This window comes from Leisingera sp. MMG026, from assembly GCF_021654205.1.
Lineage (GTDB): Bacteria > Pseudomonadota > Alphaproteobacteria > Rhodobacterales > Rhodobacteraceae > Leisingera.
On sequence record NZ_JAKFZM010000027.1, the window covers coordinates 1 to 57,671 of the forward strand.

The window sequence follows — 57,671 nt, forward strand, 5'->3', positions numbered from 1 at the left end:
TGGCCTTCCACGTCGGCCTCCATGATCAGCTGTAAAACTGCCTCCGCCACGGCACGCAGAAAGCCGCCGCCATCTTGCTTTGCGAGAAGCTCGGAAAGGCCCATGATGGTCTTGGTCATCGGGGTCTCCGTGCGGGTCGTGGCTGAAGCGTCGAAACTCCACCTCGACCATACACCTTGATGGCCACCCAGGATCACACCGTTGAAGGCGCGGAAATTACACCACGGGCTCGGACACTAACAGAAATCGGGACGAACTCCAGCGGGCTACGGGCGCAATAGGGGGACACCACGACAGGGTTTTGGCCGCTCAGACCGTCTGAACAATACAGTTGCTTGCGCTTCGCCCGATCTATCCCGAGTTTTTCAATTAGCAGCAATATCGAGCTATCACAAAATCCTTCCGTTAAAGTGCTGTTGTCACGGTGCAGCGCGAGAAATTTCTGGCGTTTCGAGGAAGCAGAGCCAGCCCCTACGAACAGACTGACCTGTATGCCGAATTAATCTGGCTGTTTCCTGTGGCAGAACAAATCCAGGACGAATACTGGAGCTTCAAAACACCTGGAATGGCTGTGTGCGCGATTAAATGGTTGTCAGCACTGCTTTATGAGGAAGGTGACAACCCGTTCTTCACATCATGGACGTTGCTGGAAGGAGGGGGCTGCCCTACCTAACCGGAATTGATCACATGTGCATGAAGGCATGCCCTACAAGCCAATACTGAGTTCGTTCGTTCAATCTTGACTCATCAATGGGCCGAAGCTGTTTTGGCTCTTGCGGTCAAAGTGGACCTGTCGCGGTTTGATGCCGCCCCTTTGATAGCCTTTACTGCGCCAAATGAGACGAACTGCGGGAACGAAACGGACGGACGAATTCCGAGCTGATGCGGTGCGCATAGCGCTGACCAGCGGACTTACACGCAAGCAGGTTGCTGATGATCTTGGTGTTGGCCTGTCAACGCTTAACAAATGGATCATGGCACACCGAGACACTGACGTAGTGTCGAACGAGGATTTGAGCCTGGCCCAAGAGAATGAACGGCTTCGACGTGAGAACCGCGTTCTCAAGGAGGAGAGGGAGATCCTAAAAAAGGCAACGCAGTTCTTCGCGGGCCAAAGGCCATGAGGTTCAGGTTCATCGAGGAACACCGCGACAGCTTCCCCACCCACCGGCTGTGTGATGTCATGGATGTTAGTCCGCGCGGTTTGCGGACCTTCCGCAGCCGTCCGGCCAGCTGCAGACAGCGCAGTGATCTGGTGACGCTGGCGCATATCAAGGAACAGTCGCGCCTCAGCTTGGGCAGCTATGGCAGGCCACGGATGACGGAGGAGCTGAAAGAGATCGGTCTGGATATCGGGCACCGTCGTGCGGGCCGCCTAATGCGCCAGACCGGCATATCTGTTGTCAGAACGCGCAAACACAAGGTGACGACCATTGCCCGGCAGGCGATTGCGAAGCAATCAGCCGAGAGGGGGACAGTGACCATAAATTCAATATCGCGCTCAACCTGCTGGATCGGGACTTCACGGCTGATCAGCCGAACCAGAAATGGGCCGGTGACATCAGCTATGTCCGGACCCGTGAAGGCTGGCTGTATCTCGCAGTGATCCTGGACCTGCACTCCGGGCGGGTCATCGGCTAGGCGGTGAGTAATCGAATGAAACGGGATCTGGCGATCCGGGCGCTGACGATGGCCATCGCATTCCGGTCACCGCCGAAAGGCTGCATTCACCACTCGGATCGTGGATCGCAATACTGTTCTCAGGACTATCAGAAGATCCTACGCCAAAACGGGTTCAAGGTATCGATGAGCGGGAAAGGAAACCGCTACGATAATGCGGCCGTCGAGACGTTCTTCAAAACCATCAAGGCAGAATTGATCTGGCGAAGGTCATGGGAAACTCGCAGGCAAGCCGAGATGGCGATCTTTGAATACATCAACGGCTTCTACAATCCGCGACGCCGACACACAGCACTGGGCCGGAAAAGCCCGGTCGCATTCGAACGAAAGGTGGCTTAACCGAGCACCTGGGGCGGCACAAAACCGCGACAGGTCCAGCCGGTCATTGAATCACGCCCATGCCGGCCCCGCTTTCCAGCAGATGGGTGGCAAAGCTATGCCGCAGTGTATGGGGCGAGATCTTTTTGCCGCTCCCGGCAAAATCGTATGCCACCCCAAGAGCCTGGTTGAACTGACGCGTCGAGATCGGAACGATCCGGTTGCGGCCTGGGAACATCCACCCTCTTGGCTGTGCCTCACGGTAGTAGTTGCGGCCTAGGTCGAGCATGCCCGGCGACAGCATCACATGGCGGTCCTTGCGACCCTTCCCTTGCTCGATCCGGATCAGCATGCGGCCGCTGTCAATGTCACCGACCTTCAAATGCGTGACCACGCTGGCGCGCAACCCGCCTCGATAGGCCACGCTGAACGCGGCCCGGTATCTCAGCCCTGGACCAGATGCCGCTTGAAGGATGCGCGTGACTTCTTCGGCGCTCAGCACGACCGGGATCTTCTTCGCCGCCCGCTGATAGCGCATGTGCCGCTTCGTCTCCGGGCGCGGGCAGGCAGTCGCGAAGAAAAAGCTCATAACCGCCAACCGGTTGTTGAAGGTCGGCGCGCCGGCGCCGCGCTCCTTCATATTCAGTTGAATGGCGCGCAATTCAGCTGGCTTTGCGCTATCAGGCGCACCCCGGAAACCGTGTGAAATCACGCATCGCACGCAGATACATCGTCTGTGTTTTGGGCTTAAGCCCCTTGATCTGCATGTCTTCGGCAAACCGCTGGCGTAGTTTGGGAATATATTGGTCTGACAACGAAACCTCCTGTCTGACAATTGAGAAGGTCCCAATCGTCAGACCGGCACGCCTATTCGCCGAATCCACAGTACAAATCAGCGCGATCCAACCGCCACAAGCGCCAATACCGCGTGAACGGTTTCGTCGGTGTCTAAGGTTTGTGGCTGCTGTCAGCGTGAGCGGCAGCGGCGATAAATCTGACAACGAGGAAGGCGCGGGCGGATTCCGGTGCTATGGGGATTGCGGTTCAGGGCTTGGAAAGCCGATGGGCTGGGCTGCGAAGCCTGCGGCGCCGATCAGTGCAGGCAGGCTGGTACTTCCGGTCCGATACCGCCGGTCAGCCCTTTTCTCCGGCGCCTTGGGCCTGTTTCAGCGCGGGATTTGGGCGTTGGGAGATGGCGGCCCGGCGGGTGCAGCGGCTGAGGCAGGCCGGCACGGCTTCGGGGCCGCCGAAGGGTGGTTTGACCGACACGGCCCAGCGGGCTTTGCGCAGTGGCCTGGGATGGCCCCCGAAGGTATCCGGGCCGGCCTGCTCTGACAGATTGCCGAAGAACGTCGATTTCCCCGCCTTGTGCAGCCTGGCCAGCCTTTCGAGGAACAAACGCCGGAACAGACGCGGCAGAACCTTCTCCGGCAGCAAAAAACCGGGGCGAAAAGCGATCCAGCGGGTGCCATCCGCCGGCAAGTCGCAGGCGCGCCTTCGACACGACGTGCGGGGCGAGACCTTTTTCTTGATCCCGGCAAAGTCGCAAGCCGCCCCGAAGGCCCGGTTGAATTTCCGCGTCGGGATCGGATCGACCCGGTCGCGCCCCGGAAGCAACCATCCGGCCGGGCGCGCTTTGCAGTAATAGCCGCGCAGCAGATCCAGCAAGCCCGGCGCCAGCATCACGTGGCTGTCCTTTCGGCCTTTGCCACGGCCCGCCAGGATCAGCATGCGGTCACTGCCGCGCCGGAGGCGAGCCTCCGGCACGATTTCACCGGCTTTCAGATGCGTGAACTCGCTTGCCCTGAGCCCGCCGCCATAGGCCACACTGAACCCCGCCCGGTATCTCAGCCCTGGACCAGATGCCGCTTCGAGAGTGCGCGCGGCCTCCTCAACGCTCAGCACCGCCAAGCGATTATCCAAACAGCATTTCCCAAAAAAAACCGGCCCCCAATAGGAGCCGGTTTCAAAATCGTCCAATCCGCGGGTTGGATCAGAGGGACATATGGGTGCCCAGGGCTTCCATGTCGGCGAGCAGCTTGGCTGCGTCCTCGACCAGCCCGTGCGGCTGGTCTTCCTCTTTTGCGGTCTTGTACATCTCGCGGGCGTCTTCAATCAGCGCGGCCATCTGATCGCGGGTCATTTCCGCCATCGGAATCGCGCGCTCGGCCAGAACCGACAGGCTGTCGCCGCCGATTTCCGCAAAGCCGCCGGTCACCACATACTCCGAATTGCCTTCCGGGCTTTCGACCTTCAGCACGCCGGGGCGCAGGGTGGTGATGGTGGGCGCATGGGCGGGCATTGCCGTCATGTCGCCTTCCGCACCGGGAATCTGGACCGCGCTGGCCTGCAGCGAAGCAAGGCTCCGCTCGGGGCTCACGAGGTCGAATTGCATCGTTTGTGCCATTGGGGCCTCCTTTCAGGGTTCCCCTGCACGGGCTGCGCGCAGGGGAGTTCCAGTCTTAGGCGGCTTCCGCAGCCATCTTCTCGGCTTTGGCGATCACTTCGTCGATGCCGCCAACCATGTAGAAGGCGCCTTCGGGCAGGTGGTCGTATTCGCCGGCCACAACAGCCTTGAACGACGAGATGGTGTCTTCCAGCTGAACCTGAACGCCGTCAGAGCCGGTGAAGACTTTTGCCACGTCGAACGGCTGTGAGAGGAAACGCTGGATCTTACGCGCACGCGCAACGGTCAGCTTGTCCTCTTCCGAGAGTTCGTCCATGCCGAGGATCGCGATGATGTCCTGCAGCGACTTGTAGCGCTGAAGGATCTGCTGAACGTCGGACGCCACTTTGTAGTGCTCTTCGCCAACGATCTGCGGGTCCATCAGGCGCGACGAGGAGTCGAGCGGGTCCACAGCGGGGTAGATGCCGAGTTCCGAGATCGCCCGGTTCAGAACGGTGGTCGCATCCAGGTGGGCAAAGGTGGTTGCCGGTGCCGGGTCGGTAAGGTCGTCCGCGGGAACGTAGACGGCCTGGATCGAGGTGATCGAGCCGTTCTTGGTGGAGGTAATGCGTTCCTGCATGGCACCCATGTCGGTTGCCAGTGTCGGCTGGTAACCCACAGCGGACGGGATACGGCCCAACAGTGCGGACACTTCCGAACCCGCCTGAGTGAAGCGGAAGATGTTGTCCACGAAGAACAGAACGTCGGTGCCGGACTGGTCGCGGAACTGCTCGGCCAGGGTCAGGCCGGTCAGCGCCACACGGGCACGCGCACCCGGAGGCTCGTTCATCTGACCGTAGACCAGAGCAACCTGCGATTCTTCCAGGTTGTCCGGCTTGATCACATTGGATTCGATCATTTCCCAGTACAGGTCGTTGCCTTCACGGGTCCGCTCGCCAACACCGGCGAACACGGAATAGCCCGAGTGCACTTTGGCGATGTTGTTGATCAGTTCCATGATCAGAACGGTCTTGCCCACGCCGGCGCCGCCGAACAGGCCGATCTTGCCGCCCTTGGAGTAAGGCGCCAGCAGGTCGATGACCTTGATGCCGGTTACCAGAACTTCCGACTCGGTCGACTGTTCGTTGAACTCGGGTGCGGGCTGGTGGATCGCGCGGGTCTCGGTTGCGTTCACCGGGCCCTTTTCGTCCACGGGCTCGCCCACAACGTTCAGGATGCGGCCCAGTGTGGCGTTGCCGACCGGAATCGAGATCGGTGCGCCGGTGTCGGTTACTTCGCGGCCGCGGACCAGACCTTCGGTCGCGTCCATTGCGATGCAGCGGACGGTGTTTTCGCCGAGGTGCTGGGATACTTCCAGAACCAGGGTCTTACCGTCGTTTTCAGTGTTCAGGGCGTTCAGAATTGCGGGCAGGTGGTCGTCAAACTGGACGTCCACAACGGCGCCGATGATCTGGGTCACCTTACCTTTTGCTTGTGCCATTTGTTGGTCTCCGGTTGTCTCTTAGAGCGCCTCAGCGCCCGAAATGATTTCAATCAGCTCGTTGGTGATCACGGCCTGGCGCGAGCGGTTGTACTGGATCGTCAGCTTGTCGATCATGTCGCCCGCGTTGCGGGTGGCGTTGTCCATCGCGCTCATCCGGGCACCCTGTTCGGATGCACCGTTTTCCAGCAGTGCCGAGAAGATCTGCGTAGCCACGCCGCGCGGCAGCAGGTCCGCAAGGATCTGCTCTTCGCCGGGCTCGTAGTCATAAACCGCAGATGCGCCATCGGCGTCGCCTTCGCCGCCCTCGTAAGAGGCCGGGATGATCTGCTGGGCGGTCGGGATCTGGGTCACAACGTTGACGAACTCCGCAAAGTAGATCGTGGCAACGTCGAATTCGCCAGCATCGAACCGGGTCAGGATGTCCTTGGCGACGCCCTGCGCATTGGCATAGCCGATGCGTTTGACTTCGCTGAGGTCCACATGGCCGACGAAGTCACCGCCCAGGTCGCGTTTCAGGGCGTCACGGCCCTTTTTGCCGACGGTCAGTACTTTGACCGTCTTGCCCGCAGCCTTCAGCTCGGCCGCTTTTTGGCGGGCAAGCTTGGCGATGTTCGAGTTGAAGCCGCCGCACAGGCCGCGCTCGGCGGTCATGACGACCAGCAGATGGGTCTGGTCGCTGCCGGTGCCGCGAAGCAGCTTGGGAGCTGACTCGCTGCCGCCGACCGAGGCCGCCAGCCCTGCCATCACGGCATTGAACCGCTTGGTATAGGGACGGGAGTCCTCGGCAGCTTCCTGGGCGCGGCGAAGTTTCGCCGCGGCCACCATCTGCATGGCTTTTGTGATCTTGCGGGTCGATTTGACCGACGCGATCCTGGTTTTAAGGTCCTTAAGGTTCGGCATAGCCTTATCCTCCCCTTAAGCGAAGCTAGCGGCGAACTCGTCCAGCGCAGCCTTTACCTTGTCCGCCAGCTCGTCCTTCACCTTACGATCGTTGTTGGTGATGTCCGCCAGCAGGTCGGCATGTTTGCCGCGCAGGTGGCTGAGCAGGCCTTCCTCGTAGCGGCCAACGTCCTTGACGTCGACTTTGTCGAGGTAGCCGTTGGTGCCGGCAAAGATCACGCAGACGATTTCGGCGTTGGTCAGCGGCGAATACTGGGCCTGCTTCATCAGCTCGGTCAAACGGGCACCACGGGCCAGCAGCTGCTGGGTGGCGGCGTCCAGGTCGGAGCCGAACTGCGCGAACGCAGCCATTTCGCGGTACTGGGCCAGCGACAGTTTCACCGGGCCGGCAACCGAGGACATCGCCTTGGTCTGGGCCGAGGAACCCACACGCGAAACCGACAGACCGGTGTTCACGGCAGGGCGGATGCCCTGGTAGAACAGTTCGGTTTCCAGGAAGATCTGGCCGTCGGTGATCGAGATCACGTTGGTCGGAATAAACGCCGACACGTCGCCGCCCTGGGTTTCAATGATCGGCAGCGCGGTCAGCGAGCCGGCACCGAAGTCTTCGTTCAGCTTGGCCGAACGCTCCAGCAGGCGGGAGTGCAGATAGAAAACGTCGCCCGGATAGGCTTCACGGCCCGGCGGACGGCGCAGCAGCAGCGACATCTGGCGGTAAGCAACAGCCTGTTTGGACAGGTCATCATAGATGATCAGCGCGTGGCGGCCGTTGTCGCGGAAGAATTCCGCCATTGCGGTTGCGGCATAGGGTGCCAGGAACTGCAGCGGCGCCGGGTCGGATGCGGTTGCAGCCACAACGATGGAGTATTCCATCGCGCCGGTTTCTTCCAGCTTCTTCACCAGCTGGGCCACGGTGGAGCGCTTCTGGCCAACCGCGACGTAAACGCAGTACAGCTTCTTGCTCTCATCGTCGCCGGCGGCGTCGTTGTAGGATTTCTGGTTCAGGATCGCATCCAGAGCCACGGCGGTTTTACCGGTCTGACGGTCGCCGATGATCAGCTCACGCTGGCCGCGGCCGATCGGGATCATCGCGTCAACGGATTTGAGGCCGGTCGCCATCGGCTCATGCACCGACTTACGCGGGATAATGCCCGGCGCCTTCACATCCGCAACACCGCGTGTCACGTCTTCGATCGGGCCCTTGCCGTCCAGCGGGTTGCCAAGGCCGTCCACAACGCGGCCCAGCAGGCCGTTGCCGATCGGCACGTCCACGATGGAGTTGGTGCGCTTGACGGTGTCGCCTTCTTTAATGTCGCGGTCGGAGCCGAAAATCACGATACCGACGTTGTCGCTTTCCAGGTTCAGCGCCATGCCCATGATGCCGCCGGGGAATTCGACCATTTCACCGGCCTGAACATTGTCGAGGCCGTAAACGCGGGCAATACCGTCACCGACGGACAGCACGCGGCCGATTTCAGCCACTTCTGCTTCTTGACCAAAATTCTTGATCTGGTCTTTCAGGATCGCAGAAATCTCTGCTGCTTGGATACCCATTTATCCGACCTCTTTCATTGCATTCTGTAGGGAGTTGAGCTTGGAGCGGATCGAGCTGTCGATCATCTTCGAGCCCACTTTAACGACAAGTCCGCCGATGATGGAGGCATCGACGGAAGCATTGATGGTAACTTTCTTGCCCACGCGCTCGGCCAGGGTCTTGGCCAGCTTTTCGCTTTGGGTCTTGGTCAGCGCCTTGGCAGACACCACCTCGGCGGTGATTTCGCCGCGGGCTTCAGCCAGGCGGGCGCGCAGCGCGTCAATCAGCGCGGGCACCACAAACAGACGGCGCTTGTCGGCCATCAGAGCCAGGGTATTGCGCAGGACGGGATCCAGGCCCATCTTGTCAGCCACCGCAGTGATTGCGGCGCCCTGCTCGTCGCGCGACACCAGCGGCGACTGGATCAGGCTGTTGAGGTCGTCGCTGTCAGCCAGCGCGGCTGCCAGGTCATTGATGCTGGTTTCAAGGCTGTCGAGCGCCTTGTTTTCTTGCGCGATGTCGAACACCGCCGTGGCATAGCGCGCGGCAATGCCTGCAGAAATCGAAGCTGGTTCGGACACGTCCACCCTTCCGATATGTTATTGGCCCCGGTTGGCGTACCCGGCCACAGGCGGCGTCCGGGGGCGTGAGTCATCCCCCATTGGCAGCGGGGCGTTGAAATCAGCGTGGGTCTAGCAGAGCGGATGCGACCTATCAACTGCCTAAACGGCAACTCGAAGAAGCATGTTTACAGCGTTTTCAACGACTTAAGGCAAGTGCGGCCCTTTGACCACAGTCGAGAAATAAAAAAGTGCGGCTGAACTGCAGGATTTGGCGATTCCGGAAAGCGGCATTTGCGGCCGATTTCGTCACATATCGGACCAGAACCCGTCTTTTCAGCGCCTCTTGGCGCCGAACCCGCAGTTTCAGGGAATCGAAATCAGCCATAGACGGGCCGGATCAGCCCCGGACGCGTCAGGCCGGTTCCGGCATCGGGTTGGACAGACCTTCGAGCACCCGGATCCGGCTGCGGACCTTGGTGCCGACCATGTGGCCGCGCTGTGTGTGGGTCTGCTTGCTGACCTCGACCATGAACACGCCGCCGGCCAGCATCGCCGGCAGTTTGCGGCCCATTTTTTCCAGCATCGCGCCGGATTTCAGCCAGAACCGTTTGTGGCTAGGCAGCCGGTACAGCGCCGCGGTGTGCTGTTCGATGGCGAACTGGTGCTCGCGCAGCTGACCTTCGAGCTGGCGCAGAGTGTAGGGGCGGCCAAAGCCGAACGGGGTCAGATCCGACCGCGCCCAAAGCCCGGCCCGGTTTGGCACGACGAAAATGGCCCGCCCGCCGGGACCCAGCACCCGCCAGCATTCTTCCAGCAGCTTTGTTGGCCGCTCCGAGGTCTCCAGACCATGCATCACTACCAGCCGGTCGATCCTGCCAGTGTCGACGGGCCAGCTGGTCTCCTCGCACAGGACCGAGACATTGGGCAGCCCCGCGGGCCATTGCATCACCCCCTGCGGCCCCGGCATCAGCGCCATCACCCGGCGCGCCTCGGGCAGGTAGGGACGCAGCAGCGGCGCGGCAAAACCGAAGCCCGCCACCGTCAGCCCTTCGGTGCCTGGCCAGATATCCAGCAGACGGCCGCGGATCGACGCCTGCGCCGCACGCCCCAGGGTGCTGCGGTAATAGAAGTTCCTGAGATCCTGAACATCAAGATGCATTGCGGGTGCCTGCTGCTTCGGCCAATCTGGGCGCAGTTTAGCAATGTAAAGGCGAATGACCATGCCTCTTGAGATCATCACCCTGCCGTGCCTGTCGGACAACTATGCCTTTTTGATCCGCAATCCTGCATCAGGCGAGACCGCGCTGGTGGATGCGCCCGAAGCAGGCGCCATCAAGGCGGCGCTATCGGCGCGCGGCTGGGGGCTGGACTGGATCCTGCTGACCCATCACCACTGGGACCATATCGACGGTGTAGCCGACCTGCAGGAGTCCTATGGCGCCAAGGTGATCGGCGCTGCAGCCGACGCCCACCGGCTGCCGGATCTGGATATGGCCGTTAAGGACGGCGGCAGCTTCACGCTGCTGGGCGAAGAGGTGCAGGTGATGGATGTCTCGGGTCACACCGTTGGCCATATTGCCTTTTATCTGCCCGGTTCAAATGCCGTGTTCACCGCTGACAGCCTGATGGCGCTGGGGTGCGGGCGGCTGTTCGAGGGCAGCCCGCAGCAGATGTGGGCCAGCCTGTCGCGGCTTGCCGCGCTGCCGCCGCACACTATCGTTTATTCAGGACATGAATACACCCAGTCCAACGGTGCCTTTGCAGTCACCGCCGACCCCGGCAACCCGGCGTTGCAGGCGCGTATACGTGATATCGCAAAGGCCCGGAACGACGGCATGCCTACGGTTCCGTCATCCTTGCAGCTGGAACTTGACACCAATCCGTTCCTGCGCGCCGGTGACAGTGCCGTGAGAGCGCACCTTCGCATGGAAGATGCTGAAGACGCTGAGGTTTTTGCCGAAATCCGCCGGCGCAAAGACAATTTTTGACCAAATCAAGGGTATCGGGGCGCAACAGGGAGAAAATAATTGTGACCCCAAAATGAAGAAAAGCCCTTGAAGCTGGCGCGCTATCAACCAAACTCTAACCTTATAAGCACATGGTTGAACTGCGGGGTTGGTTAATACCGCCCCATCCGGCCAACCCAAGATCAGAGGAGCACGCCCGTGCCTTCATTCTCGAGCACCCTGGAACAGGCCATTCACGCAGCGCTGGCGCTGGCGAATGAACGCCGTCATGAATTCGCAACCCTGGAACATCTGCTTCTGGCCCTGATCGACGAGCCCGACGCGGCCCGTGTGATGCGCGCCTGCAGTGTCGATCTGACCGAATTGCGATCCTCGCTGGTGGAATTCGTGGATGAGGATCTTGCCAATCTGGTCACCGACATCGACGGATCCGAAGCGGTGCCGACCGCCGCCTTCCAGCGGGTCATTCAGCGGGCCGCAATCCATGTGCAAAGCTCAGGCCGCACCGAAGTGACAGGCGCCAATGTGCTGGTGGCGATCTTTGCTGAACGCGAAAGCGATGCGGCATACTTCCTGCAGGACCAGGAAATGACCCGCTATGACGCGGTGAACTTTATCGCCCATGGCGTGGCAAAGGACCCGGCCTTTGGGGAACCCCGCCCGGTCACCGGCGCAACCGAGCAGGAAGAAGACAGCATCACGGCCGCGCCTGAGGGCGAAAAGAAGGAAAGCGCGCTGGCGAAATACTGCGTCGACCTGAATGCGAAATCCCGCGACGGCGACATCGACCCGCTGATCGGCCGCGACCACGAGGTGGAGCGCTGCATCCAGGTGCTGTGCCGCCGCCGCAAGAACAACCCGCTGCTCGTGGGCGACCCCGGCGTTGGCAAAACGGCAATTGCCGAGGGGCTTGCGCGCAGGATCGTGTCCGGTGAAACCCCGGAAATTCTGGCGCAGACCACCATTTATTCGCTCGACATGGGCGCGCTGCTGGCCGGGACCCGCTACCGCGGTGATTTTGAGGAACGCCTGAAAGCCGTGGTCACCGAGCTGGAAGACCACCCGGACGCGGTGCTGTTCATCGACGAAATCCACACCGTGATCGGGGCCGGCGCGACCTCTGGCGGCGCCATGGATGCCTCCAACCTGCTGAAACCGGCGCTGCAAGGCGGCAAGCTGCGCACCATGGGCTCCACGACGTACAAGGAGTTCCGCCAGCATTTCGAGAAGGACCGCGCGCTGGCCCGCCGGTTCCAGAAAATCGACGTGAACGAGCCGACGGTGGAAGATTCCATTGAGATCCTGAAGGGGCTGAAGCCTTATTTCGAGGAGCATCACGGCATCAAGTTCACCGGCGATGCAATCAAGACCGCGGTGGAACTGTCGGCCCGTTACATCAACGACCGCAAGCTGCCGGACAAGGCCATCGACGTCATTGACGAGGCCGGCGCCGCGCAGCATCTGATCATCGAGAGCAAGCGCCGCAAGACCATCGGCGTCAAAGAGATCGAGGCCGTGGTTGCCAAGATCGCCCGCATCCCGCCGAAAAGCGTGTCGAAAGACGATGCCGAAGTGCTGAAAGACCTGGAGAAATCGCTGAAACGCGTGGTCTTTGGCCAGGACGATGCCATTACTGCCCTGTCCAGTGCGATCAAACTGGCCCGTGCAGGCCTGCGGGAGCCGGAAAAACCCATTGGCAACTACCTGTTTGCAGGCCCCACCGGCGTCGGCAAGACCGAGGTGGCCAAACAGCTGGCGGATACGCTTGGGGTGGAACTGCTGCGGTTTGACATGTCCGAATACATGGAGAAACACGCGGTCTCCCGCCTGATCGGCGCGCCTCCGGGCTACGTCGGTTTTGACCAGGGCGGCCTGTTGACCGATGGCGTCGACCAGCACCCGCACTGCGTGCTGCTGCTTGACGAGATGGAAAAGGCGCATCCGGATGTCTATAACATCCTGCTGCAGGTGATGGACAACGGTCAGCTGACCGACCACAACGGCCGCACGGTGAATTTCCGCAACGTGGTGCTGATCATGACCTCCAACGCCGGCGCGTCGGAACAGGCAAAGGCCGCTATCGGCTTTGGCCGCGACCGCCGCGAGGGTGAAGACACCGCCGCAATCGAGCGCACCTTCACACCGGAATTCCGCAACCGCCTGGATGCGGTGATTTCCTTCGCACCGCTCGGCAAAGAAGTGATCCTGCAGGTGGTCGAGAAATTCGTGCTGCAGCTGGAAGCCCAGCTGATGGACCGCAATGTTTCGATTGAGCTGACCCGCAAGGCGGCGGAATGGCTGGCCGACAAGGGCTATGACGACCGGATGGGCGCACGTCCTCTGGGCCGGGTGATCCAGGAGCACATCAAAAAACCGCTGGCCGAGGAGCTGTTGTTCGGCAAGCTGACCAAAGGCGGTATCGTCAAGGTCGGCATCAAGGACGGCAAACTGGAACTGCGCCTGGAAGGGCCAAGCAAGCCGCGGATATCCGGTGACAAGCCGCCGCTGCTGACAGCAGATTGATGCGCCTTGCCGCGCTGATAACCGCAATATCGCTCGCCGCGCCCGCCGCGGCGGGCGATTTTCTTTTGCAATTCCCGCTGGACTGCACCCTGGGCGGCACCTGCCACATTCAGCAGTTCGTCGACCACGATCCCGGCCCCGGTGCCACGGATTTCACCTGCGGCACGCTGAGTTATGATGGCCACAAGGGAACGGATATCGCCCTGCCCTACTTGTCGGACATGCAGGCCGGCGTCGCGGTGCGTGCCGCGGCAGGCGGTGTTGTCCTTGGAACCCGCAACGGCATGGCGGACCAATATGCCACCGATGACAATGCGGCAGAGATTGACGGTAAGGAATGCGGCAACGGGGTGGTCCTGCGCCACGGCAACGGATGGGAAACCCAGTACTGCCACATGAAGCGCGGCTCGCTCCGGGTGGAAAGCGGCATGAAAGTCAAGCCTGGCGATATCCTGGGCGAGGCCGGGCTTTCCGGCAAGACCCAGTTCCCGCATCTGCATTTGTCTGTGCGCAAGGATGGCGCGGTGGTGGATCCTTTTGCACCGGAAAGCCTTGAAAGCTGCGGCACCCCCGCCGGTAAGACACTCTGGGCGGATCCGCCGGCCTATCAGGCGGGCGGTGTGCTGGGGGCCGGTTTCAGCGCGGCGATCCCTGAATACAGTGCGATCAAGGCGGGCACCGCGGACGCCGCACCGCTGGCTGCAGATGCACCTGCGTTTGTTTTTTGGGCCTACGCGTTTGGCGGTCTGGCAGGCGACCAGCTTGAGCTGACGGTGACAGGCCCCGGCGGCGAACTTATCTCCCACAGCGAAGGGCTGAACAAAAATCAGGCCCAGTTTTTCCGCGCTGCCGGCCGCCGCCTGCGCGGCGGGCAATGGCCGGAAGGCACCTATACCGGCACGGCCCGTCTATTGCGGGAAGGCCGGCAGGTTGACAGTTTTACCCGCAGCATGGTGATCGCACCGCCGGAAGACCCCGCCTCCCAGTAGCCGGCCCCACAGTTTTCCGGTTCAAAGTGACCGGGTTCAAAGTATCAGGCCTTACCAGATACGCGGCGGCAGCGGCCGGGGCGCAAGCCCTGGCCGCTGCCGGGCCCAACGGGCACGGTTGCCCTTGGGCGGCCAGTGCCGGGCGGGAGGCCTCGCCTGCGGATCCTGCGACTGCATCTGTTCTGCATTTTCCGGTGCCAGGATTTGATAACTCCCGAATTTGCAATAGATTTAAGGAGGCCCTGCTGCCCGGCGGGGCCGCAACCCGTGCGTAACTAGTAGCTTGTCTCCATTAGTGAAGCGGGTTGCACCCTGCAGGCCACCGAAGGGCTGGCAAAACGCGCAGCTTACCGGTTGCACACAGCGCAGCACATACTCCTCCTCCTCAACTGCGTTTTCGCCTATTTTTCAGTGAACTTCAGCTCAATCCGCCGGTTCTGGGCACGCGCTTCGGCTGTGCCCGCCGGATTCACCGGCTGATATTCGCCAAACCCATTGGCCGCCAGCCGCGACGGCGGCACCCCAAGCGCCTCTACCATATAACGCACCACCGAAAGCGCCCGGCCCTGGCTAAGCTCCCAATTGTCAGTAAATTTCGGATGTCCCAGCAACGGCGAAGTGTCGGTATGGCCATCCACCCGGATGATCCAGTTAATCTCCTGCGGGATCGCTGCCACGACGCTTTGCAGAATTGAAACCACCTTGGCAATTTCGACCCGCCCCGCAGGTGAAAGAGTGGCGCTGCCCGGTGCAAACAGCACTTCGGAGGCAAAGACGAAGCGGTCGCCCTGGATGCGCACACCCTCTTGGGTGCCCAGCAAATCCCGCAACCGGCCAAAGAATTCCGAACGGTAACGTTCCAGATCCTGCGCCTTGCTGGCGAGGGCCGCGGCTTCGGCTTCCAGCCGCTTGCGCTCCTGCTCTTCCAGCAGCCGCCGCTTGCGCTCTTCCGAAGCGGCACGGGCCAGTGCTGCGTTCAGATCCTGGCCCAGGTTCTGCAACTGCACCTGCTGGGCAGCATCCCGGCCCTGGTAGTCGTCCAGAATGGCCTGCAGGCCGCCCAGCTGTTCACGCAGGGCCGCCACCTGCTGGTTCAGCAGCGCGGTTTCACGGCGGGCCTCTTCGGAAATGGCCTGTTCCTCAGACAAGGCCGAACGCGCCTGCGCCAATAGGGCTGCGCGTTCTTCGGCCAGGCTCAATTGCTCCGTGGCGCTGCCCTCTGCGCTCTGCTGTGCGGTGACAGCCGCAAGCAGCCGCTGACGCAGAACGTCCAGCTCCCCGGCTTGGATCTCTGCAGCAGCCAAAGCGGCCTTGGCTTCGGCCAGTTCTGCCGCCAGCTTCCCGGCCTCTGCATCAGATCCGGCGCGGGCGGCCTCCAGTTCAGACAGTTGCGCGTCCAGCTGTGTCCTGGCAGTTTCAGCGGCGGCCAGCAGTGTCAGCGTATCCTCCGCCTCCTGGCGTTGCGCCTCCAAGGCCAATGTCATTGCTGTGAGTTCGGCGTCGGCATTCTGCAGCCTGTCCCGCAAGGCTTCGGCGGCGGCGGCCTCAACCAGACGGGCGGCTTCTTCATCGCCCAGCTGATCCTGCAATTCGGAAATCCGGGTTGTTTGCTCGCTGCCCTCGGCCTCAAGGCTGGCGATCAGTGCTTCCATCGCCTCGCGCTGTGCCGCCGCCAGCCGGGCGGCCTCCGCCTGCAGATCAATCTCGCCGCGGGCTTGCGACAGGGCCAGGTTCAGGGCCTCTTGTTCGCTCAACAATTCCGCGCGCGCGGCCTCCAGGTCTGCGCGTTCGGCGCTCAGATCCGCGACCCGCGTCCGGGCGGCATCGCGGCTGGCGATCAGGGCCGCCACCTGCGCCTCAAAACTGGTGATCCGGCTGGCGGCCGCGGCCAGTTCACCTGCCTGCCGGTCACGGTCCGCAGTCAGGGAGGTGATCAGGCTGCGCGCCTGATCCAGATCCTGTTCAGCAGTATTGAGGGTTGACGTCAGCGCCCCAAGCCGGGCGTTCAACTGGCTGTTCTCACGCTCCTCCAGACCCAGGGCCGAGGCCAGCGCGCTCACCTCCGCAGACAGCTCATCCAGCTGGCTTTCCTGGCCGGTAATCGTCTCGCGCAGGACAAATTGCACCACCATAAAGATGGTCAGAACAAACATCAGCACCAAGAGAAGCCCGGTCATCGCATCGACAAACCCCGGCCAGATCGAGGCTTGGAATCGCTGCCCTGTGCGCCGGGAAAGGGCCATCGGTTAATCCCCCGCGTCCCGGCCTGCACCACCGCCTCGGGACAAGCCGCGCGGGCGGGCGAAGGCCCTGACCAACAGGTCGATATCCTTGCGCAGCTCGCTCAGGCTTTCCTGGCGGCCGGCCGAGATTTCCTCGAGGATACGCAGCATCTGCACGTCGATCGAGCGCAGCCGCATCCGGCTTTCGGCGTCGATACCGCCCTGTTCGCTATGGGCGCGCAGGATCTCGGTCAGGGCTTCCTGCCCGACGGCCACCCGGTCCAATGCTGCGGTGACTGTGCCGGTCTGCTCCTGGCGGCGGTTCATCTCCTGAATGGTTTCCACCAGATCGCCCAGCTTTTGATCCACCGCTGCGCGGCCTTCGGAGGTTTCGGCAAACATCGCCTGCAGCGCGTCCATCTGCTCGGCCATGTTGTCGAGCACTTGGGAGACCACGCTGCTATCGCCGGCGCCGTCCTCGCCCGAGGAGAAGCTGACCCGGGTGATCGAAGACAGCCATTCCTCCAGCTCGCGGTAGAACCGGTTCTGGCCGTGGCCCGCGAACAGTTCCAGCAGGCCGACGATCAGCGAGCCAGCCAGTCCCAGGAGCGAGGAGGCAAAGGCGACCCCCATGCCCCCCAGCTGCGCCTCCAGTCCGGTCATCAGGCGATTGAAGACAGACAGCCCCTCTTCGCCTTCCTGCGGTGCCAGGCTGCGGATGGTATCGACCACGGCAGGAACCGTAGTAGCGAGACCATAGAAGGTTCCCAAAAGGCCAAGGAAAATCAGAAGGTTGACGATATACCGGGTAATTTCCCGGTCTTCATCGATGCGGTTGGCGACAGAGTCCAGAATGGACTGTGTCGAGGCCGATCCCAGCTGCATCCGCGCCCCGCGCGAGCGCAGCAGCGAGGCCAAGGGCGCCAGCATTGACGGCGTCCGGCGCTCATCCGAAGTATCGCCGAATGCAAAACGTTCAATCCAGCGCACCGAGCCGATAAGCTGCACCACCTGCCAGAAACAGGCCAGCACCCCGATCACAAAGACAAAGACGATAAAGCCGTTCAGCCAAGGGTTGGCCTCGAACACCGGCAGCACCCGCGGCAAGGCGACAAAGGCGCCAAAACCGGACAACCCCAGTGCGATCAGCATCATGATGATCTGCCGCACCGGCTGGGAAAACTGCGGCCGGGTTTTGCGGTCTGGCTGCGCCATATTGGTTGGCTCCTGACACGTTGACTGCTCTTATTTGGTTCGCAGCCTATAAGCAAAGTGTCAAAAGCGCCAAGGCTTTATGCGGTGATGTCCCGCACCCGGCCTGCCAGCCAGTCCAAGTCGCTGTCATGCAGGCCGATCTCCGCCAGATGCTCAGCAGTGTTATAGAGGTATTCGGTGTTGGGACCGCGCCCGCCCACCGCATGGGCAATCATCTGCGCCTGTTTTTCGAGGCTCAGACCGCCGCAATACTGCACATGGTGCGGGTCGATCACATAGGTGACGGCGGTGACAAGGCTGCCGTCCGCCAGTTCCACTTCCAGATCACGCTCCAAGTAGGCCGAAGAGATCAGCTCGCGCTCGCGCAGCTCTGCCAGGGTCTGCTCCTCGTGACCGGCTTCGACCGACAGCGCCAGCCCTTTGCAGTTGGCCCCTTCGGTTTCGTCCAGCGCCAGCACCAGACCCGGATGATCCTCGGTGCCGCGGTGGTGGATCGAGGTCATGCAGAATGACCGCGCATAGCCATGCAGCACCGCCACCTCGCGGCGGGCCACCGGGAAGCCGGGGTTCCAAAGAAGCGATCCGTATCCGAAAACCCACATAGTCATGTTGTCTGGCCCTTTCTGCTCCCCCTCTATAAACAGCAATCCTGATCCGGACAAAAGAGGCTAACCGATGCGCCTGGCAAAACTGCTGATTGCCGCCCTGATGGTGTGGAGCCTGTATTGGGCGGCGGCGGCCTGGGGGCTGCGCAGCGGCATCGCGGCCTGGTTTGCCGAGCAAGAGCGGCGGGGCTGGCAGGCTGAGTTTTCTGCACTTGAAACCAGCGGCTACCCTATCCGCCATTTAACCAGGATCAGCCGCCCGGCGCTGGCTGATCCTGGCACCGGCACCGCCTGGCGGGCTGACTGGCTGGACCTGGCAAGCCTTGCTGTCTGGCCGGGCAAGCTGGACCTGCACTTCCCGGCCTCGGCCCAGCGGCTGTCCTATTTCGACCGGACCGCGGTAATCACGGCCCAGGGCCTGCAAGCCAGCCTGCATCTGGCGCCGGGTGCGGCGCTGGAAATGGAGGAACTAGCGCTGATCTCGGCCCCGTGGCAGATCGCCCGAAGCGGCGAGACGGTGCTGAGCGGCGCGTCACTGGACCTGCGCATGGTGCAGTCGGACAGGCCTGCGATCTACCGGATTACGGCAGAAGCCGCTGAGTTCGCCCCCCGCGCCGCCTGGCGGCGTTTGCTGGCGGCCAGCTCGGCGCTGCCGGAACGGTTTGACACGCTGGCATTGGACCTGACGGTTGAGTTTGACGCGCCCTGGGACAGGGCCGCACTGGAACAGCAGCGGCCGCAGCCGCGCCGGATCGATCTGAAACTGGCCGAGGCCCGCTGGGGCGATCTGCGGCTGAAGGCCGCCGGGACGCTGGCAGTGGACGCGCAGGGTCTGCCGGAGGGCGGGATTGCGCTGCAGGCGGAAAACTGGCGCGGGCTGGTGCTGATGGCGGAACGCAGCGGCGCGCTGCCTCCCAGCCTGCGCAGCTCTGTCGAGCGCGTGCTGAGCCTCCTGGCAGAAACAAGCGGCAACCCGCGGAACCTGGACATCACGCTGGGGTTTTCCGGCGGATATGTGACACTTGGCCCCCTGCCCCTGGGCCGCGCCCCGCGGCTGATCATCCGCTGACCGCGGATCCGCCTATCCAGCCCCTGAGGCGTTTCTCAGCATGACTTTTTTGCGCGCGCAGCGCGCCCGGCCCAAGGCTGTAATGTGCCCCTGGGCACTTTCAGGCGCGGGAGCACACCGCTAGCGGCAATACGACCCGCCGCGGTGGCGCGCTACATCCAGGTGGAAATGGTCGCGGTGATAGCGGTCGGCCTCTGGCCCCAGAACGGTGCCGAAGGGTCCGCAGGCTGCGCGCCAGATTTTTTTCAGCGCCTTGCGGGTCTTGCGGTTCTGCCAGCCTTTCAGCACCGTCACCGTCTCGCCGCTGGCCAGGGTGAAACCGGAGATATCGATGGCCCGTCCTTTGCCATGTTCCGATATCTTTGCACCGGGACGGTTGTTGCGGGTGCGGCACGCATAATGCGCGGCAACGCGCAGGGAGACCACCTTGTTTCGGCGGCCGAAGGCGGTTTCTACCTCGCGGTTGATCCATGTCTTCAGCGCGCGGGCGGTGTTGCAGGTCATCAGCGAGGCCTGGCTGAGGCGCACCCCGGCAATTTCGCGCACCCGCACCGCATCCTTGGCGCCGCAGCCGGGCAGCGTGCCCGAGACGTGGCCGACACTATCGCCCTGGATATCAATATCGCCGCAGACCGACCCCTTGCGCCGCTTGCGGCGCTTGAACAGCACCTGCTCTGCCAGGCTGTCCGGCCGTGCAAAGGGCAGCAGCGATGATGCCGGCCCCAGCAGCGGCAGATCTGCGGGGCGGGCTGCTGCCGCCAGGATCTGTTCCGATTGCGGGCGCGAAACCGGGCGTAATTCCGGCGAATTGACTATGCCAGCCGCCTCTAAGCCCGCATCAGCCTGCGGGCGCGCAGGCGGCGCAAGCGAGGTATCCGGAGCAGCGGCCAGCGCGGCACCGCCAAGCATCGTTGCCAGCAGCAAGGCGCCCGCGCGGATCACTTCTTTTGCCCCCGGCCAAAGTCCGGCGCATCGGTGTCCTGGCCGGCCTCGATGATGCCGCGGCGGATCGCGCGGGTGCGGGTGAAGTAATCGTGCAGATGGTCGCCGTCGCCGGTGCGGATGGCGCGCTGCAGGGCAAACAGCTCCTCGGTGAAGCGGCCCAGGATTTCCAGCGTGGCGTCCTTGTTGGTCAGGAACACATCGCGCCACATGGTCGGATCCGAGGCGGCAATCCGTGTGAAGTCGCGAAAACCAGCGGCGGAATACTTGATCACCTCGCTGTCGGTCACCCGGCGCAGGTCGTCGGCGACGCCCACCATCGTATAGGCAATCAGATGCGGTGTGTGCGAGGTGACGGCCAGCACCAGGTCGTGGTGGTCGGCGTCCATCTCATCAACATTGGCGCCCATGCCCTCCCACAGGGCCCGCAGGCGGGCGGTGGCTGCGGGATCGGTGCCCTCAACCGGGACCAGCAGCGACCAGCGGTTGTCGAACAGCTCAGCAAAACCGGATTCCGGGCCGGAATGTTCAGTCCCGGCCAGCGGGTGGGCGGGCACGAAATGCACGCCTTGGGGGATATGGGGCAGCACGGCGTCGATCACATGGCGTTTGACCGAGCCCACGTCCGACACCGTGGCGCCGGGTTTCAGCAGCGGGGCGATGTCTTCCATCACCGGACCCATGGCGCCAACCGGCACGCAGAGCACCACCAGGTCAGCTTCTTTCACGGCCTCCTGCGCGCTGTCGCAAACCCGGTCGCACAGGCCGATCCTGCGAGCGGTTGCGCGGGTTTCCGCGCTGCGGGCATAGCCGGTGACCTCGCCCGCCAGCCCTGCGCGTTTCATCGCCCAGAACATTGAAGACGCAATCAGGCCCAGCCCGATCAGCGCGACGCGGCCATAGACCTGCCCGTTATTCCGGCTGCTCATGCCTGCGCCTCTTTGAATGCTTTCACCCCTTGCGCCACCCGGCGGCAGGCGTCTTCGTCGCCGATGGTGATGCGCAATGCGTTCGGCAGGTTGTATCCCGCCACCCGGCGCACGATCAGCCCCTGCGACTGCAGATAACTGTCACAGGCCTCGGCTTCGGCCTGGCTGGCAAAGCGGGCCAGGATGAAATTGGTGCTGGAGACGTCCGAGGGCACGCCGAGTTCAGCGAGGGCATTTGCCAGCCAAGAGCGCCATTTGGCGTTCGTGGTCCGGCAGTTGTTCACGTAGTCCGCATCCCGCACCGAGGCCTCGGCCCCGGCCAGCGCTGTACTGGAGACGTTGAACGGGCCACGCACCCGGTTCAGCACGCTGATGATCTCCTTGGGGCCATAGCCCCAGCCGATCCGCGCACCGCCCAGACCGTAGATCTTGGAGAAAGTGCGCGTCATGAAGACGTTGCTGCGCGCGTTGGCAATGGCAGCCCCGGCATCGAAGCCTTCGACATATTCGGCATAGGCCCCGTCCAGCACCAAGATGGCCCCCGCCGGGATGCCATCGGCCAGCCGGGCCACTTCCCCTTCGCTGATCATGGTGCCGGTGGGGTTGTTCGGGTTCGCAATGAAGACCAGCCTGGTCCGGTCGGTGCAGCCCGCCAGCAAAGCGTCCACATCGGTGACCCGCTCGCGTTCTTTTACCTCCACCGGCGTCGCACCGGCGGCCAATGCGCTGATGCGGTACATGGCAAAGCCGTGTTCGGTGTACAGCACCTCATCGCCCGGGCCGGCATAGGCCTGGCACAGGAAGGCAATGATCTCGTCGCTGCCGGCGCCGCAGATGATCTGCTCCGGCTCCAGCCCGTGAACCTCGCCGATCGCCTGCCGCAGCGCCGCATGGTCCGAACTGGGATAGCGGTGCATATCGGCCGCCGCATCCTGCATCGCCTGAATTGCGCGCGGGCTGGGGCCAAGAGGGTTTTCGTTCGAGGAGAGCTTCACAACGTTGCTCACCCCATTCACATGAGCAGCCCCGCCCTGATAAAGAGCGATGTCCATGATACCGGGCTGCGGTGTGAGTTGAGTCATAATACGGGCTCCTTAATTCCTGCCCGTTCTAGCGGCCCAATGGCTGCTGGGGAAGCACCAAGATGACGCTTCCCCTGTGCTGCCGCCCCCCCGAGCAGCAAACCCAATGACGGTGCGGCCGGCGTTAATGCGCCGCTGCCGACTTGGGCATCTTGCGTTTGGCTTCGGCCATGATGATTTTCTGGATCTTCTTGCGCAGTTCCATGTCCTTGCGCATCGCCTCATTGGCCTGTTTCTGCATGGTCGAGGCCGATTGCGACCCGTCCGAGCTGGTCAGAACCTCGCCTGCGTATTTGCTGAACGACTTGCCGCTGATCTGCTTGGCAATCTCGCCATAAATGGCGTCGCCGTGCAGCTTGATGAAATCCTCGGTCGCCTTGGTGCCGTATTTGGCAATCAGGTCCTTCTTCACCGCTCCTTCCATGGCGGCGGGCGCCAGTTTGGTCTTGAGGAACTTTTCAGCAGCGCCGGTGAAGCCGGAGGAGAATTTGTCCAATGCCTTGCCGGCACCTGCCGACATGATGCCCGCGGTCAGGATCTTGGCAATGCTTTCCTTGATTTCCTTGGTATTCGGCGGCCGGCCCTTTTCGATCAAGGGTTTGGCCAGGCCGATGGTTTCCTTCAGCGCCTCGGTCACCATCGCCTCGCCGGCCTTGGATTTCAGGAACTTCTCAAAGAAAACCTTGACCGCCTTTTTGGGAAACTCGCGTGAGAGTTTCGAGGCTGCGGCCTTGGCCAGATCATCGGCGAGACCTGCCGACAGCTTTGAGGTCAGCTTGCCGCCAGCGGCACCGGCGAGACCGGCGATAAAGCTGTCGATGAAGACTTTCTTGGCCGCCCCGTCCCAGGTCACCTTGTTGCCCGCCAGATGCTCGCCCAGCTGGCCGGCGCTGGATTTCAGCGCTTCGGTGCTTGCGGCGGCAATGGCGTGGGCCTTGGCCGGGGACATACCCTTGGTCGCCACCAGCCGGGCGGTCATATAGGTTTCGACCACGGCAAATGAGACCTCGCGCACGATTTCCAGCTTCCAGACAATTCCGCCGGCAGTGGCGATCCGCTGATCAATGAATTTCTTAAACGCCTTGCCGCCGGTGTTATAGGCTTTGGATGCTTTAACATCCTGTTTGTACACCTTTTTCCAGTCGGGCTTCTTCTTGCTCGTCAGCGTTTTCAGCAGGCTGGATTCAGAGCGGGCATTCAGGATCGGGGTCCAAGGCGGATCGGTCTTGTCGTTGACAACGCTGACAGCAAATTCCGTCAATGCGTTCAGGAAAGTGTCGTTGCCCTGGCGTGTGCTTTCCACCTCGTTGCAGAAATCAACCCAGGATTCCGCCTGGCCGTACATCATATTAGCCTTGGCCAGAAGCTTGCGCCGCAGCTCTTCCTGCCCGGCTTCAAACTCGGCCACGGTGATCAGCTTGGTCTTGCCGTTCTCGACAACTTCAATCCGCTCCACTTTGGTGTCGGCAGAATGCTGTGCCGCCAGTTTCGGCAGGCCTGCGTTCCAGGTCCGCATGCCCGGGTCGACAATTCCGTCAGGCTTCTTGAAACCAAGCTTCTTTTTCTGAAAATCCTTGATCGTGTTGATCAGCCCGGCATCGCATTTGGTGCTGACCTCAATGGAATAGCCGTTTGCCTTAAGCATCAGGCGGACCAGCTCGACATCTGCAGGGGCATTTTTGACCGGCTTGAATTTGCTCTCGCCAGTCTTGGGGTCCGGTTTGGTGATCCGTTTCTTGTCACCAACAGGGGCGGAAAGCTTAAGGGCCATAACAGTACTCCAATCAATAAAATACAGTTAGAGCGTGCCACGCACATCTTCGCGCTGTCGCGGGGGATTTGACCGGCATATTCCCCCTTTAAATACTGGGGTTCGATACCTACATATCACGTGTATGTGAGGTGCTTCCCAGCCCCGGGAAAGCACCCGGTGTGTGTGTCTAGGCGACCAGCGCCTTGAACCGCGCGGTTTCCGGATCGACGTTGTAACGGGCCGTAAGCTCCCCTGCCCTTTGGGTCAGATCGTTGACGCAATCAATGACGTATTGCGCGGTCTCCTCCTCCATCAGGTATGAGAAGTTGAGCCGGACCCAGCCGGGCTTTTTCATTTCCTCGCCTGCCTTCAAGTCGGCAAACAACCTTTCCGACTCCGGCCGGCCAATGCCCAGCAACCGGTGTGCATAAGGCCCCGCACAGGCGCAGCCGCCGCGGGCCTGAATGCCGTAGACGTCGCTTAGCATCCGGGTGAACAGCTGCTGATGCACCGGATTGCCGGCCCCGTCCGAAACCAGAAAGGAGAAGATCGGCAGCCGGTGCGCATCGCGGTGGCCCAGGATCTGCAGGTGCGGATTGCCGGTCCAGCCCGCCCAGGCCATGCCTGCGAACCTGGCTTCACGGGCTTCGATCTGCTCCTGACCGACGGCCTCTTTCACCAGAAATGCCAGCGCTGCGCGGATGTCGCCGATCACATTCGGGGTGCCGGCTTCTTCGCGGGTCGCCAGGTCCAGGCTGTATTCGTGCTGCCATGGGGACACAAAACTGACGGTCCCCCCGCCCGGCCAGGACGGGCAGCGGCGGCGTACAGCGCCTGAGTTGACCACCAGCACACCCGAGGCACCGGGACCGCCCGGAAACTTGTGCGGCGAGACCACCACGGCATCCTTACGTGCCGCCCCGCCCTGTCCCATGTCGATTGGCAGGTACGGGCCGCCGCCGGCATAGTCCCAGACCGCCAGTGCGCCGTGCGCATGCAGCAGGCGGCTGATGGGGTCAGGATCGGTCACGATGCCGGTGACGTTGGAAGCCGCCGAGAAGCTGCCGATCTTCAGATCGCTGCCGGCGTGCTGCTTCAGGGCGAGTTCCAGAACCGCCAGATCCACACCGCCCTCGGCGGCCTCAGGAATTTCCACCACCAGCGCCTTGCTTTCGCGCCAAGGCAGGATGTTGGAGTGGTGCTCATAGGGGCCGATGAAGACAACCGGCCGGGTGGCCTCGTTCACGCCGAACAGGCTGACCAGCCGGTTGAGACCCGCGGTGGCGCCCGATCCGGTGAAAATCACCGCATCATCCCCAGTGGCGCCGGTCATGCGGGCGATCTCAGTCCGGGCCTCGCGGCGCAGGCGGGTCATCTGCGTGCCGCAATAAGAAGCCTCGGTATGGGAATTGGCATAGAAGGGCAGCACCTGGGCTGCCACATAGTCCTCAACCTGGCGCAGTGCCCGGCCGGAGGCGACGTAATCGGCATAGACCAGCGGCACCTCACCATCGAGGCCTGGGATCATCACACCGTCGCCGATTACGCTGCGGCCAAGGGTTCCGTCCTGAGCCGCTTGCCGGATCGTTTCTTTGAATACTGCCAGGGTCATGTCGCGCCTCCGTGATCTTCCGCAATCAATATGAACGGTTTCTGGCGCGTAAATTTTATCAAATACTGGGTAGTTTATGCAATTCTTGTGTCATATGATCTGCATATGAGTAAGCAAGCCGATCAAATTGACCGAAGCATCCTGCGCGCGCTGCAACAGGATGCCAGCCTGTCGCAACGGGAGCTGGCCGACAAGGTGGGCCTGTCGCAGAACGCCTGCTGGCGGCGGCTGAAAGCGTTGAACGACAGCGGGCTGCTGCAAGGGTCCACCGCACGGCTGGACCGCAAGCAGCTGGGGCTGGATCTGGTGGTATTTGTGTTGCTGCGTACCCGGCATCATTCGGCAGACTGGCTGCAAAAGTTCCGCCGCCATGTGCTGACGATCCCTGAGGTGGTGGATTTCCACCGCATCGGCGGTGATTACGACTACCAGCTGAAAGTGGTGACCGAGGACATGGCCAGCTATGACAAAGTGTATCAGCGGCTTATTTCAGGTGTCGAGCTGGACAGCGTGACGTCTTACTTCGCGATGGAAGCCATCGCCGAGGGACGTCCGCTGCCGCTGTAGCCTGGAGGGTTGGGAAAGGGGCGCGCTGCCCCCAGCCCTGCGGGCTTCCCCCGGGGTATTTCCGCCCAGAAAGAAGCAGCGGATCAGTGACCAAAGGCGCTGTTCTTCATCCATTTCGGGCGCTTGCCGTCCGGCCCCATGCGCATGTGCAAACAGGCAGTTCCAAGGCGCTGGAAGTAAAGGATATCAACCGGATACCAGCCCGCTGACGGCACCTCTACTTCTGTCAGGATGGTGCTGTCGCAGGACTGGCGGCCGTCGTATTCGCCTACCACCTGGCCGCCGACCCTGGCGCGCAGCCCGTCATTGGTAAGGAAGTCGATATTGTGGATGCCGGGCTGGTCAATCTTCACATAGCCGGTGATCCGGGCCACGACATTCAGCGCCCGTTTGGAAGTGAGCGTGTTCTGCCCCTCCTCTGTGTCACGGTTGTCGAGACCCGCGATGGGCTGACCCCGCTCGCTGGAGATTTTCAGCGCCGAGGAGGCCTCAACCAGAGACTTCACATCATGCGGATAGGCGTAGACCACCGACAGACCCGGCTTGACGCCGGAGGGCTGCGGGTCTGCCGGGACCAGCTTCAGCGGCGCAGCGCCTGCGGAGGCGGCGGTCAGGACTGCAATCGCAGCAGCAGCCTTCAGATAGGTTTTCATCACTCACTCCCTGTCGTTTTACAGGCAGGATAGTGGCAGGCGGCGCGCAGGGCTACCGGGTTTTGCCAATACGGCCGCAGAGATGCTGCAAACGAAAAAGGGCTGCCCCGCAGGACAGCCCTTTCGCCATGTGCCGTAACGGCAGCAGGCTTAGTTCTTGGCGTAGAATTCCACAACCAGGTTCGGTTCCATCAGAACCGGGTACGGCACGTCGCCCAGGCCGGGGGTGCGCACGAAGGTCGCTTTCAGCTTGGAGTGGTCGGCTTCGATGTAATCGGGAACGTCGCGCTCGGCCAGCTGAGTGGCTTCCAGAACGGCAACCATCTGCTTGGACTTGTCGCGGACTTCGATCACGTCGCCCTCTTTCACGCGGTAGGACGGGATGTTGACGCGCTTGCCGTTCACGGTCACGTGGCCGTGGTTCACGAACTGGCGGGCCGCAAAGACGGTTGCAACAAACTTGGCGCGGTAGACAACGGCGTCCAGGCGGCGCTCGAGCAGGCCGATCAGGTTTTCACCGGTGTCGCCGTTTACACGCACGGCTTCGCCGTAGATACGGCGGAACTGCTTTTCGGTCAGGTCGCCGTAGTAGCCCTTGAGCTTCTGCTTGGCGCGCAGCTGGATGCCGAAGTCGGACAGTTTGCCCTTGCGGCGCTGACCGTGCTGGCCGGGGCCGTAGTCGCGGCGGTTGACCGGGGACTTCGGACGGCCCCAGATGTTTTCGCCCATGCGGCGGTCGATTTTATACTTGGCAGACGTGCGTTTGGTCACGGCTGATCTCCTTCTTTAATGGCATTGCAGCGATTTCCGAAAACCGGTTCCCACTTTTCGGGCTGCAATCGCATACGCCACTGCACCGTCCGTGTTCACCTGCTCCAGGAGCACCTGCAACAATCGAAGGGCGTTGTCCTCTTGCTCCGGATCCAGGATCCAGGCATGACAGGCATCCCCTTGCGGGGGCCGCCAACACCAATGAAGCCGCGCTTATATAGGGGGATGGGACAGAGTCAACATCGGCCAGCCAGGTTTCGCAGGGAAATCCGCGAAATCAGCAAGGGCCCGGACGCCTGGCTGCGTTCGGGTAACGGATCAGGCCGCCTCGTGACCCAGAATCGCAGCCTCGGACGCGCTGAGATTGCGGCGGGCATAGGCGCCATAAGCCAGCGGGTTGCGCTCCAGCCCGGGTTGCAGATGGAACAGCCGCGCCCGGTCGCTGTCGCTGAGCGCGGTCAGGGATGCGTTGGAGGGGTGGAAGCTTTCTGTCTCGACCCCGTTGGCCCAGAGCACCTGATGATTGGCCAGCATGATATGGATATAGGTCGCCTGCCGCACCGAGGCGTCGGGCAGGATTGTGCGGCCGTTGACCAGATCGCCGGCCGCCACCAGAACTTCGGGCGTGTTGAACAGCGCCCGCACCCGGTCGCCGCGCAACAGCATCCGGTGATCCGGCGAGACCAGCAGCTCCTGCTCCGGCCGGTCGATGCCCAGGGCCCCGGCGTGAATGCGGATCGGGCGCAGCCGCGGCATCACGAACAATCGTGCGCCGCTGATCCGGCGGGAGCCGATCCACAGGATTTCCTGGGCGCCGTTGTCGCGGGTCTGCACCTTTTCGCCCTCGCGCAGCCGCTCAACCCGCTTTGGGCCGCCGGGTGTTGCGATCAATGTGCCCGGGGTAAAGCAGATCACACCGGTTTCGCCCTGCGGACGGTCCGCACTGACCGTTCCCAGCGAATGATGCACCACCCACAGATCAGCGCCGCGCGGCGGCAGCGCGTCCACAAACATCAAAAGCGGGCGCTGGCCCGGCCCCACCTCTATGAGAGTCACGGTGTAACTTTGCACGCCATTGGTCACAACAAAGCTGCTGTCCATCAGCGGCTCATCCACCTTGACCGAATCGACATCGGTCCGGTTTTGAACTGCCGCACCGACCAGCCGGCGCACTGACCGTGCCGCCCGGCGGCGCAAATCTGCCTCGCCGTTTGCCATGTCCAGCCGCAACAACTCTGCCGGCCCGTCCACCCGCACAGCATCGCCATGCCAGGACCAAGCCGCCCCTACATCAAGAGCGTCAACCGGTGCGGCCGGAAGGCCGTCAATCTCGGTTTGCGACCAGGAAACAACAAACGTGCCACGAAAGCCCGTTATCATCTGCCTGTATGCCTGCCTAAGTTCGTTTTTTATTAATGAAATCTTAACGACGCATCTTCAGGCCTGAAACCGCCGGGCCATAAAATGGTTGTGATCGTGCCCTTTACGCATCATTCCTCATGCGCTTGCAGCGGCTTTGGCGGCACTCAATCGCTGGATAGCAGCGCAGGTAATTGTCCGCAATCGCGCAACAAAGCCGTTTCAATTCAGCGGACTATAGCTGGATCGCAAGGCCTGTGCGGCCTGCCGCACCACCTCTGCCACCTGCAGAAGCTGCCGCGCAAGCGGGTTGCTGCGGCGCCAGATCATGCCAATGGTGCGGGCCGGCTGAGGGTCCCGGAAGCGCGCGACCGAGACAACAGCCGAGCGGGTCTCGACCGGGACGGCCATTTCGGGAATCAGCGTGACACCGATTCCTGCGCTGACCATCTGCACCAGGGTCGACAGCGAGCTGCCATCCAAGAGCTCGCGCGGGGCCGCCGACTGCATGTTGCAGAACGACAGCGCCTGATCGCGGAAGCAATGCCCCTCCTCCAGCAGCAGCAGACGCATTTCGCGCAAACCATCGGGACCGGGAACCGGCTTGCCAGTGTCTTCGCCGGGACGCACCAGCACAAAATCCTCTTCGAACAGCGCAACCTCCTCAAAGGCCGGTTCCGAAACCGGCAGCGCCACAATCGCCGTGTCCAGCCGGCCCTCTCCCAGTTCTTCCAGCAGCCTTGGGGTCACGGTTTCGCGCACTCGGATGTCGGCCTCCGGGTACTGCCGGGTCAGGTTCCCGACGATGGACGGCAGCAAATAGGGCGCAATGGTGGGAATCACCCCGATCCGCAGCCGTCCGGCCAGCCCCTCCCGGGACGCCCGCGCCAGCTCGCCCAGCTCATCAACGGATCGCAAAATACCACGTACCCGGCCTGCCAGGTCATCCCCCAGGCTGGTGAGCCGCACCTGGCGGGCGCCGCGCTCAACCAGCTGCACCCCCAGCGCCTCCTCCAACTCCTTGATCTGAACAGACAAAGCGGGCTGGGACACTGCGCAGGCATCTGCCGCGCGGCCGAAATGGCGGTGCTGGGCCAGCGCCTCGAAGTAGCGCATCTGGCGGAGAGTCACGTTTACCATAGGATTTTATTATCACTGCGATGAATAAATGCAACTTAATCCAATGGTAATTCCCTGCTAGCCTCCACTGCAGGACAACAGGGAAACCCGGCAACAGCAGTCTGTGCCCCAAAGCACTTTCAGGCGGCACCTGTGCTGCCGGACTGATCCGGGAACGTTTTTGCCACGACACAGTTCAACTGTTTGAAGCCACGATCGGAGAAGAATATGGACGGAAATACCCCCGCAGGAAAATGCCCGGTGATGCACGGCGCGGCGCTGAATACCGGCAGCGGCGGCACCTCGAACCAGGATTGGTGGCCGAACCAGCTGAACCTGAAGATCCTGCATCAGCATGCGCCCAAGTCGAACCCGATGGGGGCTGACTTCAGCTACCGCGAGGCCTTCAGCAAGCTGGATCTGGAGGCGGTGAAAAAGGATCTGTTTGCGCTGATGACCGACAGCCAGGACTGGTGGCCTGCGGATTATGGCCATTACGGCGGACTGTTCATCCGCATGGCCTGGCACAGTGCCGGCACCTACCGCACCGCCGATGGCCGCGGCGGCGGCGGCACCGGAAACCAGCGCTTTGCACCGCTGAACTCCTGGCCGGACAACGGCAACCTGGACAAGGCGCGCCGCCTGTTGTGGCCGATCAAGCAGAAATACGGCAACAGGATTTCCTGGGGTGATCTGATAATCCTGGCCGGCAATTGCGCCATTGAATCAATGGGCGGCCCGGTGTTCGGCTTTGGCGGCGGCCGCACCGACGTTTGGGAACCGGAGGAAGACGTCTACTGGGGATCCGAGACCGAATGGCTGGCCACCAGCGATCAGGCAAACAGCCGTTACTCCGGCGACCGGGACATGGAAAACCCTCTGGCAGCAGTGCAGATGGGGCTGATCTACGTCAACCCGGAAGGTCCCGACGGCAATCCGGACCCGGTCGCCTCGGGCCTGGATGTGCGTGACACCTTTGCGCGCATGGGTATGAATGACGAGGAAACCGTAGCGCTGGTTGCAGGCGGCCATACCTTTGGCAAGGCACATGGTGCCGGTGATCCTGAGCTGGTCGGCGCTGAACCTGAAGCCGGTGCGATGGAGCAGATGGGCCTCGGCTGGATCAATACGCATGGCTCCGGCAAGGGCGGCGACACTACCACCTCGGGTATCGAGGGCGCCTGGAAGCCGAACCCGACAACCTGGGACATGGGCTATTTCGACGTGCTGTTCGGCTATGAGTGGAAGCTGGAGAAAAGCCCCGCAGGTGCGCAGCAATGGCATGCGCAGGACGTGGCGCCGGAGCATATGGTGGTGGATGCCCATGACCCGAGCAAGCGCCATGCGCCGATGATGACCACCGCCGATATGTCACTGCGGATGGACCCGGCCTATGAGAAGATCTCGCGCGATTTCCATGCCAGCCCGGAGAAATTCGCCGATGCCTTTGCCCGCGCCTGGTTCAAGCTGTGCCACCGCGACATGGGGCCGAAATCGCGCTATCTGGGCAGCGACGTGCCTGCCGAAGATCTGATCTGGCAGGATCCGCTCCCGGCAGTGGATCATGCGCTGGTGGATGAACAGGACACCTCGCAGCTGAAGGCCAAGATCCTGGCAACCGGGCTGTCGGTTTCCGAGCTGGTCTCGACCGCCTGGGCTTCGGCCTCCACCTTCCGCGGTTCGGACATGCGCGGCGGCGCGAATGGCGGCCGTATCCGCCTGGCGCCGCAAAAGGACTGGGAGGTGAACCAGCCGGAGCAGCTGGCCAAAGTGCTGAACACCCTGGAAAGCGTCCAGTCCGAGTTCAACGCAAGCGCTGCAGGCGGCAAGAAGATCTCGATGGCGGATCTGATCGTGCTGGCGGGCTGCGCCGGTGTTGAAGAAGCCGCCAAGGCCGCAGGCCACCCGGTTTCGGTGCCGTTCACACCGGGCCGGACAGACGCATCCCAGGAGCAGACCGATATTGAGGGCTTTGCCGTTCTTGAACCGGAGGCCGATGGTTTCCGCAACTACCAGAAGGCCGCCTATAGCGTTCCGGCTGAGAAGATGCTGCTGGACCGGGCGCAGCTTTTGACCCTTGGCGCGCCGGAAATGACCGCGCTGATCGGGGGGCTGCGGGTGCTGGGCGCCAATCATGGCGGCTCCAAGCACGGGGTGTTCACCGACCGGGCCGGCACGCTCAGCACCGATTTCTTCACCGCTATCACCGATATGGGGGTGGAGTGGAAACCGGCTGAGGACGGCACCTACGAGGGCCGCGACCGGGCCAGCGGCACCGTCAAGTGGACCGGCACGCGGTCGGATCTGGTGTTCGGCTCCAACTCGCAGCTGCGGGCATTGTCCGAGGTTTATGCGCAGGCAGACGGCGAGGCGGCCTTTGTGCAGGACTTTGTGGCAGCCTGGGTCAAGGTGATGAACGCAGACCGGTTTGATCTGGCAGCGTAAGCTGCACCTTACTTGAAATGAAGGTGCTCCGGAAATCCGGGGCGCCTTTTTCGTTGCGGCCTTTGAGATACAAAGCGAAGGGCAGCGCCTGACCTCGGGCGGGCGCGATAGCGCCTTCCCAAGGTCAGGCGCCGCTCGGCCTTCGGCCGGGCGTTTTATCACTTACTCGGACGCGGCGGCCCCTTGCCCGAACTCAATCACCCGTGTCTCTGCCGTGTAATCCGACTCAATGATCAGTATCGCCAAGAGCCCGATCATCGCCAGGGGCGGCAGCAGAACCGCATAAATCAGCGCCAGCCGTTCCCAGGCCATATGCATGAAGACCGCGATAATCAGCCCCGCCTTCAGCGTCATGAAGATCAGGATCAGGCTCCAGCGCAATAGCCCCTGCAGCTGCGCGTAGTCCACCCAATACGACGCCGCGCTGAGCACAAACAACAGTATCCAGACTGCAAAATAGAGCTTTAGCGGATGCTGCTGCCCCTCGTCATGCTGCAGCTCTGCGGCCTCGGCGGTTAGCGGTGAATGTGTCATATCGGCCCCCTACCACAGATAGAAGAATGCAAAGATGAAGACCCAGACCAGGTCGACGAAGTGCCAGTAAAGCCCCATGATCTCCACCGCCTCGTAGTCGCCGTTGCCCGCTGACATCCAGCTGCGCTGATTGCGGTCGAAATCGCCGCGCCAGACCCGGCGGGCGACGATCACCAGAAAGATCACCCCGATGGTGACATGGGTGCCGTGAAAACCGGTGATCATAAAGAAACTGGCGCCGAATTGCTCGGCCCCCCAGGGATTGCCCCAGGGACGCACGCCTTCGGAGATCAGCTTGGACCATTCAAACGCCTGCATGCCGACAAACATCGCACCCAGCGCGGCAGTGGCCAGCATCAGCACGGCGGTGGCCTTGCGCGCCTTGCGGTAGGCGCAGTTCACTGCCATCGCCATGGTGCCGGAGGAAGAGATCAGCACAAAGGTCATGATGGCAATCAGGATCAGCGGCAGGTTCGCGCCGCCGATATGCAGGGCAAAAACCTCACTGGCGTTGGGCCACTCCACGGTGGTGGAGTTGCGGGCGTTCAGGTAAGCGACCAGGAAACAGGCAAAGACGAAGGTATCGCTCAGCAGCAAGATCCACATCATCGCCTTGCCCCAGGAGACCTTTTTAAAGGCCCGCTGATCCGACCCCCAATCGGCGGCAAAGCCGCTATGGCCCTGCTGCTGCAGCGTCTGATCCTGGCCTTGGAATGGATGTTCCATCTGTCTCCCTCCTCAACTCACAGCCGCGCGGCAGAGCGCCAGAAACGCATTGCCCCAGCCCTGCAGCAGCGCAAACAGCATCAGCCAGAACGCCAGCAGCGCGTGCCAGTAGAGCGCACAGAGCCGGACACCCGGCAGCAGTGCCTTCACGTCCCCTGATCCGGTTCCGGCATGGCGCGCGCAGACCATCGCCAGCGCAACGATACCGCCCAGCATGTGCAGCCCGTGCAGGCCGGTGATCAGGTAGAAAAAACTTGCCGCCGGGGTGCCGTCCAGCCGGTAGCCGCCATCAGTCAAAGAGATCCACACCTGCATCTGGCCGGCCAGAAAGGCGAGTGTGGCGATGCTTGCTGCAATCAGGCTGCCGCGCAGCCAGCGCTGCGTGCCTGCCCGTGCGGACATCACCACAAATTGCAGACACAGGCTGGCCAGCAGCAGCAACGCCGTGTTCAGCCAGACCCGGCCCGGCAGCGGCACCAGCTCCCATGGTGTTTCTTCGATCTGCATGACAAAGGCGCTGCCCAGCATGGCAAACAGCCCTCCGATCACAGTTACAAAGACCGCTATGAAGATGATGCCCGGCGCGCGGCCCGGACCATGACCGGCCAAGGGCGCAATCCCGGTTTCCAGCCAGGGTTTGGCGGCCAGATGCTGCTGCGACAGCCATAGACCCGCAGCCAGCGCCACCAGCGCCAGAAAGGCGAGGATGACAGTCACAGCCGCTGCCCCTGCCCGTCCGGCACCCAAGGGTCAGTCTGTGCGACGTAATCCTCAGCCGCGCCGGGCACGCTGTAGTCATAGGCCCATCGGTAGACATTGGGCAGCTCGTCCCAATTGCCGTGCCGGGGCGGGATTTCGGGTGTTTGCCACTCCAGCGAGGTCGCCCGCCAAGGGTTGCTGCCCGACACACGCCCGTGGCGCAGGCTCCAGAGGATATTGAACAGGAACAGCAGCTGCGCCGCGCCGACAATCAGCGCCGCCGATGAAATGAAGGCATTCAGCCCTTCCACCGGCGCAGTAAGGAACTCCGGCTCGCCAAGCTCGAAATATCGCCGCGGCACGCCGACAAGTCCGACATAGTGCATCGGGAAGAAGATCGCATAGGCACCGATAAAGGTGACCCAGAAATGGATCTGGCCCATTGCCTGGTTCAGCAGACGGCCGGTCATCAGCGGATACCAGTGATAGATCGCGCCAAAGATCACCATGATCGGCGCCACCCCCATCACCATGTGGAAATGGGCGACCACAAACATCGTGTCCGACAGCGGCACATCAACCACCACATTGCCCAGGAACAGACCTGTCAGCCCGCCGTTCACGAAGGTGACGATAAAGCCGAGTGCAAACAGCATCGGGATGGTCAGATGGATATCGCCCTTCCACAAGGTCAGCACCCAATTGTAGACCTTGATCGCGGTGGGAATGGCGATGATCAGCGTGGTGGTGGCAAAGAAGAAACCGAACCACGGATGCATGCCCGAGACATACATATGGTGCGCCCAAACAATAAAGCTGAGCGCGCCGATGATCACGATCGCCCAGACCATCATCCGGTAGCCGAACACGGTCTTGCGCGCATGCACGGCAATCAGATCGGAGACGATGCCGAACGCCGGCAGCGCGACTATGTAGACCTCGGGGTGGCCGAAAAACCAGAACAGATGCTGAAACGCAATCGGGCTGCCGCCGCCATAGCTGAGCTTTTCACCCAGTTCTACCAGCGTGGGCATGAAGAAAGAAGTGCCCAGCAGCCGGTCGAACAGCATCATCACACAGGCCACAAACAGCGCTGGAAACGCCAGCAGCGCCATCACCGTGGCGGTGAAAATCCCCCAGACCGTCAGCGGCAGCCGCATCATTGTCATGCCGCGGGTGCGGGCCTGCAGCACGGTGACGGCATAGTTCAGCCCGCCCATGGTGAAGCCGATGATGAACAGGATCAGCGAGAGCAGCATCAGGATGATCCCGCCCTGCGCACCGCCCGGCGTGCCGGACAGCACAGCCTGCGGCGGGTACAGCGTCCAGCCTGCGCCGGTGGGGCCGCCGGGGACAAAGAAGCTGGCCACCAGCACCAGCACCGCCAGCAGGTAGATCCAGAAGCTGAGCATATTGACGAAGGGAAACACCATGTCCCGCGCACCGACCATCAGCGGGATCAGGTAATTGCCGAAGCCCCCCAGAAAGATCGCGGTCAGCAAATAAACCACCATGATCATCCCGTGCATGGTGACAAACTGGTAATAGGCCTCGGCCGTGATGAAGTCGAAAGTGCCTGGAAAGCCCAGCTGCAGCCGCATCAGCCAGGACAGCACCAGCGCCACCATGCCGATTGCAATGGCGGTGCCGGAGTATTGGATGGCGATGTATTTGGCATCCTGCGAGAAGACGTATTTGCCGATCCAGCTGTGCGCATGCGGCGGCATCACATCGGCCACTTCGCGTGGCGGCAGATTGCTGTCCGGTTCAGGCAAGTAGTCGGTCATTGCAGAACTCCATCCAATTCTGATGTATCGCCCGGCCTTCCTCACAAAGGGGCGCATTGCGCCCGCCCCCTCAGCGCCTTGCGAGCCTGGTTCCGGCTCCGGTTTCAGAGCCCCCATTGGCATATTCTTCAAAAGTCAGCTGCTCCTGCAGCCACTCTTGGTATTCCGCCGCCTCCACAACGTTCACATAGCCGCGCATGAAGGGATGGGCGGTGCCGCAGTACTCGGCGCATAACACTTCAAAGGTGCCGGTGCGGGTGGGGATGAGCCAGATATAGGTGACCATGCCCGGCACCATGTCCATCTTGGCGCGGAATTCAGGCACGTAGAAATTGTGCAGCACGTCAATCGAGCGCAGCAGCAGCTTCACCGGCTTATCCACCGGCAGATACACCTCACCGCCCTCGACTATAAGGTCATCCTTGCCAAAGCGGTCATGCGGATTGACACCCAAGGGGTTTTCCCCGTTCACCCATTCCGCATCGGCGGTGCCCAGCACCCCGTCAGCACCGGGCAGCCGGTAGGCCCAGCTCCACTGCTGGCCAAAGACTTCAAGTTCAGTGGCCTCGTCCGGCACGGTGACGAATTGCTTCCACACAAACAAACCCGGCACCAGCATCGCCGCGACCCCCACAGCGGTCACGCCTGTCAGCCACACCTCCAGCCGTTTGTTTTCCGGGTCGAATTCAGCCTTGTGCCCGGGCCGGTGGCGGAACTTCCAGACGCAATAGGCCGTGAACAGGACCACCGCGGCAAACACCGCGCCGGTGATCCAGAAGGTTATAACCAGCGTATCGTCGATATAGTCCCAATTCGACGCGATCGGCGTCCACCACCACGGGCTTAACAGATGGAACGCAACAGATCCCGCCACGATCAGCACAAGCACGACCGCAATCAGCATCCCGCCCCCTTTCCCCGCTGCCCGGACATTTCCGTCCGTCCGGCACACAGGTTCATTTGGCATGAGATGCCACTATATTACGGTTTCACAAATTAATCCAGATTCCGGAAGTTTTACGCCTTTTGCGGCAGGTAGTTTCCATTTCCCCGCATTTCCCGGCAAGGACAAACAGGCGCCCGGCCCGGGCACCCGTACTCTGCAAGACCGCAGATCCAAGGTCTATTCCGGCAAGTATTTTGCCGACCAGGCCTCACCCGCAGCACCGCTGCTAATCATCGCCTCAGCCTGTTCCGGCGGGTAACCCAACCGCTCCAGGATGGTTCTGGTGTGCGCACCGTATTTCGGCGCAGGCCCCGGTATAGTGATCCGGCCTGCTTGCGGGCGCACCGCATTCGGCGCCACCAGATCGCACCAGCGGCCCATCGGGTGCCGGTCGTGGCGGATCACCCGGAACGTTGCTTCCTTCAGATCGATACTGCCGGCGCTTTCCAGCTGCAGCGCCGCATCGCGGGTTTCGTGCAGCGACGACAGCGGCACCGCCGTGGCAGAGGTTCCGGCAAATGCCGCACGCCAATGCGCCAGCGGCTGCGTGCTGAACCGCACGGACAGGGCGGCATGCAGCTGATCCACCGGCAGCGCGGCCAGATCTGCCAGCTCTGCCACCCGCGCCAGCGCAGCGCCGCGCTCACTGGGCGCCGCAAAGAAGAACCAGCCGTCCGCGGCCTGGTAACAATGGTAGAACGGCCCCCAGCCCAGGGCCTCGCGGCCTGAGGGTTCATCAAAGGGCACCCTGCCCGCGTGGCCGTACATGAACTGCGCCTGGATCAGATTGCCCGCCGCCGCCAGCGAGGCCCGCGCCACCCCGCCTTTGCCGGTTTCCTTAAGCCGCAGCAAAGCGCCGCCCAGAGCCACACAGGCGCAAAAACCGGTCAGCACGTCGATGGTGCCGAAATGGGCGTGCTCCTCGGGTGTGCCCATGCCGCCGCCAAAGCGCAGCATCACGCCGGTGGCGGCTTGCGCCAGATCATCATAGCCCAGGTGATCAGACTTCGGTCCGCGCATAGGGCCGCCAAAGGCATCCAGCTGCACCAGGATCAGGCGCTGGTTGATCTCTGCCAGCCGTTCCGGCGAGAGGCCCAGTTTGTCCCGTTGCTGGTCGGTGCCGTTCATCGTGATTACGTCAGCGCCGGCAATCAGGCGGGCCAATGCGTCCTGCCCCGCGTCCGTGCGCAGGTTCAGCAGGATGCTTTCCTTGCCGCGCTGCGCGTGGATGCCAAAGACCACCGTGTTCCAAGGATCGACAGACGGCTCCACCGGCTGCACCAGCGTCACCTCAGCGCCGAACCGCGCCAGGGTTGAACCGATGGTCGGCCCGGCAATCACATTGGTGAGGTCAACGACCCTCAATCCGTCGAGCCATCCTTTGCCCTCGTGACTGCTGCCACCGCTGCGCTCCGGCTCAGCCAACAGCGCAGACAGATCAGCGTTGACAGCGCTGATCTTCTGCGCCGCGCCTGCGTCATCACTCAGCCAGGCCACATTGCCCATCTGACGCATTGTTCCGTGCTTGGCATCCTCCAGCTGCAGCACCAGGCCCGAGGCCAGCGCATGCGGGTCATCAAGCCATTCACTAGTGAAACGCTGTGCAGTGGCAGGGGCCTTGGCGGCGCCGAACAGATCCTCCCACTCATACGAGGGCTTGGTCAGGAATGCGGCCTTCATCGCAGATGACACCCGCGCACGGTCGGACGGACCCACCGGATAATTGCGCATTGACCATTCGGCAGGCCAATCCTTGGTGTCCAGATAGGCTGAGAAATCCGGCAGCTCATCGGCCAAGTCCTTCAGCCCAAGGGTCTCCAGCACCCGCCGCGGGTGAGTGGCGACCGAGCCGGCCACCACATAGAAGCCGCGCCCGTCGGCGCAGGTATAGGTGCGGTAGAACGGGTCGAGGAATTCGGACAGCTCCGCGAACTTCAGGTTCATCGGCAGGCCTTCGGCTTCGCGCCGGTCCAGCTCCACCTCGCGCGGGGATTTATAGCGCTCGGGGTAGTCCTCGATCTGCTCGCAGTTATAGACCAGCCCCTCCAGCAGCGCGGCGGCCAGCGGCACCTCGATATGGTCGCCGCCGTTCTGTTCCCGCGCGTTCAGCGCAAACAGCACAGACATAGCGCCAAAGCTGGCCCCATAAGCCGAAGCCAGCGCCAGAGGCGAAAAAGACGGGTTGATGCCCATCAGGCGGCGGTTCAGCCCCATATCGGTGAATTGGCCGGTATAGGCGGCAATCACCGCCTCCCAGGCGGGCAGGTCCGCGAGATCAGCGTCAGTGGAGGCAAAGCCAGGCATCGACAGATAGACCAGCTGATCGTTGGCCGCGCGCAAGGCCTCCGGCCCCAGGCCCAGGCGGTCCATAACACCGGGGCGGAAGTTTTCGATCACCGCATCGGCACGTTTGGCCAGCTCAATTGCGGTGGCGCGGCCTTCATCGGATTTCAGGTCCAGTTCCAGCACCTGCTTGCCCCGCGACAGCATGTCGAAAGCCGGGCCGTCAAAGCCGGTGCCGCCGGGCGGAGTAATGCGGATCACTTCGGCGCCCATATCGGCCAGCATCATGCCGGTCAGGGGACCGGCCAGGTAATGGCCGAAGTCGAGAACGCGGATATGGGAAAGGGGGCGCTGCGGCATGGGGAGGTCTCGCCTGTTGTCGGTTCAAAGTTCAATCCGCAACAGATTATCTTCAGACCCCGCAATATCCACTGGCCAAAAAAGCATGCGCTCCCTAACAATTTCCTATGGAACGCTCAATACGCCCCACTGCCGGATCGCTGAATGCCCTATCGGTGCTGGAAGTGGCGGTGCGCCATGCCAGCCTGTCCCGCGCCGCGGTGGAGCTGGGCCTCAGCCAGCCTGCGGTCTCGCGCCATATCTCCACTTTGGAGGAGCGCCTGCGGCAGCCGCTGTTCGAGCGCAACAACAACCGGATCACCCCGACTGCCAATGCCTCCCGGCTGGCCGATGCGGTGGCGCTGGGACTGGGCCATGTTGATCAGGCCTGGAGCGAGGTTCTGGCCGCACCGGACACGGATGAGGTGACGCTCGCCTGCACCTTCGGCTTTGCCGATCAATGGCTGATGCCGCGTTACTCGGATCTGAGGGCCTTTCTGGGCGGCAGGCGGGTGCGGGTCGTGACCACAGATCAGCTGGGGGACATCGACCTTAGCCGCCTGGATGCAGCAGTTGTCTGGGATCCGTCACGGATGCCGGACCGCCCTTATTTTCCGCTGATCCCGGCAGAAACCTTCCCCATATGCAGCCCCGGTTTTCTGGAGACCTACCCAGAGGCAAAGAGCAACATTGCGCAACTCGCGCCGGATCTGTTTTTGCATTTTGACACCGGAACCTCCGGCTTTCTGACCTGGGATGGCTGGTTTTCCCATGCAGGGCTGCAGGCGCCGCAATTCGGCACCGCCGCGGAATTCGACGCCTATCCGTTCCTGCTGCAGTCGGTGCGGCGCGGCGAAGGCATTGGGCTGGGCTGGGCGGGGATTGCCGATCAGGCCCTGGCAGCCGGCGAGGTGCTGCGGCTGGGGCCTTCGGTGTCGGACAGGCCGCACAGCTACTTTCTGCAGTACCGCGAATCCTGCGGCAGCGCGCTGGAGCGGATGCTGAAGTGGTTCAAACTGGAGGCCGCCAGCCAGGATCCAGTCAGCCCGACGTGAAAAGGGCCGGAGGGATTTCTCCCGCCGGCCCTATTACCGCCTGAACGGGCGGCAGATCGGTTTACCGGGCCGCTTTGGTATAGCAGCCCGGAGGTGTTGCTTATTCAGCAGGTGCGCTTTCCCCAGCCTTTTCACGCTGGCCGTCACGGAACAGCGCCTTGGCCAAAGCCACACACATCAGCCCCATGACCATGGTGAAGGGCAGCGCGCCGATGATCATCGCGCTTTTCAGCGCCTCCATCGGGTCGGCTCCGCCGTTCTGCTTGCCCGCGAACAGGAGGGTGCCGATCACGGCTGTCAGGATCAGGCCCCAAACGATTTTATGCTTGTTGCCGATGTTCTGATCGCCGCCGGACATGATGGTGTTCATCACCAGGATGCCCGAGTCCGCCGAGGTGACCAGGAAGGTCATGATCAGCACCACGCACATGATGGTGATGCCCGACAGCAGGCCGCCGTCGATCATGCTTTGCAGGGTCACGAACAGCTTGGCGGTGTTCGACGCGCCGATGATGGCGCCTTCTGCCGCGCCGTTCAGTTCCAGATCGATTGCGGTGCCGCCCAGGATTGTCATCCAGGCAAAGCAGACCATCGCCGGTGCAAACACGCAGCCGATGATGAATTCACGCACCGAACGGCCGCGGGAAATGCGTGCCAGGAACAGGCCGACGAAAGGCGAGAACGCAATCCACCAGGCCCAGTAGAAGGTGGTCCAGCCTGCCTGCCAGCCGAACTGACGCTGCGGTTCACCCGCAGCATAAGCTGCCGACAGTACATCGTCGGACAGGGCAGCGGCTTCGCCTTCCAGACCCGATTTGAAGCCGTCGAAGGAGCCCCAGGCGTTAGTCGCCCCGCCACGCAGCGCATCTGCATAAGGCGCCGCTTCAGCAGGCAGCGCTGCCGAGAAGTCGGCTGCAGCCTGCGGGGTGTAAGGACCGAAGCTCAGCGAAACGAAGTGCAGGATGTAGTCCACGAAGGCCGAAGCATAGGTGGTCATTGCGAACATGAACGAGCCGAAGACCACGAAAGTCAGCAGCAGGATGAGCGACAGAACCAGGTTCAGGTTCGACAGATACTTCACGCCGCGGCCCACGCCGGACACAGCCGAGATGATCGACAGGCCCATGATGGCAAAGAGACCTGACAGCAGGCCAACAGTGCCCGGTGCAGGCGCGTCGCCGCTCATGTCCATCATCCATTCCATGCCGGTGATGGCATAGACGCCGTCAACAAACTGCGACACGCCGAAACCGATGGTCACCGACACACCCAGGATGGTGGCAACCACGCCCAGCACGTCAACCACATGGCCCGCAATGCCGTTCATCAGCTTGCCGAACAGCGGTGTCAGCGCGGTGCGGATGGTCAGCGGCATATCACGGGTATAGGCGTAGTAGGCCAGCGACAGGCCGGTCACCACATAGATCGCCCAAGCGTGGAAGCCGTAATGCAGGAACGTGTAGCGGAAGCCGGACTGAATGGCTTCTTCGGTGTTCGGAACCACGTTTTGCGCCAGCACTTCCGGGTTGGAACCCCAAAGGCCAAGCGGCTCAGCAGTAGCAAAAACCATCAGGCCGACGCCCAGGCCGGCGCCGAACATCATCGAGAACCAGGAGAAGTCCGAGAACTCCTTGCCTTGTCCCGGCGTCCCCATGATCCGCTTACCGGTTTGCGGCAATGCGGCGACCACAAACAGGAAAAAGGCGAAGAAGCCGACGATAACGATGTAGAAGGCGTTGAAGTCTTCCAGAATGCGCCAGTTCAGGCTGCCCAGAACGCCGGTGGCGTTGGCCGGCCAGACCAAGGCCCAGAGAACCAAAGCGACCATGATCCCCTTGCTGAGCAAGGCGATCTCAAGGCTGTGCCCCTTATAGAAGCCACCGTCGGAGGTTTTAATCTCCAGATCGGTGAAAGGTTGTTTAATTGACATGCGTTTCCTCCCGTTTCGCACGTGCCGCACCGAAGTGCGGATTTTCCGGCGGTTCGCGCAACCGCCGGAGTCTGGCGTCAGCCCATCAGGGCTTTGATCCTGTTCAGCGTTGCTACGCTGACCGCGACGCCATCTGTCCGGGCCTTGATCCGCTTGCCGCGGCGCCCGTCGCCCGGCAGATGTGCGCCAGTCTGCGCACGTACTGCTTCTACGATTCCGACCATTCCGGATCGAAAACTGTCATTTGAGGTGGCAACCGGGTCGATTGCGATGAACATTTGGCCGGTTTTAGGCGGCCCGCCTGCTGTGCCGGAAAACGGCGAGGCGTTGATACCGAGGGTCGCACCGGTCAGCGCAGCGGCCATAATCTCGGTCAGCAGCGCGACACCAACCCCCTTGTAGCCGCCCGACGGCGCCATGGAGCCCTTGAGGCCCGCATCCGGATCGGTGGTCGGATTGCCATCAGCGTCCAGTGCCCAGCCCAGCGGGATCTCCTTGCCTTCGCGGGCGTGTTTCATCACTTCGCTTTTCGCGATGGTGCTGGCGCTTTGGTCAATCAGCAGTTCCGGCTCGCCGTCCTCACCCGGCACCGCAATTGAAAACGGATTGGTCCCGACAACAGGTTTCTTGCCGCCCGAAGGCGCGATGGAGGCAGGCGCATTGGTAAAGCCCAGCCCCACCAGGCCGGCACGGGCCAGACGCGCGGTGTGATAGCCCAGCACGCCGCAATTATAGCTGTTGCGGATCGCCAGAACCGCGACACCCTGCTCGCGGGCAGCCGGGATCAGCGCCTCGAAACCCATATCAATAGCAGAATGGGCAAAGCCGGTGGCGGCATCCACCGCCACCACGCCGGGACGCGGGCGCGCCAGAACCGGAACCGCCTGCCCGTCCACCTTGCCGCATTGCACATGCTCGGCATAGATCGGGATATAGGCCAGGCCGTGGCTGGCGACGCCATCCGCTTCGGTTGCAGCGGTGGCCACAGCCAGCGGCCGGGCGTTGGCCTCGGACGTGCCGGCCGCCACCAGGGCGCGGAAGGACAGATCCTCGATCTCGGCAAGGGTCAGGGTTTTGGTTTCGGTCATAGCGACGCCTCTATCAGTCGTTGTCGGAGAGCCCGGCACCTGCGCCGCGCAATCGCGAGGCTTCGGTGGCGGGCGCATAAGTGCGGTGGGCAAGAACGCCAAGGCGGTCCCAGGCCTCGGCCGGTGCGCTGCCGCGCAAAACCGGCTCCCGGCGGTCGGTCATTTCAGCCGGAGTGGTGAAAGCGACCTTATCGGCAAGCATCGCTGTGTAGGCGTCGGGAGCACCCCGCGCGCACAGCTGGCGGCCATCTGTTGCAAGGTAGACACCCGCCCATTCAACAGCGACCGGAGTCTCCAGCCGCAACGCAGCCCCTGCAGCAAAGGGAACCAGCAGCAGCGGCACGCAAACACGCTCCATTTCGATCCGGCCCGCATCCATCAGCTGCACCGCGCAGTCGCTTAAGGCGGCGCCGGCAATCAGCGGGCTCATCCGCCCCGAAGGGGCGCTCCACACCCCTGCCAGTGTCAAGGGCGCCAGATCTGCGGGCGGCAAACGGTCGTTCATCTCCAGCAGCGCAGCCAGCAGTTCCGCCCCCGGAAAGCCAAAAGAAGAGAGCCAGCGCGTGCCTTTTGCAGCCTCCTCGGCCAATCCCCAGGGGAGACCGGCGCCACGGGCAGCGCGTTTGCACATTGCTTCGATTTCATTCAGGGAATGGTTCATGCCAGTGCCCCCTCTTCCAGTCTGGGATAGACCCAGAATTCGGCGTTCTCCTGCGAAAGCTCCTGCGGATAGGGCGCATTGCCGTACATGCAGATCCGCACCCACCGGTCAGAGCGGGGATCAAACTGCGTAGCACCGAAGAAGGCGAGTTTGCAACGCAGCATGTCAATCGGCAGAACGTCGTGCGAAATCGTGTTGTCCCGGATCTCGGCATAAGGTGCGCGGCCTGCAATCTGCGCACGGCGCACTGTATGGCGGTATTCAGGATGGCGCAGCAGGAACTCGGCAACGCGGATCTCGCCCTGCCAATGCGCCAGCGCATTGAACAGCGCCGCAGCATCCCGGCCAGGCGCCAGCGGCTGCTCGTATTCCTCCACCGGCTCCTCGAACCGTTCGCCCAGGCGCGGTTCCAGCTTTTCTTCCGAAACATACCAGGCGCGGGCCCGGTTTTCCCGTTTCTGCCAGTCTGTACCGATCGCCCATTCGTAAATCCGCGTCAGAAGCCCGCGCAGTTCGTCAATGGTCATCGCTCCAGCAATCCGGAATGTCGGCGTGTTGTCTGCCGCCATGCCGTCGCTCAACTCGTCAATCAGGCTGCCATAGGGTTCCAGCATCATTGAGGCCAGCCATTCCTGGCCTTCCAGAGACAGTGTTTCTTCGGCCCAGCGGTGCATCTGATCCCATGGCTGGGGACCGCTCAGCACCTGCGGAGTGCTCAGATAGGCGTCGATCTGTTCCAGGTCGTTCCGCAGCCCGGCCAGTTTGCGCACCTGGATCTCATGCTCGGACTGCCACAGGTCAACATTCTTTTTGCTGCGCTGCAAAAGCCGCAGGAACAGGGCGATTTCGTCCTCCGATGCGCTGTCCAGACTGCGGACAATACGGATTGCATCCTCGCGGGCGGCGATCCAGTTGTTGAACAGAACCGGATGGTTCAGCAGGAACGGCGCCATGCCCAGTCCGGTTGAATTGCCGATCCCAAGCGAACGGGCCAGTTCCGGGTCCAGCTGTGCTGCTGTCCGGCCTGCCGCCTTGGCACGCAGGTCTGCCATATGCTGGACCAGATCGCGCACGAACCAGCGGGTCAGGAAAACCGACAGCATCTCGGCCTGGAACGGAACCTGGAATTCCGGGCGCTTTGCGATCATCTCGCGGTCCGCCGCACCCAGTTTGCCTGATCCGTAAACAGCCGTGGTCCGCATCAGATAGCCGACGGCGTCAAGCTGGGCGGCATCCGGCTGGCGGCCTTCGGACAAGGCGGAAACCACATGTTCCCACAGGCGCACGGACCGGTTGGCGCGCGATACCGAAATCTCGCGTTCGCTGACCCGGCCGGCTTCCTGATAAGGGACATTGTTCGAAAGGCGTTCGATGTCGTCGTCTGTCGGGACACCGTCGAACAGGGCAAAGGTGGCGTCCCAGGCCGTCGCAATCACCCGGTCCGACCGCATTTCAGGCGGCAGATCATGTGCAAAGGCGATCAGGGAATAAGTCCGCGCAGGGCCGGTTGCGGAAAAGACCGCAACGCCGACCCCGTTTTCATCAATATCAAACCTGGGGCGCGAAAAGCTCCAGTTTTCGCGGGCCATGCGCCGTGTCAGAATCCGCATAAAGCTGAGGCGGCACTGGTGCAAAGAACCGAGACGGCTAAGGCGCATGACCTGCGCCGGGTCCCGTAGTGATATTGATGTCTGCGCGGTTGTTTCCATTTAGGTTATCCTTTGGGGCCAAAGTTTTCGGCAAAGAACCGGTGCCAGTTCCCGCCCATGATGCCGCTGACCTCATCATCGTTCATGCCCGTCGCGCGAAGGCCCTCTTCGATGTTTCCAAAGTCGCGGTTGTCCTTGAACCAGCTTGGCATTTCCGGGAAGCCCGGAGCGGCGGCTGATCCTTCGCCGTAATCGATTTCCTTGCTCCAGCGGCCGACACGCATCCACTCAACCACGCTGTCGGGCTGATCCTGGCACAGGTCGGTGCCGATACCGAGGTGTTCCACCCCGTATTTGTCAGCGGTGCGCGCAACCATCTCGCAGAAGCTTTGCAGGGTGCAGGCGCCCTTGTCTTTCAGGTGATGCGGATAGACCGAAAAGCCCAGCATGCCGCCGTGGCCGGTTACGGCACGGATCACATCGTCCTTCTTGTTCCGTAGCGCCGGCGACCACTCATGCGGGTTGGCATGGGTGATGGCGATCGGGCGGGTGGACAGCTCAGCCGCCTCGATGGTGGAACGGTCTGCCGAATGGCTCATATCGACCACCAGGCCAACCCGGTTCATCTCCTTGATCACCTGTTTGCCCATGCGGGTGATGCCGGGATCCTCAGCCTCATAGCAGCCGGTCGCCAGTAGCGACTGGTTGTTATAGGTGAGCTGCATGAACCGTGCGCCCAGGGTGTGCAAAATCTCAACCAGACCAATGTCGTCTTCCATCGGCGAGGGGTTCTGGAAACCGAAGAATACCGCGGTGCGGCCGGTTTCGCGCGCCTTGTCGATGTCAGAGGCCCACTGCCCCTTCATGATCAGGTCCGGATACTGTTCGAACCAGCGGTTCCACTTCTCAAAGTTCAGAACCGTTTCGCGGAAGTTCTCGTGATAGGCAATGGTGACTTGGATCGCGTCCACGCCGCCCTCGCGCAGCTGGCGGAAGATCTTCTCCGACCAGTTGGCATATTGCAGGCAATCGATACGGTATCCGGTCATTCAAGCACCTCGAAATTCAAAAAACCATCGCCCGGCCCATTGGAGCGGGCAGTAAGCGCCCGCCCCGCAATGGGCAGAACGGACGCGTCCATAAACTGGCAGGCCGGCTGCACGGCGCTGCCAGGGGTCCAATAATCAGACCGGATTGCCGGCGCTGATGTAGGCGGTCTTGACGGTGGTATAGAACTCCGCCGCTGCCTTGCCCTGCTCGCGCGGGCCATAGGAGCTGTCGCCGCGGCCGCCGAACGGCACGTGGTAGTCAGTGCCTGCGGTCGGCAGGTTGACGGTGACAACACCGGTGCGGGCGTTGCGGCGGAAATGGGTTGCGCGGGCCAGCGACTGGGTCACGATGCCCGAGGTCAGGCCGAAGTTGGTGTCGTTCACCACGCTCAGCGCTTCGTCATAGCTGCCGACCTTGATCACGCTGGTCAGCGGCGCGAACATTTCCTCGCGGTTGATGCGCATCTGGTTGTTGGTGTTCAGGAAAACGCCGGGGGACATGTAATAGCCCTCGTGCGGCATCTCCAGACGCTGGCCGCCGCAGGCGAGTTCGGCACCTTCGGATTTGCCCAGATCGACATAGGCCAGGTTCTCGTTCAGCTGCTGCTGGCTGACAACGGGGCCAATTTGCGTCCCCTCTTCCAGGGCGTGCCCGACTTTGTAGGCGCTGGCGCCGGCAACCAGTTTTTCGACAAATTCATCGTGAACCGAAGCATGCACAACCAGACGCGACGACGCGGTGCACTTCTGACCGGTGCTGCCAAAGGCACCGCCAAGCGCGAGGGTCACAGCCAGATCAATATCTGCATCGTCCATAACCGCCAGCGCGTTTTTGGACCCCATCTCCATCTGCACTTTGGTCAGGTTCTGGATCGCGGCCGAGGCGATGCCTTTGCCAACCGGAACCGAACCAGTGAAGGAAATGGCGTTGACCTTGGGGCTTTCCACCAGGCGCTGACCGATCGAGCGGCCCGAGCCCATGACCAGCGAGAACAGACCCTTGGGGATATCCTGACGCTGGATGATTTCAGTCAGCGCAACAGCCGATGCCGGGGTGATGTTGGCGGGTTTCCAAACCACGGCGTTGCCGTAGCACAGCGCCGGCGCAATCTTCCACGACGCGGTTGCGGTCGGGAAGTTCCAGGGGCTGATGATGGCAACGGTGCCAACCGCTTCGCGGCGTACGTCGATTTCAACGCCGGGACGTACAGAATCGGCGTTTTCGCCCAGCTGACGCAGGCACTCAGCTGCGTAATAGGTGAAAAACTGACCGGCGCGGTAGACTTCGCCCTTGCCTTCAGCAAACGGCTTGCCTTCTTCGCGGGCCAGCAGCGTGCCCAGTTCTTCGGCGCGGCTCATCAGCTCGTTGCCGATGTTCATCAGCACCGCCTGCTTGCGCTCCATGCCATAGGCTTCCCACTCGGCTTGCGCGATTTGCGCCTGGTCCAGCGTCGCCTCCAGCTGATCGGCGCTGGCCTGGGCAAACATGCCGACCAGATCGCTCAGATCCGAAGGGTTGCGGTTTTCGATTTCGCTTTCGCCAGCCAGCCATTCGCCGGCAATCAGGTTCAATTTGGTCACAGAGAAGCCCCAGATGCTGATTTTAAGATTTACAGCAGGATGGACTTCGGCACCCGCATCAGTCAAACTCAATTAACTGAACGTAACTACAGAATTTCTGAAGTCATGGCTTTGAAAATCGAAATGCTGCGTGCCTTTTGCACGGTGTCACAGACCGGCAACCTGTCAGAGGCGGCCAACCGTCTGGGCCGGACCCAGTCCGCTGTCTCCATGACCCTCAAACAGTTGGAGGACCATCTGGGCAAAAAGCTGTTCGAAGGCGAGCGCAAGAACCAGCTGTCATCTTTGGGAGAGCAGGTTTTTGAATTGGCCCAGAAACAAGTGCGTCAGTTCGACCAGACGGTGCGAAGCATCGAAATGGCGGCTGAGGCCATTCACGGGCTGATCCGCATCGTCTCGGTTCCGTCGGTCGCGGCGCTGGTGTTCCCGCCGGTGCTGGAGCATATGACCGCCCGCTACCCCGGCCTTAAGGTTGAATTGCGCGATACCGACACCCAGCAGGTGCTGGATGCGCTGGCCGAGGGCAAGGCGGATATCGGCATCGCCTCTGGCTATCATCCGCTGAACGGGGTCAAGGCAGTGCCGCTGTTCGAGGACCGTTTCGGACTGGTCTGCTCTGCCGTGCACCCGCTGTTTCAGCAAGGCAGCCCACCCTCCATTGCGGATGTCACCGGCGCTGGATTTGTCCGCAATGCGCTGTGTGATCTGATCCGCAATGAGCGCTTTGTCGAGGCCAGCAGCGGCGCGGATGTGACGATCCACAACACCCATTCACTGATCACCATGGTACGCACAGGGAAATGGGTCACGGTTCTGCCGCAAACCGTCGCCCGTTTCATGCCGGAAACCACGGCTTTCCGCCCGATTGCCGACCTGCCGGACAGGCGCGAGGTCTATCTGTACCAGCGCGACCGCTCCCGCTTTGCCACGCTTACCGCGGAATGCAGTGCATTCATCCAATCCTGCGACCTGTCCTGCGATCTTCCCGGCTAGCGCAATTGCTTAGGCCGGCCCGGTTGTCCCCCGGATGATCTGCTCCAGCTCACAGCACAGCCTGAAAGGTTCCGGCGTATCCGATGTGATAAAACGGGTGAACTGCGCACCTGCGAGCGTTCCGATGGTTTCAGCCGGGATCCGGACCGTTGACAGGCCGGGTTCAATATCAGCCGAGCCCTTGAAGTCGCCGATCCCCATCACCGACAGCTCCTCTGGCACCTTCAGCCCGCATTTTTGCGCCCCGTACAGCGCGCCCTGGGCTATCACGTCATTGCCGCACAACAGCGCCGTTGGACGGGACGGGCCGGCAAGCAGCTCCAAGGCCGCCTGCTTGGCCTGCGCAACACTGTAAGGCGCCTCGGATTTTCTGTCCTGCGGCACGGTGATGCCTGCAGCTTCAAGGGTTTCCAGCACCGCCGACAGCCGGTGCCGCGCCCGGTCATTGCCGCGGGTGTCAGGAAAGATCAGGCCGATATCGCGGTGCCCAAGCTCCAGCAGATGCGCCGCTGCCATCCGGCCTGCCTGCCGGTTGTCGGCGCCGACACATGGCAGTTCCGCATCCTCGGCATAGTTCCAGATCGCCATCGCCGGGGTTTTCTGCTGCGCGATCAGCCGGGCGGTGGCCTGCGAATGCTCCAGCCCGATCAGCGCCACCCCGTCGACCCGGTGTTCCAGAAACTTGCGCACCATCGCGTACTCGCGCTCCAGATCATACCCGTGCGAGGCCAGCAGCAGGCTGAACCCCTCTTTGCCGATGGCATCCGAAAACGCCTGGATCACCTCGGCAAAAATCGCATGGTTGATTGTTGGTACAACCAGGCCAATAGTGGCTGAACGCTTACCGTGCATCGTCTGCGCCGCGCGGTTGCGGATGTAACCAAGCTTCTGCACTGCGCGGCTGATCTTTTTGCGAGTCGCCGGGCTGACCAGATCCGGGTGATTAAAGGTACGCGACACCGTGGAGGGAGACACTTTGGCAGCCTTGGCCACCGCGACGATATCAACGTTACCCTTTTGTTTTAAAGCCAAAACTTCCCCTCCCGCGAGACAGTTTATGAAAACGTTTGCAATACTATTTTCATGGCCTAACCTGAATTGTCAAGAAACGTGAAAACGGGATCAGCCGGGTTGGGAGGCCCTGAATGGACTTCATATTTTACTTCGGAGACGTCTTCTCGCCGCTGTCCTTTCTGTTGCTTCTGGGCGGCACGATTGGCGGGCTGATCCTGGGGGCAACCCCGGGGCTTTCCCCCACAATGGCAGTGGCACTGCTGATCCCCTTCACCTTCCATCTGGAGGCCGTGCAGGGTCTGATCCTGCTGGGGGCGGCCTATACCTCCACTGTTGCAGGCGGCGCCGTCAGCGCCATCCTGCTGAAGATCCCCGGCGCGCCGGCCAATATCGCCACCACCCTGGACGGCCATCAGATGGCCAAGCAGGGCCAGGGCGCCAAGGCGCTGCAACTGTCCTTCCTCGCCTCTGCCGTGGGCGGCATCTTCGGCGTGCTGCTACTGATCTTCCTGACACCGCTGCTGGCCGAATGGGCGCTGGCATTCGGCCCCTCGCATCTTTTCTGGCTGGCGATCCTGGGCGTCACGGTGATCGGCTCGCTCGATTCCGCCTCGGTTGTCAAAGGCCTTCTGTCGGGCTGCATCGGGCTGTGGCTGGCAACCATCGGCTTTGACGATATCATGGGCGCCCAGCGCTTTATCTTCCACCCGTCGCTTGGCGGCGGCATCAATATCATCGCGGCCCTCATCGGCCTGTTTGCCATCCCGCAGGTGCTGACCATGTTCGCCAAGGGCCGCCGCACATCAGGTGCCGAGGTGATCGAAGTGCAAAAACACTCGGTTCTGGACGCCACCAAGGAGCTGATCCGCCGTCCCCTGGCCTTGGGCATCGGCACCATCACCGGTTCGATCATTGGCCTGATCCCCGGTGTGGGCGGCCAGATCGCCGGACTGGTGGCCTATGACCAGACCAAGAAGTTCTCCTCTGAGAAGGAGAAATTCGGCAAGGGTCACAGCGAGGGCGTGATCGCCGCGGAAGCTGCCAATAACGCCATGGTCGGCCCGTCGCTGGTGCCGCTGCTGACCCTGTCGATCCCAGGCAGCCCCACCGCCGCGGTGCTGCTGGGCGGGCTGCTGATCCACGGGATCTTTCCGGGGTCCGATCTGTTCGACAATCACCCCGATGTGGCCTGGACCTTCATCAACTCGATGCTGGTGGGCCAGGTTCTGATGTGCCTCTTCGGCCTTTACGTGGCGGGGCTTGCTGCCCGCGTCGCCCAGGTGCCGCAATCGGTGATGGCCGCCATCGTGCTGGCGCTGTCGGTGTTCGGTGCCTATTCCGTGCAAAGCTCGATGGGCGACGTCTATGTGATGGCCTGCCTTGGCATCGGCATGTATTTCCTGGAACGCTTCGGCTTCTCCGCCGCACCGCTGGTGCTGGGTCTGATCCTGGGTCCGATCGCGGAATCCAACTTCATCCAGGGCGGTATGATCGCCGATGCCACAGTGGGCCGGGCCAGCTACTTCCTGTCCGGCGGGCTGAACCTTTTCCTGATCGCCGTGGTTGTTGCCTCCGTCGCCTACTCGGCTTGGATGGAATTGCGCAGCCGCCGCTACACCACCAAAGAGGAGGCGCAGGCATGAACCGCTCTCAGCACATTTTCGGCTCCGGTCTGGTCTTTGCTGTAGGCATCTGGGTTGCCTGGATCAGCTACACGCAAGCCCCTGCCGAAGCCTTCCTGTTCCCGCGCCTGATCGCCTCGGTGTTTGTGGTGCTGGCCGGCTGGACCTTTGGCAAAGCCGTCCTCGGCCTCAGCAAGGTCGGCTCGGGCATGTCCCGCACGATGTTCCTGAACATGGTTCCGGGGCTGGTGGTGATGCTGATCTATGTCTTCTGGGCTGCCAAGACGCTGGGGTTCTATACCGCCACCACCATCGGTTTTTTCATTCTGCTGTCGCTTTATGACCCCGCGCCGCATTCCGAAGGTAAAACCTGGGTCAAGCGCGCAGTGGTCACCGCCTGCTTTGTTGCAGTGATGTACGGGCTCTTTGCGCTGCTGCTGAGCGTCTACACACCACGTGAAATTCTGTTCTGACCGTTTTAACGCGGCCCGGAAACAATAGCGAAATCATTAGGGAGAAGAAGAAAATGAAGAAACTGATTGCAGGCGCAGCCATGGCGCTGATGGGCCTGGGCGGCGCTGCCCTGGCCGAGGATTACCCGGAACGCCCAATTATGATGATGGTCTCTTACGGCGCGGGCGGTGCCACTGATTTCCAGGCCCGGATCGTGACCATGACCGCGGGCAACGAGGATGCATTGGGGATGCCCATCGCCATCATCAACAAGCCCGGCGCCGGCGGCCGTGTCGGCTGGAACTGGTTCGCCACCCAGGCCGATCCGGATGGCTACACACTGGCGGCCTACAACGTGCCTCACTTCATCGCCCAGTCGATCAAGGGCGGCGTGCAGTATTCCTCTGACAGCTTTGAACCCATCGCCAACTGGGGCGCCGACCCGGCGGTGTTTGTTGTCGCCGCGGACAGTCCTTTCACCTCAATGGCGGATGTGGTTGCCCATGCCACGGAGAACCCGGGCAAGCTGACCTTCTCCGGCGCCGGGCTGTTTGTTGGCCACCATATTGCCGCGCTGCAGATCGAAAAGGCCGCTGGCGTCAAGATGGCCTATATCCCGACCAAGGGCGGCGGCGCCGCTGCGATGAAGGCGGTGATCGCCGGCGAGGTTATGGGCGGCATCAATAACCTGTCCGACGCCTTCCGCGCGCAGGAGGCCGGCAACGTCAGAATTCTGGGCGTGGCGGACCTCGCACGTTCGGAGTTCCTGCCCGACGTGCCCACCATGCAGGAGCAGGGACTGGACGTCGATAATTCCTCGGTCAATTTCCGCGGCGTGATGGTGCCCAAAGGCACCCCGCAAGAGGTGATCGACCAACTCGCCGCCACCGTGCCCGAGATGTTCGCAAACCCCCGCGTGGCCAAGAAGATGCAGGCCGGCGGCTCGCCCATGCACATCATGAGCCGTGACGAAGTCAAAGCAATGTGGGCCGCCCGCGAACAGACGCTCAAGGAACTTCTGGCCGGGCTCTGACCCCGCGCCCACTGGCCGAAACCCTCCGGGGCAGCGCCCCTGCCCCGGACAATCAATCGAGGAAAGACATGACCGCTCAGGACGCACTCGCCTCTGGCATCGCCGAGGTGGAACAGATCGTGGCGCGCGCGCGCACCGCCCAGCAGGCATTCGAGGCCCGCGGCAGCCAGGCGCTGTATGACAAGGCAGCCTTGGCGGCAGGCTGGGCCATCATGGAACCCGCCCGCAACCGGACCCTGGCCAAGCTTGCCGTTGACTCCACCGGCCTGGGCAACGTGCCGGACAAGATCATCAAGAACCACCGCAAGACGCTGGGACTGTTGCGCGACATTGCAGACGTTCAGACCCAGGGCATCATCAGCGACGATCCCGTGACCGGCATTACCGAGATCATGCGCCCCATCGGCGTGATCGGCGCCGTTGTCCCCTCAACCAACCCGGCGGCGACGCCTGCCAACAACATCATCAACGCGCTGAAAGGCGGCAATGCCATTGTTGTGGCCCCCTCGCCCAAGGGTGTGGCCTCCTGCGAATTGCTGCTCTCCTATATCCACGCCGAATTCGCCAAGCTCGGGCTGGACCCGGATCTGGTGCAGATGATCCCCGCGCCCGGCTCCAAGGCCAAGACCCAAGCGCTGATGGAGGCCGCCGACCGGGTGATCTGCACCGGCAGCCAGAACAACGTCCACCGCGCCCAATCCTGCGGCACCCCTGCTGTCGCCGTGGGGGCAGGCAATGTACCCGTGATCGTGGACGAGACCGCCGATCTGTCCGGCGCCGCAGCAAAGATCACAGCCTCCAAGACGTTCGACAACGCCACCTCCTGCTCCTCAGAGAACTCGGTTGTGGTGGTGGACGCTGTTTACGACCGGTTTATCGCCGCATTGGCCAAGGAAGGCGGCGCGCTGATCCCCGAGGCTGACGCAGACGGCATCATTGCCAGGCTCTGGCCGGACGGCCACTTGAACCGCGACGTCATTGCACAGGACGCGGACAAAATGCTGGCTGCGCTGGACATGGGCGGAAAAGTCCCCGCAGGCACCAAATTCCTGGCGGTGGAAACCAAGGGCATCGGCCCGGATCACCCGCTGTCCGGCGAAAAGCTGAGCCGCATCCTGGCGGTCTTCCGTGCCAAGGATTTCGCGGATGCCAAAGCCATCGCCGCCCGTATTCTGGATCATCAGGGCGGCGGCCATTCCATCGGCATCCACACTGCCAAGGACGAACGTGCCGTTGAGCTGGGCCGCGAAATGCCGGCCTGCCGGGTGATCGTCAATCAGGCCCATACGTTTGCCACCGGCGGCGCCTTCACCAATGGGATGCCGTTTTCGCTGTCGATGGGATGCGGCAGCTGGGGCGGCAATTCGATCGACACCAACCTCCATTGGCGGCATTTCGTGCAAACCACCAAGATCGTGCGCGAAACCGCACCTCGCGAACCGGCATTGGACGACATCTTTGCCAGCTATTGGGCGGAGGCGGGACAATGATGGAACCGCCCAAAGGAACCATTCGCGACTGGCTGAACAAACGCGCCGAGGACGGCGGCACCGGTTTTGTCTTCCCCGATGGCGCGCCGGATCTCAGCTGGCAAGAACTGCACAACACGGCTGAGGCCATCGCCCGTTCGCTGACCGCGATGGGCATCGCCAAGGGCGAGAGCATCGCGATCCTGCATCCAAACGGGCGCGAGGCGCTCGAATGCCTGTTCGGTGTGCTCTACGGCGGCTTCCGCGCCACTATGATCAATCTGGTCGCGGGCAACAGTGCCGTCGCCTACGCGCTGCAGCACAGCGGCGCCCGTTTTGCCTTTGTGCATGACAGCCAGACCGGGCTGTTCGCGCAGGCTGCCGACCTGTCCATCCTCTCCCCATTGGACAGGCAGGCAGTAGCTGGCGGTTCACCGGCAGAGCTGCACCCGCTCTCTGCCGGTGATCACGCTTTGCTGATGTATACCTCCGGCACCACCGGGCAGCCCAAGGGGGTGGTGCACAGCCACGCCAGCCTGCTGGCCGGCGGCTGGACCACAGCCATCGCGCATGAGCTGACACCGCAGGACCGCGGTCTGTGCGTGCTGCCGGTCTACCACATCAACGGGTTGTGCGTGACGGTGATGGGCACGCTGATTTCCGGCGGCTCGCTGGCCATGTGCGAGCGTTTCTCCGCCAGCCGCTTCTGGGCGCATGCGGGCTGGTCCAAGGCCACGTGGTTTTCGGTGGTGCCGACCATCATATCGCATCTGCTGCACTCAGAGCTTGATCCCGTTGACAGCACCAGGGCACGCCTGCGCTTTGGCCGTTCCGCGTCCTCGGCGCTGGCTCCGGACGTGCAGCGTGCGTTTGAAGACCGGTTCGGCATTCCCATCATCGAAACCATGGGCCTGACGGAAACCGCCGCGCAGATCCTGTCCAATCCGCTGCCTCCGGGCACCCGCAAGATCGGCTCCCCCGGTGTCGGCTATGGCAACGGCATCGCCATCCTGGATGCAAACCAGCAGCCGGTAACCGATGGCACCGAGGGTGAACTGGCCGTACGCGGCCCCAACGTGATGCTGGAATACCTGAACAACCCGGAGGCCACGGCGGACACCTTCACCCCGGACGGCTGGCTGCGGACCGGTGATCTGGGCCGCATCGACGGAGACGGCTATGTCTTTGTCACCGGCCGCCTGAAAGAGCTGATCATCAAAGGCGGCGAAAACATCGCCCCGCGCGAGATTGACGAGGCGCTTTATTCACACCCCGACGTGATCGAGGCCGCCGCTTTTGCCCGCCCCTGCAAAAGCTACGGTGAAACGGTCGAGGCCGCGGTTAAAATCCGCGACGGCTCCTCCCTGACACCGCTGGAGCTGATCGAAATCTGCCAGTCCGTACTGGGCCGGTTCAAATCGCCAGACGAAATCCACATCCTGCCGGACCTGCCCAAAGGGCCGTCAGGGAAGATCCAGCGCAACAAAATCCTTGGGGAGATCACCAACAGCTGAACTCCCCAGGAACCCTCGCCCGCAAAATTGTAAGAAGGTCAGCTTTTCTGCCTCAATGTTTCGCGCGCGAAACATCCGGTCAGCAGTGCTGACCGGTTCGCCGCGCGGCAGCGCGGCGCCGGGCCCAACGGGTGCGGGGTCTCCGTCAGGAGATCCGGCAACGGGCGGGAGTGCAGCATCGCAGCCGCTCACGCCAGATGAAAGGACAGGAACGGTTCTGCCCCGTCTGCGTCACGGATCCAGCGGGCCTTGATCCCGAAAATTTCCGATACCGTATCCGGGTTCAGTGCTTTCTGCGGTGTGCCCAGCGCCACCAGGCGTCCGCCCGACAGCACCGCCACCCGGTCGCACATCAGCGCCTGATTCAGATCGTGCAGTGCCACGACGGTGGTCACCTTCAAGTTCCGGATGCAATTCAGGATCGACAGCTGGTGATGAATATCCAAGTGGTTTGTCGGCTCGTCCAGCAGCAGCAGTCCGGGCCGCTGCGCAAGTGCGCGGGCGATGTGCAGCCGCTGCCGTTCGCCGCCGGACAATGT

At 62.2% G+C, this 57,671-nt stretch carries 49 protein-coding genes and 1 pseudogene (1 of these 50 running past the window's edge); 15 read left to right on the plus strand and 35 right to left on the minus strand.

Annotated elements, in window-relative coordinates:
- Positions 1-424 precede the first annotated feature (424 nt).
- On the plus strand, positions 425-673 hold the full coding sequence (locus L1069_RS15215; RefSeq protein ID WP_237456227.1) for a hypothetical protein: 249 nt from the start codon (positions 425-427) through the stop codon (positions 671-673).
- Positions 674-836: 163 nt separating this feature from the next.
- Positions 837-2,019, plus strand: a pseudogene (locus L1069_RS15220) (IS3 family transposase).
- A 43-nt stretch (positions 2,020-2,062) separates the two neighbouring features.
- On the opposite strand, the gene L1069_RS15225 reads toward L1069_RS15220, so the two are convergent.
- The 9 genes from L1069_RS15225 to L1069_RS15260 form a co-directional block, all read right to left on the minus strand.
- The gene (locus L1069_RS15225; RefSeq protein ID WP_237456228.1) at positions 2,063-2,659 is read right to left on the minus strand and encodes a tyrosine-type recombinase/integrase; all 597 of its coding nucleotides are present in this window, start codon (positions 2,657-2,659) and stop codon (positions 2,063-2,065) included.
- 19 nt (positions 2,660-2,678) lie between these two features.
- Entirely contained in the window at positions 2,679-2,813 is a 135-nt protein-coding gene (locus L1069_RS24175; RefSeq protein ID WP_275423080.1) for a hypothetical protein, read from the minus strand.
- A 319-nt stretch (positions 2,814-3,132) separates the two neighbouring features.
- On the minus strand, positions 3,133-3,921 hold the full coding sequence (locus L1069_RS15230; RefSeq protein WP_237456229.1) for a transposase: 789 nt from the start codon (positions 3,919-3,921) through the stop codon (positions 3,133-3,135).
- 70 nt (positions 3,922-3,991) lie between these two features.
- Positions 3,992-4,405, minus strand: a complete 414-nt coding sequence (locus L1069_RS15235; RefSeq protein ID WP_129370172.1) for a F0F1 ATP synthase subunit epsilon — start codon at positions 4,403-4,405, stop codon at positions 3,992-3,994.
- Between the two features lie 55 nt (positions 4,406-4,460).
- Positions 4,461-5,885: a F0F1 ATP synthase subunit beta gene (gene atpD, locus L1069_RS15240; RefSeq protein ID WP_129370171.1), complete on the minus strand. Its 1,425-nt coding sequence runs from the start codon at positions 5,883-5,885 to the stop codon at positions 4,461-4,463.
- Between the two features lie 21 nt (positions 5,886-5,906).
- Positions 5,907-6,788: a F0F1 ATP synthase subunit gamma gene (locus L1069_RS15245; protein ID WP_129370170.1), complete on the minus strand. Its 882-nt coding sequence runs from the start codon at positions 6,786-6,788 to the stop codon at positions 5,907-5,909.
- Positions 6,789-6,803: 15 nt separating this feature from the next.
- Positions 6,804-8,342 (minus strand): F0F1 ATP synthase subunit alpha, encoded by a 1,539-nt coding sequence (gene atpA, locus L1069_RS15250; RefSeq protein ID WP_129370169.1) that lies wholly within the window; start codon positions 8,340-8,342, stop codon positions 6,804-6,806.
- Positions 8,343-8,903: a F0F1 ATP synthase subunit delta gene (locus L1069_RS15255; RefSeq protein WP_129370168.1), complete on the minus strand. Its 561-nt coding sequence runs from the start codon at positions 8,901-8,903 to the stop codon at positions 8,343-8,345.
- A gap of 394 nt (positions 8,904-9,297) precedes the next feature.
- Entirely contained in the window at positions 9,298-10,044 is a 747-nt protein-coding gene (locus L1069_RS15260) for a methyltransferase domain-containing protein (protein ID WP_129370167.1), read from the minus strand.
- 55 nt (positions 10,045-10,099) lie between these two features.
- On the opposite strand from L1069_RS15260, the gene gloB reads away from it, so the two are divergent.
- The 3 genes from gloB to L1069_RS15275 all read left to right on the plus strand — a co-directional run bounded on the left by gloB (position 10,100) and on the right by L1069_RS15275 (position 14,364).
- Complete coding sequence (gene gloB / locus L1069_RS15265) at positions 10,100-10,873, plus strand: hydroxyacylglutathione hydrolase (RefSeq protein WP_237456230.1); 774 nt, start codon at positions 10,100-10,102, stop codon at positions 10,871-10,873.
- Between the two features lie 177 nt (positions 10,874-11,050).
- A complete protein-coding gene (gene clpA / locus L1069_RS15270) occupies positions 11,051-13,375 on the plus strand; it encodes an ATP-dependent Clp protease ATP-binding subunit ClpA (RefSeq protein ID WP_134830328.1) in 2,325 nt (774 codons plus the stop codon).
- Complete coding sequence (locus L1069_RS15275; RefSeq protein WP_237456231.1) at positions 13,375-14,364, plus strand: M23 family metallopeptidase; 990 nt, start codon at positions 13,375-13,377, stop codon at positions 14,362-14,364. Before clpA ends, L1069_RS15275 begins: the two co-directional genes overlap by 1 nt.
- A gap of 401 nt (positions 14,365-14,765) precedes the next feature.
- Here the strand turns inward: L1069_RS15275 and L1069_RS15280 are convergent, their stop codons facing one another.
- The 3 genes from L1069_RS15280 to L1069_RS15290 all read right to left on the minus strand — a co-directional run bounded on the left by L1069_RS15280 (position 14,766) and on the right by L1069_RS15290 (position 18,409).
- Positions 14,766-16,607, minus strand: a complete 1,842-nt coding sequence (locus L1069_RS15280) for a peptidoglycan -binding protein (RefSeq protein WP_237456232.1) — start codon at positions 16,605-16,607, stop codon at positions 14,766-14,768.
- Positions 16,608-16,610: 3 nt separating this feature from the next.
- Entirely contained in the window at positions 16,611-17,801 is a 1,191-nt protein-coding gene (locus tag L1069_RS15285; protein ID WP_237456233.1) for a biopolymer transporter ExbB, read from the minus strand.
- A gap of 77 nt (positions 17,802-17,878) precedes the next feature.
- On the minus strand, positions 17,879-18,409 hold the full coding sequence (locus L1069_RS15290; protein WP_129370161.1) for a gamma-glutamylcyclotransferase: 531 nt from the start codon (positions 18,407-18,409) through the stop codon (positions 17,879-17,881).
- Between the two features lie 67 nt (positions 18,410-18,476).
- Here L1069_RS15290 and L1069_RS15295 point away from each other — a divergent pair, with 67 nt between their 5' ends.
- The gene (locus tag L1069_RS15295; protein WP_237456234.1) at positions 18,477-19,475 is read left to right on the plus strand and encodes a DUF2125 domain-containing protein; all 999 of its coding nucleotides are present in this window, start codon (positions 18,477-18,479) and stop codon (positions 19,473-19,475) included.
- 120 nt (positions 19,476-19,595) lie between these two features.
- On the opposite strand, the gene L1069_RS15300 is transcribed toward L1069_RS15295, so the two are convergent.
- The 5 genes from L1069_RS15300 to L1069_RS15320 all read right to left on the minus strand — a co-directional run bounded on the left by L1069_RS15300 (position 19,596) and on the right by L1069_RS15320 (position 25,793).
- A complete protein-coding gene (locus L1069_RS15300) occupies positions 19,596-20,417 on the minus strand; it encodes an extensin family protein (RefSeq protein WP_237456235.1) in 822 nt (273 codons plus the stop codon).
- Complete coding sequence (locus tag L1069_RS15305; RefSeq protein ID WP_129370159.1) at positions 20,414-21,346, minus strand: prephenate/arogenate dehydrogenase family protein; 933 nt, start codon at positions 21,344-21,346, stop codon at positions 20,414-20,416. The genes L1069_RS15300 and L1069_RS15305 overlap by 4 nt, the downstream gene beginning before the upstream one ends.
- Complete coding sequence (gene hisC / locus L1069_RS15310) at positions 21,343-22,428, minus strand: histidinol-phosphate transaminase (protein ID WP_237456236.1); 1,086 nt, start codon at positions 22,426-22,428, stop codon at positions 21,343-21,345. Before hisC ends, L1069_RS15305 begins: the two co-directional genes overlap by 4 nt.
- A 124-nt stretch (positions 22,429-22,552) precedes the next feature.
- Positions 22,553-24,199, minus strand: a complete 1,647-nt coding sequence (locus L1069_RS15315; RefSeq protein ID WP_237456237.1) for a peptidoglycan-binding protein — start codon at positions 24,197-24,199, stop codon at positions 22,553-22,555.
- A gap of 169 nt (positions 24,200-24,368) precedes the next feature.
- Positions 24,369-25,793, minus strand: coding sequence for an aminotransferase class V-fold PLP-dependent enzyme (locus tag L1069_RS15320; RefSeq protein ID WP_237456238.1), 1,425 nt, complete (start codon positions 25,791-25,793; stop codon positions 24,369-24,371).
- 105 nt (positions 25,794-25,898) lie between these two features.
- Between L1069_RS15320 and L1069_RS15325 the strand changes: the two genes are divergently transcribed.
- Entirely contained in the window at positions 25,899-26,360 is a 462-nt protein-coding gene (locus L1069_RS15325) for an Lrp/AsnC family transcriptional regulator (protein WP_129370155.1), read from the plus strand.
- 83 nt (positions 26,361-26,443) lie between these two features.
- On the opposite strand, the gene L1069_RS15330 is transcribed toward L1069_RS15325, so the two are convergent.
- From L1069_RS15330 to L1069_RS15345, 4 genes are all read right to left on the minus strand, one after another.
- Positions 26,444-27,013, minus strand: a complete 570-nt coding sequence (locus L1069_RS15330; protein ID WP_129370154.1) for a PA14 domain-containing protein — start codon at positions 27,011-27,013, stop codon at positions 26,444-26,446.
- A 150-nt stretch (positions 27,014-27,163) separates the two neighbouring features.
- Positions 27,164-27,784, minus strand: a complete 621-nt coding sequence (rpsD, locus tag L1069_RS15335) for a 30S ribosomal protein S4 (protein ID WP_027258072.1) — start codon at positions 27,782-27,784, stop codon at positions 27,164-27,166.
- A gap of 318 nt (positions 27,785-28,102) precedes the next feature.
- The gene (locus tag L1069_RS15340) at positions 28,103-29,164 is read right to left on the minus strand and encodes a Hint domain-containing protein (RefSeq protein WP_237456239.1); all 1,062 of its coding nucleotides are present in this window, start codon (positions 29,162-29,164) and stop codon (positions 28,103-28,105) included.
- Between the two features lie 201 nt (positions 29,165-29,365).
- Entirely contained in the window at positions 29,366-30,283 is a 918-nt protein-coding gene (locus L1069_RS15345) for a LysR substrate-binding domain-containing protein (protein ID WP_237456240.1), read from the minus strand.
- A 207-nt stretch (positions 30,284-30,490) separates the two neighbouring features.
- On the opposite strand from L1069_RS15345, the gene katG reads away from it, so the two are divergent.
- Entirely contained in the window at positions 30,491-32,707 is a 2,217-nt protein-coding gene (katG, locus tag L1069_RS15350) for a catalase/peroxidase HPI (RefSeq protein ID WP_237456241.1), read from the plus strand.
- 162 nt (positions 32,708-32,869) lie between these two features.
- On the opposite strand, the gene L1069_RS15355 is transcribed toward katG, so the two are convergent.
- From L1069_RS15355 to L1069_RS15380, 6 genes are all read right to left on the minus strand, one after another.
- A complete protein-coding gene (locus L1069_RS15355) occupies positions 32,870-33,241 on the minus strand; it encodes a cytochrome C oxidase subunit IV family protein (protein WP_237456242.1) in 372 nt (123 codons plus the stop codon).
- A 9-nt stretch (positions 33,242-33,250) separates the two neighbouring features.
- Positions 33,251-33,967 (minus strand): heme-copper oxidase subunit III family protein, encoded by a 717-nt coding sequence (locus tag L1069_RS15360; protein ID WP_237456243.1) that lies wholly within the window; start codon positions 33,965-33,967, stop codon positions 33,251-33,253.
- A 12-nt stretch (positions 33,968-33,979) separates the two neighbouring features.
- Positions 33,980-34,684, minus strand: coding sequence for a cytochrome c oxidase subunit 3 (locus L1069_RS24085; RefSeq protein ID WP_237456244.1), 705 nt, complete (start codon positions 34,682-34,684; stop codon positions 33,980-33,982).
- Positions 34,681-36,453, minus strand: a complete 1,773-nt coding sequence (locus L1069_RS15370) for a cbb3-type cytochrome c oxidase subunit I (protein ID WP_237456245.1) — start codon at positions 36,451-36,453, stop codon at positions 34,681-34,683. The genes L1069_RS24085 and L1069_RS15370 overlap by 4 nt, the downstream gene beginning before the upstream one ends.
- Before the next feature lie 70 nt (positions 36,454-36,523).
- Entirely contained in the window at positions 36,524-37,357 is an 834-nt protein-coding gene (locus L1069_RS15375; RefSeq protein ID WP_237456246.1) for a cytochrome c oxidase subunit II, read from the minus strand.
- Positions 37,358-37,576: 219 nt separating this feature from the next.
- Positions 37,577-40,042, minus strand: coding sequence for a CoA transferase (locus L1069_RS15380; RefSeq protein WP_237456247.1), 2,466 nt, complete (start codon positions 40,040-40,042; stop codon positions 37,577-37,579).
- A gap of 107 nt (positions 40,043-40,149) precedes the next feature.
- Here L1069_RS15380 and L1069_RS24180 point away from each other — a divergent pair, with 107 nt between their 5' ends.
- Positions 40,150-41,076 carry a LysR family transcriptional regulator gene (locus L1069_RS24180; protein ID WP_275423081.1) on the plus strand — a complete coding sequence of 309 codons (927 nt, stop codon included), beginning with the start codon at positions 40,150-40,152 and terminating at the stop codon, positions 41,074-41,076.
- 100 nt (positions 41,077-41,176) lie between these two features.
- Here L1069_RS24180 and L1069_RS15395 read toward each other — a convergent pair whose 3' ends face one another.
- From L1069_RS15395 to L1069_RS15420, 6 genes are all read right to left on the minus strand, one after another.
- Positions 41,177-43,006, minus strand: a complete 1,830-nt coding sequence (locus L1069_RS15395; RefSeq protein ID WP_237456248.1) for a BCCT family transporter — start codon at positions 43,004-43,006, stop codon at positions 41,177-41,179.
- A gap of 77 nt (positions 43,007-43,083) precedes the next feature.
- The gene (locus L1069_RS15400; protein ID WP_237456249.1) at positions 43,084-44,094 is read right to left on the minus strand and encodes an Ldh family oxidoreductase; all 1,011 of its coding nucleotides are present in this window, start codon (positions 44,092-44,094) and stop codon (positions 43,084-43,086) included.
- Positions 44,095-44,107: 13 nt separating this feature from the next.
- Entirely contained in the window at positions 44,108-44,755 is a 648-nt protein-coding gene (locus L1069_RS15405) for a DUF3726 domain-containing protein (RefSeq protein WP_129370141.1), read from the minus strand.
- Positions 44,752-46,464 carry a hypothetical protein gene (locus L1069_RS15410; RefSeq protein ID WP_129370140.1) on the minus strand — a complete coding sequence of 571 codons (1,713 nt, stop codon included), beginning with the start codon at positions 46,462-46,464 and terminating at the stop codon, positions 44,752-44,754. The genes L1069_RS15405 and L1069_RS15410 overlap by 4 nt, the downstream gene beginning before the upstream one ends.
- A 5-nt stretch (positions 46,465-46,469) precedes the next feature.
- A complete protein-coding gene (locus L1069_RS15415; protein WP_134830342.1) occupies positions 46,470-47,453 on the minus strand; it encodes a membrane dipeptidase in 984 nt (327 codons plus the stop codon).
- A gap of 135 nt (positions 47,454-47,588) precedes the next feature.
- Positions 47,589-49,034 (minus strand): aldehyde dehydrogenase family protein, encoded by a 1,446-nt coding sequence (locus L1069_RS15420; protein ID WP_129370138.1) that lies wholly within the window; start codon positions 49,032-49,034, stop codon positions 47,589-47,591.
- Positions 49,035-49,139: 105 nt separating this feature from the next.
- Between L1069_RS15420 and L1069_RS15425 the strand changes: the two genes are divergently transcribed.
- On the plus strand, positions 49,140-50,027 hold the full coding sequence (locus tag L1069_RS15425) for a LysR family transcriptional regulator (protein ID WP_237456250.1): 888 nt from the start codon (positions 49,140-49,142) through the stop codon (positions 50,025-50,027).
- 9 nt (positions 50,028-50,036) lie between these two features.
- Here the strand turns inward: L1069_RS15425 and L1069_RS15430 are convergent, their stop codons facing one another.
- Positions 50,037-51,059 (minus strand): LacI family DNA-binding transcriptional regulator, encoded by a 1,023-nt coding sequence (locus L1069_RS15430; protein WP_237456251.1) that lies wholly within the window; start codon positions 51,057-51,059, stop codon positions 50,037-50,039.
- Between the two features lie 113 nt (positions 51,060-51,172).
- On the opposite strand from L1069_RS15430, the gene L1069_RS15435 reads away from it, so the two are divergent.
- The 5 genes from L1069_RS15435 (at position 51,173) to L1069_RS15455 (ending at position 57,132) form a co-directional block, all read left to right on the plus strand.
- Positions 51,173-52,684 carry a tripartite tricarboxylate transporter permease gene (locus L1069_RS15435; protein ID WP_129370135.1) on the plus strand — a complete coding sequence of 504 codons (1,512 nt, stop codon included), beginning with the start codon at positions 51,173-51,175 and terminating at the stop codon, positions 52,682-52,684.
- Complete coding sequence (locus L1069_RS15440; protein ID WP_237456252.1) at positions 52,681-53,136, plus strand: tripartite tricarboxylate transporter TctB family protein; 456 nt, start codon at positions 52,681-52,683, stop codon at positions 53,134-53,136. Before L1069_RS15435 ends, L1069_RS15440 begins: the two co-directional genes overlap by 4 nt.
- A gap of 53 nt (positions 53,137-53,189) precedes the next feature.
- Positions 53,190-54,149, plus strand: coding sequence for a tripartite tricarboxylate transporter substrate binding protein (locus L1069_RS15445; RefSeq protein ID WP_237456253.1), 960 nt, complete (start codon positions 53,190-53,192; stop codon positions 54,147-54,149).
- A 68-nt stretch (positions 54,150-54,217) separates the two neighbouring features.
- Entirely contained in the window at positions 54,218-55,639 is a 1,422-nt protein-coding gene (locus tag L1069_RS15450; RefSeq protein WP_237456254.1) for an aldehyde dehydrogenase family protein, read from the plus strand.
- Positions 55,636-57,132, plus strand: coding sequence for an AMP-binding protein (locus L1069_RS15455; RefSeq protein WP_237456255.1), 1,497 nt, complete (start codon positions 55,636-55,638; stop codon positions 57,130-57,132). The genes L1069_RS15450 and L1069_RS15455 overlap by 4 nt, the downstream gene beginning before the upstream one ends.
- A 188-nt stretch (positions 57,133-57,320) precedes the next feature.
- Here L1069_RS15455 and L1069_RS15460 read toward each other — a convergent pair whose 3' ends face one another.
- On the minus strand, positions 57,321-57,671 hold the end of the coding sequence (locus L1069_RS15460; protein WP_237456256.1) for an ABC transporter ATP-binding protein. It continues 411 nt past the right edge of the window; 351 of the gene's 762 nt are visible here — the last part of the coding sequence; its start codon lies off the right edge, out of view; its stop codon occupies positions 57,321-57,323.

Excerpts from the sequence above, each read along its gene's own strand:
- L1069_RS15235 (WP_129370172.1), bottom strand. The coding sequence starts at position 4,405 with ATGGCACAAACGATGCAATTCGACCTCGTGAGCCCCGAGCGGAGCCTT.
- atpD (WP_129370171.1), bottom strand. The coding sequence starts at position 5,885 with ATGGCACAAGCAAAAGGTAAGGTGACCCAGATCATCGGCGCCGTTGTG.
- L1069_RS15245 (WP_129370170.1), bottom strand. The coding sequence starts at position 6,788 with ATGCCGAACCTTAAGGACCTTAAAACCAGGATCGCGTCGGTCAAATCG.
- atpA (WP_129370169.1), bottom strand. The coding sequence starts at position 8,342 with ATGGGTATCCAAGCAGCAGAGATTTCTGCGATCCTGAAAGACCAGATC.
- L1069_RS15260 (WP_129370167.1), bottom strand. The coding sequence starts at position 10,044 with ATGCATCTTGATGTTCAGGATCTCAGGAACTTCTATTACCGCAGCACC.
- gloB (WP_237456230.1), top strand. The coding sequence starts at position 10,100 with ATGACCATGCCTCTTGAGATCATCACCCTGCCGTGCCTGTCGGACAAC.
- L1069_RS15275 (WP_237456231.1), top strand. The coding sequence starts at position 13,375 with ATGCGCCTTGCCGCGCTGATAACCGCAATATCGCTCGCCGCGCCCGCC.
- L1069_RS15280 (WP_237456232.1), bottom strand. The coding sequence starts at position 16,607 with ATGGCCCTTTCCCGGCGCACAGGGCAGCGATTCCAAGCCTCGATCTGG.
- L1069_RS15285 (WP_237456233.1), bottom strand. The coding sequence starts at position 17,801 with ATGGCGCAGCCAGACCGCAAAACCCGGCCGCAGTTTTCCCAGCCGGTG.
- L1069_RS15290 (WP_129370161.1), bottom strand. The coding sequence starts at position 18,409 with ATGACTATGTGGGTTTTCGGATACGGATCGCTTCTTTGGAACCCCGGC.
- L1069_RS15295 (WP_237456234.1), top strand. The coding sequence starts at position 18,477 with ATGCGCCTGGCAAAACTGCTGATTGCCGCCCTGATGGTGTGGAGCCTG.
- L1069_RS15305 (WP_129370159.1), bottom strand. The coding sequence starts at position 21,346 with ATGAGCAGCCGGAATAACGGGCAGGTCTATGGCCGCGTCGCGCTGATC.
- hisC (WP_237456236.1), bottom strand. The coding sequence starts at position 22,428 with ATGACTCAACTCACACCGCAGCCCGGTATCATGGACATCGCTCTTTAT.
- L1069_RS15315 (WP_237456237.1), bottom strand. The coding sequence starts at position 24,199 with ATGGCCCTTAAGCTTTCCGCCCCTGTTGGTGACAAGAAACGGATCACC.
- L1069_RS15320 (WP_237456238.1), bottom strand. The coding sequence starts at position 25,793 with ATGACCCTGGCAGTATTCAAAGAAACGATCCGGCAAGCGGCTCAGGAC.
- L1069_RS15325 (WP_129370155.1), top strand. The coding sequence starts at position 25,899 with ATGAGTAAGCAAGCCGATCAAATTGACCGAAGCATCCTGCGCGCGCTG.
- L1069_RS15330 (WP_129370154.1), bottom strand. The coding sequence starts at position 27,013 with ATGAAAACCTATCTGAAGGCTGCTGCTGCGATTGCAGTCCTGACCGCC.
- L1069_RS15340 (WP_237456239.1), bottom strand. The coding sequence starts at position 29,164 with ATGATAACGGGCTTTCGTGGCACGTTTGTTGTTTCCTGGTCGCAAACC.
- L1069_RS15345 (WP_237456240.1), bottom strand. The coding sequence starts at position 30,283 with ATGGTAAACGTGACTCTCCGCCAGATGCGCTACTTCGAGGCGCTGGCC.
- katG (WP_237456241.1), top strand. The coding sequence starts at position 30,491 with ATGGACGGAAATACCCCCGCAGGAAAATGCCCGGTGATGCACGGCGCG.
- L1069_RS15355 (WP_237456242.1), bottom strand. The coding sequence starts at position 33,241 with ATGACACATTCACCGCTAACCGCCGAGGCCGCAGAGCTGCAGCATGAC.
- L1069_RS15360 (WP_237456243.1), bottom strand. The coding sequence starts at position 33,967 with ATGGAACATCCATTCCAAGGCCAGGATCAGACGCTGCAGCAGCAGGGC.
- L1069_RS15370 (WP_237456245.1), bottom strand. The coding sequence starts at position 36,453 with ATGACCGACTACTTGCCTGAACCGGACAGCAATCTGCCGCCACGCGAA.
- L1069_RS15375 (WP_237456246.1), bottom strand. The coding sequence starts at position 37,357 with ATGCTGATTGCGGTCGTGCTTGTGCTGATCGTGGCGGGATCTGTTGCG.
- L1069_RS15380 (WP_237456247.1), bottom strand. The coding sequence starts at position 40,042 with ATGCCGCAGCGCCCCCTTTCCCATATCCGCGTTCTCGACTTCGGCCAT.
- L1069_RS24180 (WP_275423081.1), top strand. The coding sequence starts at position 40,150 with ATGGAACGCTCAATACGCCCCACTGCCGGATCGCTGAATGCCCTATCG.
- L1069_RS15395 (WP_237456248.1), bottom strand. The coding sequence starts at position 43,006 with ATGTCAATTAAACAACCTTTCACCGATCTGGAGATTAAAACCTCCGAC.
- L1069_RS15400 (WP_237456249.1), bottom strand. The coding sequence starts at position 44,094 with ATGACCGAAACCAAAACCCTGACCCTTGCCGAGATCGAGGATCTGTCC.
- L1069_RS15405 (WP_129370141.1), bottom strand. The coding sequence starts at position 44,755 with ATGAACCATTCCCTGAATGAAATCGAAGCAATGTGCAAACGCGCTGCC.
- L1069_RS15410 (WP_129370140.1), bottom strand. The coding sequence starts at position 46,464 with ATGGAAACAACCGCGCAGACATCAATATCACTACGGGACCCGGCGCAG.
- L1069_RS15415 (WP_134830342.1), bottom strand. The coding sequence starts at position 47,453 with ATGACCGGATACCGTATCGATTGCCTGCAATATGCCAACTGGTCGGAG.
- L1069_RS15425 (WP_237456250.1), top strand. The coding sequence starts at position 49,140 with ATGGCTTTGAAAATCGAAATGCTGCGTGCCTTTTGCACGGTGTCACAG.
- L1069_RS15435 (WP_129370135.1), top strand. The coding sequence starts at position 51,173 with ATGGACTTCATATTTTACTTCGGAGACGTCTTCTCGCCGCTGTCCTTT.
- L1069_RS15440 (WP_237456252.1), top strand. The coding sequence starts at position 52,681 with ATGAACCGCTCTCAGCACATTTTCGGCTCCGGTCTGGTCTTTGCTGTA.
- L1069_RS15445 (WP_237456253.1), top strand. The coding sequence starts at position 53,190 with ATGAAGAAACTGATTGCAGGCGCAGCCATGGCGCTGATGGGCCTGGGC.
- L1069_RS15450 (WP_237456254.1), top strand. The coding sequence starts at position 54,218 with ATGACCGCTCAGGACGCACTCGCCTCTGGCATCGCCGAGGTGGAACAG.
- L1069_RS15455 (WP_237456255.1), top strand. The coding sequence starts at position 55,636 with ATGATGGAACCGCCCAAAGGAACCATTCGCGACTGGCTGAACAAACGC.